Below are 56,291 nucleotides of genomic sequence, written 5' to 3' on the forward strand. Positions count from 1 at the left end.
GTTTGTTCCTCTACGACTTTCATCGTTGTCTCCATAACATTAGCCAGTGGTTTTTATTATTTGGCGTAAGGACGACTTATCCGCGACCGACGAACGGCATGGCAGTCGCCATGATCGTCATGTTGAGAATATTGGCTTCGAGCGGCAGATCGGCCATGTGGACGACCGCGTTCGCCACGTGCGTCACGTCCATTCTTGCTTCGGGCGCCATGCTGCCGTCGGCCTGCATGACGCCGCGGTTCATGCGCTCCGTGAGCGAGGTGGCCGCATTGCCGATATCGATCTGGCTGCAGGCGATGTTGAATGCGCGGCCGTCGAGCGCAATCGATCTGGTGATGCCGGTGACAGCGTGTTTGGTCGCCGAATAAGCGATGGTGTGCGGTCTCGGCGAATGCGCGGAGATCGAGCCATTGTTGATGATGCGTCCACCTTGCGGCGTTTGCGCTTTCATCAAACGATAGGCGGACCGCGCGCACAGGAAGACACCGGTCAGATTGGTGGCCACTACATCGTTCCAGAAATCGACTTCGTAGTCTTCGAGGGGCACGGCCCCCGCATTTCGGCCCGCGTTGTTGAAGAGCACGTCGAGCCGGCCGAATGCATCGGCGATCTTCGCAAATGCCTGCTCGACCGATGCTGCGTTGGCTACGTCGGCCTGAACGACAAGCGCTTCGCCGTCTGCCCTACCGATGGTCTCCTTCGTCTCCAGCAACGGTTCGGCTCTGCGTCCGATCAGCGCCACCGTGAAGCCGGCCTTGGCGAGCGCCACGGCGGCGGCCTGGCCAATGCCGGAGCCGGCGCCGGTAACCGCTGCGTATTTTTTCGATGCAGGCATATTCCTTCCTCTCGACAATCAATTGAACATGTAAGGAGAGTTGCATTCGCCTCAGGCGTTGAGCAAGCTTGATTCGTTGAATCAACATCAGAGGGCTTTGCAGGCGGGCCTGCACCAGGGTTTTCCTGATGTGTTTGCGAGCGGTGGCAAGGTGCGGCAGGCGCCGGGGCGATTGGGGGGCGCATCACGGCCGAGGAGTTGATTCATCCAATCAACATTGACGCGCGGGTGGGCACTTTCGTAGTCTCTCGACGTCTGCTCACCCAAGGAAAAATCATGTCGCAAAACAATCGCACCCGGCTTCTGATTGCGCGAAAGGTCCCCACTGCTATCGCGAGTCGAGCCGAAGCCGAGTTCCATGCTTTCGTGACCGATGCGGACATGGACGCGTGGTCCGTCGTCGATTTCTGCAAGAAGCACGAGATGCCGGCGGTCCTGATCGGGAAGAAGTCCGGTTTGCAGGCGGAGCACATCGCGGCGTTGCCGCCGACGCTCAAGATCATCGCTAATGCAAGCGCGGGCTTCGATCACATGGATGTCGCGGCGGCGCGCGAACGAGGCATTGTCGTGACGAACGCGCCCGATGCACTAACCGAATGCACCGCCGATTTCGCCATGCTGCTGGTGCTGGCGGCCTGCCGCCGCGCATCGGAATACGAACGGATCATGCGCAACGGGTGGGGCAAATCGTTCGGCATGACCGAGATGCTCGGCACGCGCGTGAACGGCAAGACGCTCGGCATCGTCGGATTCGGGCGCATTGGACGCGCGGTGGCGAAGCGGGCCCAAGGTTTCGGTATGCGCGTGATTTATACGGATGTCCAGCGTGCGACTGCGTCGCTGGAGAATGGCGCGACGTTTTACGCAAGCCTCGAGGAAATGCTGCCGCATAGCCAGGTGCTTTCGCTGCACGTGCCGGGCGGCGGCGTGCCGTTGATGACGAAAAAGGAGTTCGGACTGTTGCCGACGGGCGCGGTTTTTGTCAACGCGGCGCGCGGTGGACTGGTGGACGAAGATGCGCTTTATCAGGCGCTCACCTCGGGGAAACTGTTCAGTGCGGGTCTGGACGTGTATCGAAACGAGCCGAATGTCGACAAGCGCTTCGCTGAACTCGACAACGTGTTCCTGACGCCTCATATGGCGAGCGCCACGATGGAAACGCGCGACCAGATGGGTTTCACGGCGCTGGACAATGTCGCCGCCGTGCTCGACGGGCGACCGGCTTTGAATCCGGTTTGAAGTTCGACCAGGGCGTCTCGCCGCGCGATAGAAGAAGCGCGCGGCGAGCGTGCCCGATACGCGACATCCGGCCCGTGAGCCCGCTTTCAGAGTCGATCGGCGATGGCGTGCTCGATGGCAGTCGCGAGCATCATGGCTTTTGCATTGTTCGGCGGTGGCTCGACCTTGGTGGGGCGATAGATTGCATCGCCCGTGGCGATCGTCTGTCCGCTCAATGCGCAGACCCCGGGGCGTTTGGCTGAAGCGACCCGCCAAACCTGCTCGCCGTAATTGCAGCCTTGAGGGTCGCTCCACGAGACCGTGACGGTTCGCGGACTGACTCGATCGAGCAACGCGACGACCACGGCGCCGCTGCTGTTCGAAAGGCGGCTCGACTCATGCGTGTCGACAATGTGCCTGACACGCGCCGTCAATTGATGTGCGCATCCGGCATCGAGCTGTCCGACTGTACGCCGCCATGCGTTGTTCTCCGTCATGCACTGCTCCATGGCAGGCCTCCGGTTAAGAGTGGTGAGCCTTCAACTCAGCCGTATTTTGGGCTGAACGAAGCCGTTGATACGCTCCGCGGTCCACAGCAGAGTGGCCTTTGCGAAACCGTGCAGCGCCTGCTGATGCTGCCGGTAGAGCATGGCGTGGCTGAGTTGCGCAAAACGGCCTTTGATAAACCCGCCGCGGAAGAAGCCGAACTGACCGAGCGTGCCGAACGCGTTGTAGTCGCTCAACGATACGAGCGCGCCGAAGTCGTGAAATGCAAAGTCGGGCAGCGCGCCACCGTCGATCCATGCCGGCATGTGTTTCGCCAGAAATTGGGCCTGTTGCGTGGCAACCTGCGCGGTGGGTGCTAGAGGGCGCTCATGGCCGGGGAGCGTGAGCGTCGAACAGTCGCCGAGCGCGAAGATACGGTCGTCGTCCTGCGCCTGGAGAGTCGATCTGACGTTGATCTGATTGGACCGGTTGGTCGCAATACCGTCGAGCATGCCGAGAAACGCCGGCGCTTTGACGCCCGCTGCCCACACCATCAAATCCGCCGGCTGCTTGCTGCCGTCGCCGAGTCGAAGTCCGTCCGCTTCGGCCGCGGTGACGCGCGTATCCGTTCGCACTGTAAAGCCGATCTGCCGAAGTTGGGCTTCGCTGGATTGCGACACCGTCGGCGGAAATGCAGCGAGGATGCGTGGTCCGCTTTCATAAAGCGTGAGGCTCAGACGCGAGCGTATCTCAGGGTCGCCATAACCCGACGCCACTTCGAGCAGGCGGCTCAGTTCCGCTGCCAGTTCCACGCCGGTCGCGCCTGCGCCGACAATCGACACACGTAACGGACTATTCGTGACGACGCTTTGAAATATGCGGATACGCAGTGCTTCATTGAAAATTTCGGCCTGCGCCTGACTGTCGATGAAATGGCAATGGTCGAGCACACCCGGCGTGCCGAAATCGTTGGCGTGGCTGCCCAATGCGAAGACGAGTACATCGTATTCGACCATGCGCGGACCGATCACGACTTCGCCTGACGGCGCGCGCAGTTCAGCCAGCTTGACGACGCGCGCACTCCGATCCAGTCCTTCCATTTCTCCAGGCTGGTAATCGAAGCCGTGGTCGCGTGCGTGGGCGAGATAGATGACCTGCTGTTGCTGCACATCGCGTGTGCCTGCGGCGATGGTGTGCAACATGGGCTTCCAGACATGTGTCGCGCTCCTGTCGATCAAACTGACCTGAGCGCGGCCGCTGCGGCCGAGCGTGTTGCCCAGCCTCGTTGCGAGCAGAAGTCCAGCGATGCCGCCGCCAACGATGACGATCCGGGGGGCCTTAGGCATTGACGAATATTCTACGAGTGATGAATTAATGCGATACTAAGGGCTCGCCGGGCCGGTGTCAAATCGCCCGCGACGATCGTTAGCGGCGAAGTCGCCTGAGCGCCGGTTAAAATTCCAGGCTTTCCCTGAACACCAATCACAGTCGCCGATGAAGCCCACCAACGAGAAGATCGAGCACGTTACCCCGTCCGCCACGCCGCGTCGGCCGCGCGGGCGGCCGGCGTGCAGCGACGCCGGCGGCGCGGATGCCTTGCTTCGTAGCGCACGCGGAGCGTTCGCGAAGAGCGGTTACGAGGCGACCAGCGTGCGTGAAATCGCCCGCGCGTCGGGCGTCGATCCTGCGCTTGTCGCGCATCACTATGGCTCGAAAGAAGCGTTATGGATCGCCGTGGTGGATCAGATTGCCGACGAAGCCGCGGCAATGATCGACAGGACGGTTGCGTTGCGCGCAGCTGCGACGCTCGGACCGCGAGCGCGCGTCGAGAGCGCGATTTCCGCGTTTATCGATCAGGTGTTCTCCAATCCGGACGTCGGTATGTTTTTTTCGACGGCCGCAACGGAAACCGGCGAGCGCCTCGACGTGCTGATCGAGCGTCTGGTGCGGCCGTTCCACGATGCGTTCGTGCCGTTGCTCGCCGACGCGATCGATGCGGGTGCCCTCCCACGGCAAGATCCGCAAGTCATGTTCATGTTGCTCGTCAACGGCATCAGCAAGACGGTTTCGTATAGTCATGTGATGAGTCCGCTGTCGTCATTGCCCGGCCGGCCCAAAGCATTCAAGCAGGCGGTGCTGACCAGTGCGCTGGCAATGCTGGGATAAACGTCGAGCGGCACTGGGTGAAAGTGTGCTTCCCGCGCGACTCGCGCATTGCAGGAAACACTTGCGGCGAAAATTTTTGAACGGTATTCTCGACCCGTTCTGCAACGCAGCGCGGGAGAGATCGTCAGAAGTTCGCGACGACGCCGACGGAGCAACCGCCCCGGAAACTCTCAGGCAAAAGGACCGCGCAGCAGGAACATCTGGAGAGCGGCGCCGTGCGCGCCCACCGAAGGGGATTCTCTGCCTGGACGGCTTGCATATTGCCGGTTGGCGCGGAGAAGAAACTCTCAGGTACATGGACAGATGGGGCATCGAGGCCGGTTTCGACAAGAAATCGACACCGGTGATCCTCAACTACTCTGGACCATGTCATGTCACGAATCGCCATCATCGGCGCCGGCATTACCGGCGTCACGACTGCCCACGCCCTTGCACAACGCGGCCACCATGTCACCGTGTTCGAGCGCCATCGCTATGCGGCGATGGAGACTTCGTTCGCCAACGGCGGGCAGTTGTCCGCGAGCAATGCCGAAGTCTGGAATAGTGCCGCCACGGTCCTGAAAGGCCTGCGCTGGATGCTCACGCGTAACGCTCCGCTGCTGCTCAATCCCATGCCGTCCTTGCACAAGTACTCGTGGATGGGCGAATTCCTCAGGCAGATTCCGCATTACCGCGCCAATACCGTGGAAACCGTGCGCCTCGCCATTGCTGCGCGCGAGCATCTTTTTTCGCTTGCCGAGAGTGAAGGCATCGACTTCGATCTGGAGCGGCGAGGCATTCTGCACATTTACAAAACCCAGAAGGAATTCGACGCCGCGAGCAAGGTGAACGCGCTGTTGCGCGAGGGCGGCCTCGATCGCAATCCGGTGACGGCAAGCGAATTGCATGGCATCGAGCCCGCGCTGCAGGGCGATTTCTGCGGCGGCTTCTTCACGCCTTCCGATTCGACCGGCGACATTCACAAGTTCACCCGCGGACTCGCTGACGCTTGCACGCGCCACGGCGTCGAATTCCACTACGACGCGGAGATCACCGCAATCGAGCAACCCGCCGACGGAAAATTCACCTTGACGGTCAATCTCGAAGGCGAAGGACAGGCTTTTGCCTTCGAACGGATCGTCGTCTGCGCGGGCGTGAAGAGTCGCGACTTTGCAGCCATGCTGGGCGACCATGTGAACATCTATCCGGTGAAAGGCTATTCGATCACGGTATGTCTCGACGACGAACTCAGTCAACAGCGCGCACCGTGGGTTAGCCTGCTCGACGACAGCGCGAAGATCGTGACGAGCCGTCTCGGCGCGGACCGTTTCCGCGTGGCGGGGACAGCGGAAATCAACGGCTTCAATCGGGACATCCGCGCGGACCGGATTGCTCCGCTAGTGGATTGGACACGCCGGCATTTCCCTGAGGTCTGCACGTCGCGAGTGATTCCCTGGGCGGGCTTACGGCCGATGTTGCCGAGCATGTTGCCGAAGGTGGGACGCGGCAAGCGACGCGGTGTGTTCTACAACACCGGGCATGGACATTTGGGTTGGACGTTGTCCGCGGCTACTGCGCAAGCGGTGGCTAGCGCACTGTAGTTGTCCGGCTGATTATTCCCGTTCGCGACAATCATATTTGCTGGAATGAAGCGTGACGCCAAGCACGGCATCTCGGACAATGGGCGCCGCGACGAGCCGTCGTACTGGTCGATGCGACGCCGGATTCCTCATCCGGCGGCTTCATCGTAGTGCTTCTGTATTCGCAACGACAGCAAAGTGAAAGAGCGGCGCGTGTGAACTCGCTGCTCCGACGCAGCGCGTTGCGCGCTCACGCGACTTCCCACTTTCCTCGCGTAGTCGTTCAGCGAGGAATATCCTTTTCAAAATATCTCAGGAGTTTTTGTGGCTTTCGAACATCGCGGCTTTCAGGTGACGGCCCATGCCATGGCGGACGAGCTTGACGTTCAATGGATCTGTCATGCCCTTATTGAACGCACCGACGGTGATACGAATAAAGGCGCGCCCGAAGGCGTCGAGTTATCGATTCCGCGGGCCAAAATCGATCCTTTGATGGCGATCAGCGCGCTGGAGCATAAAGCGCGCACGGCGATCGACGACTGGCACGAAGCTGGACGGGCATAAGGGCTGCGGTTCACACTTGCGGCCAATTAGCTAACGTAACGCGCGGCTATCTCAGTTCGTTGTCTGAGGGCCGCCCTTTGCGTTCAGCGCGATGACGATCGACGGCGAGTATTGCGGCACGGTGACTAGCGAGCTTTCGTCATCTCCGCCGTCGCCGCCGGCATCCGTGCCGAAGCGGAAGTGCCTGGGTTCGATCTTGATCGTGGTGGCTTCGACGGTGCTTTCCGTTGCTGCGTAACCTTCCTTTTCGCAACGGCCTTTGAGTGCCGACGCCGACCGGCGAACCATCACGGTATCGGGCGCGCTGACGGACCATTCGCCTTTGTCGTTGGCGAGAATACATTTGGCTCCGGCAACCGGACCCGATGTATCCACTACCGCAACCGACAACTCCTCACGCCTTTGGTCCTTGCCGCCATCCTGGCCGCCGTTTGCGCCGTTTGCGCCGTTTATGCCGAGAGCGGCTTTTCCGTTGGCGCCTAAGCCGAGTTCTCCCACTGTCGGCGTGGCGAAGGCACTGCTAATCGAGAGCATGGCGACTGCAATGGAAATGACAGCTTTCATAAAGATTAGGCCCTTTGCGCGGTAGTTTTATCGATCTGTTTTTTTGCAGCAGCGATCTTATTACACATCAAAACCTCTTGGAGATGCCGGCGTAGACCGCGAGATGAGGGCCGTACTGCGGCGCGCCTACACCGATACCCGAGCCGTCGCGCAACTCGTACACACGGTTGAAGGCATTGATCAGCAGCAGGCGTGTGTCGAATTTGCCGATCAACGGATTGCCGAAATTAAAGTGATGAATGACTCCCAAATTGACCTGGGTATAGACGGGTAGGCGATCGGTATTGGCGAACCCGCTGCGAAGGCCGCTGCCGACTATGCCATCGAACGTGAAGGTAGTACGGCCGAGTTCATACGCGCCGCCGAACGAGGCCGTCACGCGTTGATCGTGATCGAGAAAAACAAAGTGATTGCTGATGAAGGCCAGTTCGTCCGCGCCGAAATTGAACTGCGCCGAGTCGATATTTTTGCCTTGCGCGCGGCTGAAAGCAACGTTCATATAAGCCGACACATTGTCCTGCTTGTAGTTCGCCGTGAACTCGACGCCGTAGGTGCGGCCATACTGATAGTTGAAGGGCGTGAAGATCAGCGCCGTGCCGAACTGTCCTTCGTCGAGCAGGTTGGTCGATTTCTTGTAGTAGGCGTCGAGCCCCACTGTAACGGCCGAGCTTAGCCGCTGCGTTACACCCAGATCGAAGTAGTGGCTGCGCTCAGGCTGAACCGGATCGTTTTGCCCGGAGACTTGTGCCGTGGTCCCGGCAAATCGCGCGATGTCGTTGTTCGATACGAGTTCGAAGGCGGGTGGCGTGAAGTAGCGCGCGTAACCGGCGTGCACCGTCGTAGATGACGTCAAGGCATAAACGAGGCCGATGCGCGGGCTGAGTTGACTGGCGCTGACGTACTGGTCCATCTTGTCGTAACGCAGACCATAGTTGATGGTCAGCTTGTCGGTGAGTTGCCACTCGTCCTGCACGTACGCGCTGTAGAGATAACCGGTCTTGCTGCTTGCGTCGGCCACGTTGATGGGCTGATCGGAGGTCTGGTCGCCGTTTTCATCGACGGGAAACACCGCGAGGTTATTGTCGAATACCGCGTGTTCCTGCTGGAACAGAATGCCGGCGCGGATCGTGTGTTTTTCATTGAGTCGGTAGGTCGTGTCCAGTTGCACGCCATTGGCACTGTCGCTATGAAAATCACTGGCGGCAACCCCGTTGAATAGCAGATCGCCGACCGGGTCGGGATTGAACTGTGTGCGCGAATAGCGCGTGAAAACGGCCAGTTGATAGTCGAGTGCGGCGCCGTTGGTCCCTTGCAGCGCCACCACGGCAAACTGGTTGAGTTCCGACTGCGTCTCGTTGAGCTGACTCGAATCGAAGCTATTGTTGCCGTTCAGCGTGAATGCCGTGGACAGGCCAGGCGTGTTCGGAATCTCGAACTGATTGCTGGTCGTGCCGAACATCAGGCTCACGCGTGTGCGGGGATCGATGATGTACGACATATAGCCGAACGCGTCGCCCTGACGCGTGTGATCGTGTATCGGACTGGCGCTCGCGGTGGGGTTTTCAATGCCCAGATTGTTTTCGCCGAGCGAGCCGCTGAAGTAATAGCTGAAGGGACCCTGGCTTCCGAATACGTCGGCACTCGTCTTGATGGTTTGGTGGCTGCCGCCGAATACGTCGATAGAACCGCCGTTACCGGCATCGCCCGATCTGGTTCGGATATCGACGATGCCGGCGGTGCGATATCCATATTGCGCGGGAAGTGCGCCGGTGAGCAGGTTCAACTGGTCGATGATGCGACTGTCGAGCGACTGCCCAAATCCGCTGATCGGCTCGGGAATGATGACGCCGTTGATCCGGTACTGCAGATTGGCGTGATCGCCGCGCACGTGCAATTGACCGTACGAGTCGCTCGCGACGCCCGGCGCCTGCAATAAGACCTGGTTGAGCGGCGTGTCCTGACCGGCCGGCAGCGTGTCGATGTCGCTCTGGCTAAAACGGTAGACGCTACTGCCCGTTTCCGGCTGCAGATCGTTGCGTGCGTGATCGAGACGTCGGGCGTTGACCTGTATCGCATCGATGACGATGTCGTTGACGGGACTGTCGGCGCTGTCGGCAGAGGCAGCATGGGCGCGCGCCACGAGCGTGAACGACAGCAGCGCCGCGTGACCGATACGGTGGTGAGTTCTCATTTTGTTAGTTATTTGTTAGTTATACGAATTTGATGTGTGGAAAGCGTTAGGGCAAACCGCGGCAGCTGAAGTCGACGCACGACGAATGTTATAACATAACACTGAAAATGCAAAATGTTTGATCGATCCGTCGGAACACGCGGTTTTGAAAAATTTTTGCGTTTTGGAAAGACTTTCCAATAAAACGGACCTACGTTGAATCGAGTCGCGCCATCGGGGCGCGTCGCTGGGTTTGCGCTTTCTAAGCGCCGGCGGCGTGGTGGACGTCGCTCAGCCGATTCTCGAACGACTTGCCACGACATCGGGACAATTGATCCGGCTAGCTATCGTCGACGGTGAGCAGTTGATTTACGTGGCCAAGGAGCAAGATGCACGGCAAGGCATTCGCTACGAGCCGGAAATGGGGCGCCCCGTCACGCTCTCCTGCAGCGCGGCAGGCATGATCTGGCTCGCGGGCAAGAGCGAAGAAGAAGCGGTGCGACTTGTGTCCCAGCGGGGCTTTGGCATGCCGTCGGGAGTTCGGTCCGCGCGCGCCGACCACGTTCAGGGCACTGTTACCTATGGTCGAGCTTGCGCGCAAGAATGGCTATGCCACGACTCAGGACATGTTCTTGCTCGCCATGAGTTCCATGGCTACGCCGGTGCGCGCCGGCAACGGTGACGTGCGGGCGATTCTGATCATCGCGGGTCCAATGTCTCGCCTGACCGAAGAACGGATGAAGGAGTTGGTGCCCGCACTTATGTCGACAGCTACTGAATTGTCCGATGCAAACGGAGTGTCGCCTGTGCTCAAACAGGTTACGCACGGCGCCGGACACGCGACGGCAGTCGCGCGGTAATGAGACCCGGTCAAATGGAATTTCACTGGGTATTTTGAGCGGAGTACTAAGTGTGGCGAATTAAATGCACGAAGGTGGCTGAAAAATCAGGACCACCCTTTCCAGAACAAGAGGAGACGCCAGGTTCGAGTTTTACGATTTCGTTTTTGCCTGCCACCCTCAATAGGGCAGCGTGGCTCGAGCGAAAGAGAGATGACCGTGCGTTGTCTCTCTCTGTGTCGATGAATGGCTTGACCGGCTCTAAGCGCCGGCGGCCCAAAACGAAACCGACTTCAGGCAGGCTTTGTCGTCGGTCAGGAAGAACAGGGTGGAGTTATTCAGTTTCTCGCCGGTCGGCGCGAATAGACCAAGCATGTCCTTCAACTTTCCTTGCCCCTGAAAACGCGCAGGAATCGCTGCGCGTATGTCGCCGGGCGTCAAACAATATTTCCCGCTCACGACGAGGTCGAGCGACGCCTGCGGCTTGCTTCGCTTGCGATATTGAGGCGTATAAGTGGACTTCGGCGAAAAAATCCGTTGAGCCTGATAAACCCGATACCACTCGGTCGACTCACCGCCGGTGAACGCCAGGTAGCGGTTTTTCATCGCGAAGGTATTCCGGGCCGATCGATACGGGAAAAATGATTTCTGAGGCCCGATTTAAAATTTTAGCGTGTCGACGAGATCCGAGATGATTAACTCCGGTTGTCATAAGCGATCGGAATGAGGCAGTATGCTGCCATCATTTCTATAAACGCACGGTGAGTGTCAACCGGGGGAAGCATGGAGACAGCAACGTTCTGGCGCTGCGCGCGCGACGCATGGGTCGATGCATGGAAAATTATCTCGCGCCGGCCGACCTGGGTCGCGATTGCCGCGACGGCATTGCTGGTCGCCAATACCCTGCCGATTACGCTGAATCATCTGGACGGTTCCGCCGTTCACGCATCGCGCCTACTGCCGTCAGTCACATTGCTGGCCAGGTCGGTGGTCATGGTCGCGCTTTCTGTGACCGTCATGCAGCAGATCATGCTTGGGGAACCGGAGCTTCGCCTGTCTTCCATGTTCGGCAAGGAGTTTCGACGCTACTTCCGGGTAAGTGCCATGCTGATGCTTGCACTCGTCGCAGTCGGGGTAGTGCTGATCGGCGGCGGTACCGTTGCATTTCGCGCCTTGGGCTTGCGTCACGCGGTCTGGTTTGAAGCGTTGCTGCTCGGGGCGATTATCGTTTTCCTATGCATCTTCGTCTTCACGCGGTTCAGTCTGCTGTTTTGTCACGTCGCGATCGGCGGGGACATGAAATGGCGGGCCGCATGGAAAGATACGCGGGGTCACTTCTGGCGCATCGCGCTGTCACATTTACTGACGGGTTTGCCGGTGGGAATCTGCGCGATCGGCCTCCTGTTGCTGGCCCGTGTTGCGTTTCGGTCGCTGGATACCGTGACCGTCGCCTACGTCGTGGCGATCGTTCAGTCATTGTTCACCGTAGTCGGTCTGGTCGCAGGATCGGCCTGCTCGTGCTGGCTGTACCGGCGATTTGCGCTGAAGCTGCGCGAATCTGTCTGAGGGACGTCGGGCTTCGGCGCTACGAGCGCCGCCTGTCATGCCCGTTGACGATCCTCAGGAGACGGAGGGAGATTTTCGCTTCTCGCCATCGAGTGCTGAACCGATGGTACCGCAGGGCAAGCCGGCTGCCGAAAAGACATCCGATGCCGTTATGCGGGCAAGCGCACAGAGTCATCGAGCGCGGCGGTATACGCTCTCGCGTGCCGCAGAACGGTCATTACCGCATGCCAGGCGCCGCGCTGTTCCGCGGCACGTTGCGCTTACGCCATCAGGTGCCACCGATGCGTCTTCAAGCCATCCAGTACGCGTTGATTCTTGCTTGCGGATGCGGGACGGCCTGCAACGCGTTGGCCGCCGATCCAGCGGGTGTCGTCAAAACCGTCAAGGGCGCGGTGCAGATAGAGCGCAGTGGCGGCAACTCGGGTGCGGCGATCGGCAGCGAAGTGTATGGCAGCGATCGCATCGTGACCGGCGCGCAATCCTCCGTAGGGATCACATTGCGCGACAACACCCAACTCTCGGCCGGCGCCAACACCATTCTCGAACTCAACAAGTTCGCATTCGACACCACGACCCACGACGGCGTGCTCGACGCGACCGTCAAACGTGGCTCCCTCGCGGTGATTTCCGGCAAGCTGGCGAAGGCCAATCCGGATGCCGTCCGTTTCAGCACGCCGACCACGACGCTGGGCGTACGGGGCACCGAGTTCATCATCGAAGTCGGCGAAAAAGGGGAGGGTGGACATTGAACGCGCTGATCCGAAGCCGTTGGCCGGCATGCGGCGCGGCGCTCGGCGTGCTGGCCCTCGTGGCCGGTTGCAGCACACCGCCGGACAGAATCATTCTGCTGCCTGATCCGCAGGGGAAGGTCGGCAAGGTGATTGTCCATAGTGCCACCGGCGAGCAGACGATCGATAAGGCCTACGCGGGCGTCGATGTCAGCGGGAGCGGCGCGATAGAAAAGACGATGGATAGCCAGTCCGTCGTGCAGGCCCGCTATGGCGAACTACTCGCTGCCCGGCCGCCACGCCCCATGACATTTACTTTGTTCTTTCTCTTCGACTCGGCCACCGAACTGGCACCGGAGTCGTCCGAGACCGTCAGGAAACTGAAAGCCGTGCTGGCGACGTGGCCCGCGCCCGAACTCGTGGTGGTCGGCCACACCGATCTGGCCGGCGCTCAGGACTATGACGACAAGTTGTCCATGCAACGGGCGAAAACAGTTTCGGCGTTTCTGGTCAAGGCCGGCATTCCGGCCCGGGAGATCGAGATTGCCGCCAGGGGCAAGCGTGAACCTCTCGTTCAAACGGCAGACGGTGTGCCCAATCGCATGAACCGACGCGTGGTCATCACCGTTCAATGAGTCACGCCGTTATCGACGCTGCATGGCCTTTGCCTCGATGAAGCGCTATGACAACCGCTGGCCTGCCAGGACCAGGACGCTGTTGAGAGCGATGCAAGGTCGTCCCATGGCGCTCCTGATACTGGTCGGCCTGAGTTTCCTCAACCTGTGCAGCGAGTGGCCGGGCAACCTGTCGCGCCCGGCCTTCGTGGCCGCGCTCGACGCGGCGCTGCCGGATTCCTTCAGAGGCGCCCGCCAGCTGCTGTTCGATCAGTATGAGCGTCGCTTTCCACGCATTCCCACCGCCCAGCCGGTGACCATCGTCGAGATCGATGACGAAACACTGGCGACTGTCGGTCAATGGCCCTGGCCGCGCAATCAACTCGCGCATCTGATCGATCTCATCGCGGCGCAAAAGCCACTGGCCATCGGCCTCGACATTTATATGCCGGAACCCGATCAGACCTCGCCCGACAAGGTGGCCGCCAATCTGCCCAAAAGCTCGGCGGCGCTCGCCGCCGGCTTGCGAGCACTGCCCAGTCATGAAGCCATTCTCGCCAGATCGTTGCGCGCGGCGCCGACGATTCTGGGCGCCGCGGCCTTCGATCATGCCGCGTTCAATACCAGCACCGATATGCGTAGTGCGCCGATTCTGGTGCACGGGAGCGATCCGCTAGGTCGCGTGCAGCGGTTCGACTATGTACTCGCCAGCCTGCCGGAGTTGCAGGCGGCGGCGCACGGTCAGGCGATGCTCAGCGTGTCGCTGGAACAGGGCGTGGTGCGGCGCATTCCCGTTGTCATGGGGTTGGGCGACAAACTGGTGCCCGGCTTGCCGATGGAAATGCTGCGCTTCGCCACGGGGTCATCGGCGATCGATGTGTTCGCCGATACCTCCGGCATGCAGGCAGTCGGTGTCGCGGACGTGCTCGTGCCGACGCAACCCGGCGGCGATATCTGGCTGCATTTCGCGTCGATTCGATCGACCTTGGGCCGCTACCTGTCCGCGCGCGATATTCTGGAAGGAAAGGCCGATCCCGAACGTATCCGCAACAAACTGGTGCTGGTCGGGTTGACCGGCGCCGGCGTGACCGACATGCGCACGACGCCGCTGGGAGAGTTGGTGCCCGGCATCGAAATTCAGGCTCAGGTGATCGAGACGATCTTCGAGGGACGCTTCCTGCGCCGTCCTACCTGGCTCAAATGGGCGGAGAGCGCTTTTATCCTGATGTTCGGGTCAGCGATCATCTGGTATGTGCCCCGCACTCATTCGCGGCTTGCGGCACTGATACGGAAAGTCCCCAAAGCGACTGCTTTACTGGGCCTCTCTCTGCACCTGCTCAATCTTCTATGCTGTTTTTATATTTTTGTGCATTTCGGATTGCTGGTCGATGCGGCTGCGATTTTCATTATCCTGTCCGCGGTGATGGGCTGCTTCTTTTCGCCGTCGTTGCGCGTCGAAGAACAGAAGAAAGCAGATGCCGTGATCGCGCAGAGGGATCAGGACGCTAGCGATCGCAGTGGCAAATCATCAAGCCCATGAGGTAGCGCTCTGGAGAGCGACCGTGTTTTACGACGGTACGGAAACCGACGCGCGCGCCAAGGGCAGCTTGAACGTGAAGGTGGCGCCACCATCCGGATTGTTGGCGGCCCATATTCGTCCACCGTGCTTGCCGACGATGGAGTTGCAGATCGCCAGTCCCATTCCCATGCCTGCACTGCGCGTCGTGAAGAATGCATCGAAAAGACGCGGCAAATGTTCTTCGCTGATTCCGGGCCCGTTGTCGGCCAGCGATAGCAGCACGTGACCTTCGAGGTCCAGTGACGAAGTGATATGGAGCCGGTGCTCGCCTGCAAGCGTGGCCATCGATTGCAGGCTATTCATAATGAGGTTGATCAGGACTTGCTGGAGTTGCACGCGGTCACCGTCGACGACCGTGACTTCGGGTGTCAGGTGAAGCACGACGATGCAACCGTGACGCTTCGCTTCCGCACGAATGAGCGTAAGGACCTCATCGACCAGGTCGTTGATCGAAACGGCGGCCAGATCTAGCGCGGCACCTTTCACCATCCGCCTGACGCGCTGGACGATCTCGCCCGCGCGTTTTCCTTCGGCGGTTATCCGTGCTACGCATCCTTCCACCTCGCTCAGGTCCGGGGGACTCCGGCGCAGCCATCGCGAACAGGCCTCGCCATTCATGACGATGGCGGCAAGCGGCTGACCCACTTCGTGTGCAATAGACGCGCTCAACTCGCCCAGTGCCGCGACACGACTCGCACGCGCCAGATCGTTTTGCGTTTCGTAAAGCTGTGCCTCGATCAGCCTCGCCTGAGTGATGTCCATGACGGCGCCGAAAAAGTGCCGTTTGTCGGCATGTCCTTCAGCGCGACGGGCGACGACATGCAGGTGCCTGACGCGGCCATCCGGCAAAAGGAGACGATGCTCGATATCGAATCGGTCGGACACGCCGTTGACGTCCGACACCATACGGTCGAATGTAGGCATGTCCTCGGGATGCACGCGTTGTCGGGCGTCATCTAGCGTAGGGGTAAGCGTCGCGTCGTATTCGAAGATGCGCAGCGCTTCTTCGGACAGAAACAGCTCGCCAGTATCGATATTCCACCCGAAACTACCCGTGCGGCTGAGCTTCTGTGCTTCGGCCAGATATAGCGCCTGACTTTTCTTCAGGCTGTCTTCCGCCCGCTTGCGCTCGGTGATGTCGCTGTCGGTTTGCAGTGTGGCGAGCGGCTCGCCGCGGCTGTCGCGCTGCAACGTCCACCGACTGGCGACGATGACCTCCGTGCCATCGCGCTTTGTGTGACTCAGTTCGCCTTCCCAGTAGCCATCCTGTTCCAGCTGTTGTTGGATTGCATCGCGGGGAATCGGGAACGTGGTCTTGAGCAGCACGTCAGCCGCTTGACCGAGCGCCTCGGCCCGGCGCCACCCGTACAGTGCTTCAGCCGAATGGTTCCAGTAAGCAATGACTTCGCTGCGATTGCGAACGGAGACGGCGTCGTGAGTGAGGTCGAGGAGCAGAGCCTGTTCGCGCTGAATGTGTTCGGCGTCGCGGATTCGTCTGACAAGCGCTGTCACGGAGAGTGACGCCGCAAGAAATGCGGCCAGTGGGAAAAAGTCCTGGACCTTCTGGACCGCAAAGCTATAGATCGGTGGTGTAAAAAAGAAATTAAGGAGTAGTGCGCCTGCGACCGAGAAAATGGCGGATGAAACAAAGCTGTCGAGCAGCGACAAGAAAACAATCACGACGAGCATGCAGAAGCCAGTGGTCGACAGGCTGAATTGCAAGCTTAGACAGATCCACGTGATGACGCTCAGTGCGATGCAGCCGCCTAGCCAAAGTCGCGCGAGGAAGGCGGGCTCGCTGCTTCTATCCGATGAAATGAACACTGCCACTGATGGGCTCCCCTCGGTCAGGCACGGGTAGCCGCGGCCAAAGATTTGCGCGCGCTCCGACCACCGCTTCGACAGTATTTCAGTTAAGTAATGGGCGCTCCGGAATACCTCAACGAAGCTTCTTTGAATATCGCTTTTTCTTGCGTCATGTACAAGTGAAAATATCTGAAATGGTCTGCTCATTGCGGCCGGGCCACTTCATCGACACGCGGGTGCACCGTGGATGACACGCACCATGTGTTAGTCCGGTCGGGAGTGCGGGGAGTCGAGCGCGTCTCAGTACCGCTCGAATACAGCTTGCAACGCACGCCTGTCTGCGCTGCTGGTGAGCGCCAGTGTCAAAAGCAGGCGGGCTTTCTGCGGAACCTGATCGTCGACCGTGAGCCAGCCGTAATCGTCGTCGGGCTGCGCGCCGTTGCGTAACACGATGCCGGCGCCCGTGCGTGATGCACGTACCACCTGCACGCCACGCCGCGCCGCGTTGCACAGCATGTCGACGAGATGGCGGGCAACGTTGCCGTTACCGGTACCCGCATAGATCAGACCGCGTGCGTTCGCGGCAATCGATTCGACCGCCTGCGCTTCGAGCGCGCCATACGCATAGACGATGTCGACCTTCGGCAAGACGTCGAGCGTCTCGACCGACCACGGTGTGTCGAGCGTATGGGCGCGGGCCGGGCGCCGATAGTAGCGCGGCTCGCCTTCGATCACATAGCCGAGTGCGCCATATGGCGAGTGAAACGCTTCGAGCTTGAAGCTGTTGCTCTTCACGACGTCGCGCGCGCTGTGAATCTCGTTGTTGGCCACGACCAGCGTGCCCATGCTGCGCGATGACGGATGCGCCGCGACCGCCAGCGCATCGTAAAGATTGAGCGCTGCGTCGGAGCTCATCGCCGACGGTGGCCGCATCGCGCCGACCACCACCGCGGGTTTGCTGGACTTGAGTGTCAGGTGCAGGAAGTAGGCGGTTTCCTCGATCGTATCGGTGCCATGCGTGACCACCACGCCGTCCACGTCCTGCCGTGCGAGCAGTTCCGCGACACGTTTGCCGATCACGAGCAGATGGTCGTTATTGAAGTTCTCGGAGCCGGTTTGCAGCAATTGCTCGGCGCGCAGATTCGCCAGCGCGAAGGCGTGGGGAATGGCGTCGAGAATCTCGTCGATGCCGAGCACCGAGCACAGGTAAGCGGACGTGTTCACGGCGGCTTTGCCCTGGCCGGCAATCGTGCCGCCGGTGCCGATCACCACGATGTTGGGCTTTGCTGTCATGCGGTCTTCGCCTGAGTGTGTGAATGGAATGCGGCCGCGCGCTGCGTGCACAGCCCGTCGACGGCACTGTACGGCGACACCGGCTCTGCGCAATTGAACTGATTGGCGGGAAAGTAGAAGAAACGCGACAGATGCGTTGCAGGCGGGATGAAAGCGTCGGGCGCGAGTCTGGCAGGTTCAGGTCGAGGCAATGTTTCGCGACGCGCGCAGCTTGCCGGGCGTGACGCCGTATGCCTCGCGGAATACCCGGATGAAGTGCGCGGAGTCCGCGAATCCGCATTCGTAGGCGATGTCGGTAATCTTGCGCGCGGTGTTGACGAGCATCCAGCGCGCGTAGCGCAGTCGCATGCGCCGATAGAACTCGTTGGGCGACGCATTCATTTCGGCCATGAAGGCCCGCTCGAGATTGCGCACGCTGGTGCCGATCATTTTGGCGATGACCGCGATGTTCAGCGGTGCTTCGAGATTCTCTTCCATCAACAGGACGGCGTGGCGCACCGTTGCATCGTCGACGGATAGATAGCCGAGTGCCGCCCGTCGTTCGACGAACGATGAGCCACCCTGGCGATTGACCGTCATCTGGTGCACGACCTTGGAAGCGCGGTCCGGCCCGCAGTGCAGGCTGATCAGGCGGGCAGCCAGTTCGACGACCGAAATGCCGCCCGCGCAGGTGATGCGGTTGCCGTCGATCAGGTAGTCCGCGTGCGTCAGCACGCGCAAGGCGGGAAACATGCGTCGGTAATCGTCGAAATGGAAGCTGTGCACGCAGGCGACGCGATCTTCCATCAGACCCGCTTGCGCCAGCACGAAACTGCCGGTGCACATGCCGACGAGCGCAATGCCCGCTTCGGCGGCCTGTTTCAGATAATCCCAATAGCGCCGGTCGACGTGATCGAGATGCGGCAGCAGGCCGCCGATCACGATCAGATAGTCGAATTGCGCTACGTCTGGAAATGCGGACTGCACTTGCACGGGAATGCCGCAGCTCGCTTCGACCGATTCGCCCTGCGCGCCGACGATGGTCCATAGACAACGCAGTTGGCGGCTCTGGTCGCCGCGGTCTGCCGCATGACGCAGTGCATCACACAAGCCCGCGAGCGAGAGCATCGGAAAGCGCGGCCATAAAAGGATACCGACGCTCAGCTCCGCTTCGGAACGACTCGGGCGTGCTTGCGGCGTACGCGGCAGTGTGTCGAGTTGTTCGACGAGGTCGTGGGCCGCCCGCGCTTGCGAATCGTCAGGAGAAGGGGCGGCAGTCGGCATGCGCGAACTCGTGGGCTGGTCGAACCGATTATACGGTCACGTGCTAGGCCCGGGCGCTCGCCACGCTTGCCGCAATTCTTCTATTTTCCGGCAGATCGATGCAATGCCGCCGTTTTCTGGCTGCATAAATTGGTCACCGCTACCACAACTACTTATCGGGTGAAGCATGAGCACAAGCACAGCATTGGGTCGCGGCATGGCGGCCGTCGGCATTCTGGGGGCATTCACGGCCGTTGCGATGGGTGTCGCCCATGCCGATGAGATCGTGAAGATCGGCGAAGCTGCGCCCGTGACCGGGCCGGCTTCCTATCTGGGCAAGGACACCGAGAACGGCGCGCGCCTTGCGATCGAGGAGATCAGCCAGGCGGGTCTCGTGATCGGCGGCAAGAAGGTGACGCTGGTGTTCGACGCCCAGGACGATGCGGGCGATCCGCGTCAGGCGACCCAGGTCGCGCAGAAGCTGGTGGACGACAAGGTCGTCGCAGTGGTCGGCCACATGCAATCCGGGTCGACGATTCCCGCGTCGAAGATCTACAACGATGCGGGCATCGTGCAGGTGTCGCCCTCCGCGACGAATCCGGCCTATACGCTGCAGGGTTTCAAAACGGCCTATCGCGTAGTTGCCACCGACGCGCAGCAGGGGCCGACGCTCGCCGACTACGCTGCGAAGACGCTGAAGGTCAGGACGGTGGCGATCGTCGACGATTCGACCGCGTACGGTCAGGGCCTCGCTGTCGAGTTCGAGAAGCAGGCGAAGGCGAACGGCATCACGGTGCTGTCGCACGATGCCAGCACCGACAAGGCCGTCGATTTCCGCGCGATTCTCACGAAGATCAAGGGCGAAAAACCGGACGCAATCATGTACGGCGGCCTCGACGGCACGGGCGGCCCGTTCGCGAAGCAGGCGAAGCAATTAGGCATCACCGCGAAACTGCTGGCCGGCGACGGTCTGTGTGCCGACGATCTCGCGAAGCTAGCCGGCGATGCGGCCGACAACGTGATCTGCTCGATTGCCGGCGCGCCGCTGCTAAAAATGTCCGACGGGCCCGCCTTCGTCGAGCGATACAAGAAGCGCTTCGGTTACGCACCGGTGTTGAACTCGCCGTTCGCGTACGACGCCGTGGGTGTGATCGTCGATGCGATGAAGCGCGCGCAATCCACCGACCCGGCCGGCATCCTGGCCGCCATGCCGGCAACCGATTATCACGGTGTGCTCGGTGAAACGCAGTTCGACTCGAAAGGCGATCTGCGGCATGGCGTAATTTCGCTGTACAGGTACGTGGGCGGCAAGCAGGAACTACTCGGTGTCGTGGCTAAGTGACGGAAGCGGACCTTCGGCGAGCGTAGTACGATGCAGCCCATCGGAACGAGTCTGCGTCCGGGTTGGGCGACACGCCGAGCAGCGCAGACGCGCTCGCCACTTATCCAGGTCCCTGAATTGAAGCGCTTTCCCTATACCCTTTGGTTGACTGGCTTGAGTGCGGCTGGCAAGAGCACGTTGGCATTCGCGCTGGCCGACGTGCTGACCGGACAAGTCGTGTGCTGCGAGGTGCTGGACGGCGATGTCGTGCGCCGTACGCTAAGCCGCGATCTGGGGTTTTCGCGCGAAGATCGTAGCGAGAACATTCGCCGGGTGGCACAACGGTGCCGTGCGTTGAACGACGCGGGTACGGTCGCAATCGCCGCACTGATCTCACCCTTCGCCGCGGATCGTACGATGGCGCGTGACATCGTCGGTGACGAGCGCTTCATCGAGGTGTATCTGTCGACTCCGCTCGTCATTTGCGAGGCGCGCGATCCGAAAGGGCTCTATCTGCGCGCGCATGCCGGGCAAATCGCCAACTTCACCGGTGTCAGCGATCCGTACGAGGCGCCGCTCGATCCAGAGTTATCGTTCGACACGAGTTGCCTGTCGTTGCAAAGCTGTGTCGAGGCGACGTTCGACTGGTGTCGGACGCGGATGGCGAATGACGGCTCCTGACAAGTCGGACTCGGACCCTGCCCGTCATCCCCCACTTCTGCAAAGCGCCATCATCCATTCATAGACCGCATCCACGGCAGCGGAGCGCGCCGGCTGCGCCGAGCGCATCAGCCACAGGGGCGCGAGCGCGAAACCGGGCACTTGTGGCAAGACTTCAACGCGGCCGCTCGTCAGCGCATCGCCGGCAGTCAGCCGCGACACCATGGCGATCCCCGCTTCCTGCTCGGCGGCCGACACGAGAAAGCGAGGATCGCTGACCGTCATCGCGCGGCGCGTTCGCAAGCCGCCTCGCCGCAAATCGGGCAGCCACGGCGCCCAGTCCGGGCGTGCCTCGTGAACCAGCAACGGCGCTTGCGTCAACACTTCGGGAAACGGCGTGGAGTGCAAACGACGCGCGGTCAACGGCCCGCAGATGGCGACTGCGTCTTCATCGAGCAAGCGCTCGCACGTCACTTCGGCCGTGTCGATCTTCTTCGACGAGACGACGAGATCGACATCGACACGGTCGATCTCATTGACCTCTTCCCCGGTCACGAGCCAGATCTCGAGCTTCGGTAACGCTTCCGAAAATGCGCGCATGCGCGGCATCAACCAGCCCGATGCGAACTGCGGCGCGCACACGACGATCACCGAATCCGGATTGCCGTACGGCTCGATGCGATCACGACCATCGGCAAGCGTGGCCAGCGCCGAAGTCACGGTCTGCGCATAGAGCGTACCGGCGGCGGTCAACGCGACACCACGCCCGATCCGACGAAACAGGGGCTGCCCGGTCCATTCCTCGAGTTGCTGGATCTGATGGCTGATCGCCGATTGCGTCAGCGCGAGTTCTTGCGCTGCACGCGTGAAGCTGCCGAGCCGCGCGGCGGCGTCGAAAGCGAGCAGGGCCTGCAACGGGGGAAGTCTGCGCATGTGAGGGTCGCCGGGAGATATTAAAAATATCGATACTTCCAGCAAGATTCTTTGCTTTTCGCCGGAATTTTTACCCGCAATCATACAGCCAGTCGCTACTCACACGTGCTTCCGGGTTCCGGCAGACATGAGCCATTTTTGTGTGACAGCGTTTGCCAAATCCCACTGGATCGGACTGTATGACCTCGAATTTCACGCCTTCCCACCTCACGCCGACCGCTGCCGCAGGCATCGAGGGGCAGCCCTCGGCCCCGACTTACGCGGGCGTGCTGTCGTTCATGCGCCGGCCGTACACCCGCGATCTCAGCGGCGTCGATGTCGCCGTATCGGGCATTCCGCTCGACCTCGCCACGACTTTCCGCCCGGGTACCCGCTTCGGTCCCGCAGGCATGCGTGCCGCCTCGGTCCAACTGGCCGAACTGGGTGCGTTTCCGTGGGGCATCGACCCGTTCGACCATCTGAACGTGGTCGACTACGGCGACTGCTGGTTCGACGCGCACAATCCGCCTGGCATTCGCGACGCCATCGTTGCCCACGCGCGCGGCATTCTGGCCACCGGCACGCGCATGCTGACCTTGGGCGGCGATCACTACATCACCTACCCGTTGCTGATCGCGCACGCGGAAAAGTATGGCAAACCGCTGAGCCTGATCCACTTCGATGCGCATTGCGACACCTGGCCGGACGACAACCCCGATTCGCTGAATCACGGCACGATGTTCTACAAGGCCATCCGCGAGGGACTCATCGACCCGGCTCGCTCGGTGCAGATCGGCATACGGACCTGGAACGACGACTTCATGGGCGTGCGCATTCTGGACGCGCCGTGGGTTCATCGCAACGGCACGCAGGCGACCATCGACGAAGTGCTGACGATCGTGGGCGATGCACCGACCTATCTGACATTCGACATCGATTGCCTCGATCCGGCATTCGCGCCGGGCACGGGCACGCCGGTCGCGGGCGGTCTGAGTTCGGCCCAGGCGCTGGAAATCGTTCGCTCGCTGGGCCCCGTCAATCTGGTCGGCGCCGACGTGGTGGAAGTGTCGCCGCCTTATGACCACAGCGACGTGACCGCGCTCGCCGCGGCACATCTTGCCGCCGACATGCTGTGTCTGATGCGCAATCAGAAGTTGCAGCGCCAGCAGCGCACGTAAGCGAGCTCACGCCTTTATCGAAACCTCTCTGGATAACGATCATGTCACCCATCATGAAGCCGATGCTGGCAGCGCTGCTGCTCTGTGCATTCGGCACAAGCTCGCATGCCGATGAAAAGCTGCTCAACCTCTACAACTGGGCCGACTATATTGCGAAAGACACCGTGCCCAACTTTGAAAAAGAGTCCGGCATTCACGTGCGCTATGACGTCTACGACGGTGACGAAACCTTGCAGGCAAAACTGCTGACCGGGTCGACCGGCTACGACGTGGTGGTGCCCACCTCGAACTTTCTCGCCAAACAGATCGAGGCGGGCATCTATCAGAAACTCGATAAATCGAAACTGCCGAACCTGGTGAACCTGGACCCGAGCCTGCTGAAACTCGTCGCCGATGCGGACCCCGGCAATCAATACGCGGTGCCGTGGGCATGGGGGACCACAGGACTCGGCTATAACGTCACGCGCGTCAAAAAGATTCTCGGCAACGATGCGCCGCTCGACAATTGGGACATCCTCTTCAAGCCTGAATACCTGAGCAAGCTGAAGAGTTGTGGCGTGTCCATGCTCGACGCGCCGTCCGATGTGTTCGCGGTCACGTTGCATTACATCGGCCGCGACCCGAACAGCGAGAATCCAGCCGATTACCAGGCCGCCTATGAAGTGCTGAAAAAAATTCGTCCGTATATCACGCAATTCAACGCGACCAGCTATATCAACGATCTTGCCGGCGATGACATCTGTTTTGCGTTGAGTTGGTCGGGCGATGTGTCGATGGCGAGCCATCGCGCGCACGAAGCCAACAAGAGCTACGAGGTCAAATACTTCATTCCCGCCGGCGGCGCACCGGTGTGGTTCGACATGATGGCGATTCCGAAAGATGCGCCGCATCCGCAAGCCGCATTCGACTGGATCAACTATATCGAGCGCCCGGAAGTGCATGCGGCCATCACCAATGAGGTGTTCTATCCAAATGCCGATATGGCTGCGCGCAAGTTCGTACGCCCGGAGATCCTGAATGATCCCACTGTGTATCCGTCTGCGGCGGTTTTGAAAACGCTGTTCCTGCTCAAACCGCTGCCGTCGACGATCAAGCGGCTGGAAGGCAGGCTGTGGGCGCAGTTGAAGTCGGGGGGATAACGCCTCACCGCGGCGAGATAAGCAGCTTGATGCGCCCGGCTATTTCATCGTCGAGCGGCGTATAGACGATCATGCCGAGGTCCGGGCGGCCATCCACGGAGAATGCCGAATATTCCAGCTCGATCGACCCCAGTTGCGGATGCATCAGTCGCTTCACGCCGCCCGTATCGCCATGACTGAGCACATCGTTATCGCGCCACAGCGTCTCGAACTCCGGGCTGATACGACTCAACTCGTCGACGAGCGCGCCCACCTCGGACGAAAGACCGGCGCGCGCCACATCCGCCCTGAAGGCGCCCACGACAAAACGCGCGACGCTTTCCCAGTCGTGCTGCTTGGCACGCACGGCGGGATCGCGAAACAGGAAATGCAGGATATTGCGCTCGCCGGCGGGCAGCGCGGCATAGTCTGTCAGCACGACAGCCGCGGCACGATTCCAGGCGACGACATCCCAGGTCGCGGTCTTGATGATGGCCGGGCTGGTTTGAAGCGAATCGAGCAGGCGCTGCAAGCGCGGATTGACGGCCTCGACCGACTTGTAACGGACTTCCGGCGGCCGTCCCAGGCCCAGCATGAAGAGATGCTCGCGCTCCGTATCCGTCAGCATCAGCGCGCTGGAGATGCGGTCCAGCACGTCCGGCGACGGCGCGCCGCCGCGTCCCTGTTCGAGCCAGGTGTACCAGGTCGGACTGATGTGGGCACGCTGCGCGACTTCCTCCCTGCGCAAGCCCGGTGTGCGTCTGCGTCCGGAAAATCCGAAGCTCGCGGGGTCGAGACGCGAGCGGCGGTTGCGCAGAAAATCGCCGAGTGACGAAGCCGAATTGACTGACATGAGAACCCTGTTAGTCGTTTTACTATGATGAGATCACTACTTTAACGTGATAAGAAATGGCCGGATAGTGAGCGGGTGACTAACACGGAGAGTTCACCATGCGTATCTTTCTTACGGGCGCGACAGGTTTCATCGGATCGGCCCTCGTTCCCGAACTCATCGCGGCCGGCCATCACGTGATCGGCATGACGCGTTCGGACGCCGGCGCGCAAGCGCTGGCCGACGCGGGCGCCGAGGTGCATCGCGGCACGCTGGAAGACACCGCGAGCCTGCGCGATGGCGCGTCGAAAGCGGATGCTGTCATTCACGCGGCTTTCGATCACGACTTCTCGAACTTCGTCGAGAACTGCGAAAAGGACAAGCGCGCCATCGCCGCACTCGGGTCCGCGCTCACGGGCTCGGATCGTCCGCTTCTCATTACGTCCGGCACGGGGGTGGGCAGTGGCGAGCACGGCGAGCCGGCCAGCGAGGATGTCTTCAACACGCGCCATCCCAATCCGCGTATCGGCTCGGAACTGGCAGGCAATGCGCTGCTCGAGGCCGGGGTCAACGTGTCGGTAATGCGCTTGCCGCAAGTCCACAATCCTTTCAAGCAAGGCCTTATCACGCCGCTGGTCGCCGTCGCTCGGGAGAAAGGCGTGGTGGCCTATGTGGGCGAGGGGCGTAATCGCTGGCCTGCCGGTCATCTTTCCGACGTGGTGCGTCTATATCGACTCGCGATCGAAAAGCGGGCGCCGGGTGCGCGTTATCACGCAGTTGGTGAGGAGGGCATCAGCAGCCGCGAAATCGCCGAGTCGCTCGGACGTGGCCTGAACTTGCCGGTCGTTTCGATCGCAGCGGAAGAAGCGGCGGCGCATTTCGGATGGATGGCGATGTTCGTCGGCCTGGACATGCCGGCCTCCAGCGCGCTGACGCAGGCAAGGCTGGGCTGGAAGCCGACGGGCCCGACGCTGATCGCCGATCTCGACGAAGCGCGTTACGCCTGACGGTAGCAGTACGCCGTGGAGCAGTCTCACGCGAAACGTGGGCGCTCCTGGCGTCGAGCATCGGCCCGCGTATTCGTTAGGGAGTGGCGATCGCCTGCTTCCGCACCTTGCCGAAATGACTGGCTAGAAACACGCCAATCAGGATCGCACCGAGCGCGACTGAAAGACACTCGAGATTGGCGCCTAGCGTCAACGGGTGACGGCTCAAGCCTGCGAGACCCACGATCAGATTGAGCGCGCCCCACAGAAAATTGATAAGCGGCGACGAGTTGCCGACGCCGCGCGGCTTGGCGAACGGAGTGGGAAATGGCGCGCCTTGCAAACCCATCGCGAGGTGCGGGATAGCGTTGCACAGGAAAGCGCCAGCCAGGAACAGCGTGATGTAGTACATGAACTTTTAGCCGGGTCGGTGATGAAACGGGATCGTAGAAACATGCGTCGCATATTTGAGAGGATATCCTCTCAAATATGCTAAGCGACGTCTTTTAACATGTCAACGTATCCGCAAAGAAGATCATTAAAAATGGAAAAATATCCGCATTAAATCGAAAGCAATGCTGCATGATAATATGCGAGGAATTCCTATCAATTGCTCGCATATTTGCCATTCCAAATGGTCTCATCTACCCCTAAACCTGCCCTCGACTCTGCCCGCGCTTGTGAACCGAAAGGAGAAAAAGGGCGCCAGCGGGTCGCCGCGATCATGGAGGCCGGCGTCGACGTGTTCGCGGAAAAAGGTTATGACGCGGCGACCATGACCGAGATCGCGGCCCGTTCGGGGACCGCGATCGGTTCGCTCTACCGATTCTTTCCCTCCAAGGAAGCCCTCGCCGACGCGTTGTTGCTTCGTTACGCACTGCACGTCAAAAACGGGCTCGACGAGATAGCGCAACAGGTGCCCGACATGACACTCGACGGTGTCGCCGACGCGTTGGTCGACTTCATGCTCGTGCTGCACTCGCAGCGTCGCTTTGCCGGTGCACTGGCGGACGCGCGTGGCGGCAGTGCCGACCAGCGCGTGCGCTTTCGCGATGCGATTCGCGGAGGCGTTGCGGACATCTTGCGCCAGGCCGTGCCGGGCCTTAGTCCGGCGAAAGCCAAAGTCATGGCGATTGTTTTGCTACCTATGTTGAAAGGCGTGATCGGTATCGCTAACGAAGAGCCCGCGATGCGGCCGATGCTATTGGCTGAAGTCCGCGAACTGGTGCGCTCGTATTTCGCGTCTGCATCGCCGCGAAAAAAATGAGCAGTCAGCGCGTAGAGGCCGCGCACAAAACATCGCAGCTTCGGTCATGCTTCGCTCACCCGTACGACGATCTTCCCAAACGCACCGCGTCGCAGATGTGCGAACGCTTGCGGCACTTGTGAGTAGGCATAAGTGGCGTCGATCACGGGTTTGATGCCGAGCAGATCGACGGTACGAACGAGGTCCTCGAGTGCGCGACGCGGACCGACGGCGATACCGACAATCGATGCACGGCTTGCCAGCAACGCGAGGATCGGCAAGCTGAGTCGGTCCGAGTCGAGAAGCCCGATGACGGAAATACGGCCGCCCTGAGTCACGGCTTGCAGGGAGCGTTCGACATTGTTGCCGCCGGTCATTTCCAGAATATGGTCGGCGCCGCGCCCGTTCGTCAGTTCCAGTACCGCGTGTTGCCAGTCGGGCGTCGTGTTGCGGTTGATACCGTGACTCGCGCCGAGCGCGATCGCACGCGCGATCTTCTCATCGCTGCCGCTGGTGACGATGACCCGCGCGCCGTGGGCGGCGGCCAACTGGACCGCAAACAGCGATACGCCTCCCGTGCCTTGCACGACGACGCTCTGGCCGGCATGCAGGTTGCCGAGTTCGACCAGCGCCATCCAGGCGGTCAAGGCCGCGACCGGCAGCGTGCTGGCTTCGATGGCGTTCAATGTACGTGGCGCGCGCACGCACCATTCGGCGGGCGTCACGACATACTGCGCAAGCATGCCGGGGATCGGGCCGCCTTGGGTCGGCGCTTGCGTCCACGATAGCGGTACGCCGTCGATCCATTCCGGAATGTAGGCGGACAGCACCCGGTCCCCGGGCGTGAATCGCGTGACGCCTTCGCCCACGGCGACGACGCGGCCGGCCATGTCGGACGCCGGCGTGAACGGGAAGGTGAGCGCATTGCCCATGCCGTTATCGGCCACTTCGGCATCGCGGTAGTTGAGCGATACCGCCTCGACTTCGACCAGGATTTCGCCGGCTTTCGGCGTCGGGCGAGGCACTGCGCGCAGCGCGAGTTGATCGAGTCCCAGCGACGGTATTTCCCAGCGATTGATGGTGCTGTCCACGGCGAACCTCTGCATTTGATGAAAGAAGCCTCCATGCTAGGAAGTTCATCATTCGGGAGTAAGTGGGGTAGAGTTCCTCTCTGTACGGAGACATTTCTCCGTAATCAGGAGCGCCCATGGAGAGCAGCGCCATCAACGTATTCGTGCAGGTGGCCGAGACGCGCAGTTTCGTCGCGGCAGGCCGGTTGCTGGGGATATCCGCGTCGGCCGTGGGTAAGCGGGTGAGTGCGCTCGAGGAACAACTCGGCGTACGCCTGTTCCACCGCAGCACGCGTAGCGTTGCGTTGACGGCGGAAGGCGCGCTGTTTCTGGAGCGCGGGCGTCGCATTCTGGGGGAGATCGAGGCGGCGCAAGTGGAGTTGTCGCAACGTAATCTGCGCCCGCGCGGCCGCCTGAGGGTTAGCCTGCCGCTGGTCACCGAGCCTTTTCTGTCCGTGATGGGGCAATTCAAACAGGCTTTTCCCGACGTCGATCTCGACCTCGAATTCACGGACCGCCGGGTGGATGTAATCGACGAAGGCTTCGACGTCGTGATCCGCAGCGGGGACGCGCCGGACTCGCGGCTAACGGCACGCCGGCTGGGAGCGTTCAGCATGTTGCTAGTGGCCTCGCCGGATTATCTTGCGCGCTGCGGGACGCCGCAGAAAGTCAACGATCTCACCAGGCATGCGTGCATTCAGTTTCGTTTTCCCAATACCGGCAAATTGCAGGTTTGGCCGCTCGACGAGAACGAAGTCGGTACCGACTTCCAATTGTCGACGGCGATTGTCTGCAACAATCTCGCGGCGCGAATTTCCTTTGCTTTGCAGGGTCTGGGCATTGCCTATCTGCCTGATTTCGCAATCAGGCAGCATCTGGATGCAGGGCAATTAGTGCATGTTCTCCCCAGTTGCTCGGAGGCGGGCACGACGTTTCACCTCATGTGGCCTTCCGGCAAGCATTTCGCGCCGAGATTACGCGTCTTCATCGACTTCCTTTGCGAGCGATTAGCGAGCATGTCGCCATAGGCACCGGATTGCGGCGCTTGCACTCGCGCGGCACGGTGATTGCTCGCTTCATGAGCAAGCAGATGTCACGCGTCTGCGTTGGTATTCCAGTCCATGCAAGGAGGAACGGATCATGAACAAGGCAACCAGCACGTTAATCGCGGCCGTCGCCGCACTTGCTCTGTCGGGCGGCGCTTATGCACAGTCGGGCGGAGGCGCAGGCGGTGGCTCGGGCGGAGGCGGGTCGTCGAGCCTGGGCACTACGTCCAGCCCGGCTACGAATCAGATGAACAGCACGACGAGCGGCTACGGCACGCCTGGCGCCACTAACTCGGACAGCGGCATGGGCGCCGGTTCGGCGAACGCGCGTCAGCAGAAGGGGACGAACGACGACTCGACCACCGGTACGAGCGCGCCGAAGAGCAACAATTCGCTAGCGACACCTTCGGTCAAATCGCCGGTTCAATAACGGCAATCGAGGGTGACAATCAGGTGTGAATGAGCTCGCGTAAAGGGCGAACGCGCGCCCTGCACGAGTAGGCCGCTGTCTTCGAAGATAGCGGCCTTTTTTTTAGAAACTCTTCCACACAGCGGCACGCGGCCTGGTTCAGCGTCAGGCGAGCGCGGGGTGCATGAGCAGCAAGGCCGCGGCCGGCGCCGACGAAGCGGGGTTTTGTCCCGTGATCAGCAGGCCGTCGCTGACGACGTACGGGGCCCAGTCGTCGGTCTTCGAATAAATGCCGCCTTTGGCTTTGAGTTCGTCTTCCACGAGGAAGGGCACGATGTCGGTCAGTCCAACCGCCGCTTCTTCGGAGTTGGTGAAGCCCGTGACCTTCTTGCCTTGTACCAGCGGCGCGCCATCCGGCGTGCGGACATGGCGCAGCGCGCCAGGCGCGTGGCAGACCAGCGCGACGGGCTTGCCGGCGGCGATAAACGATTCGATCAGGGCGATCGAGTGGCTGTCCTCGGCGAGGTCCCACAGCGGACCATGACCGCCGGGGTAGAAGACCGTATCGAAGTCCGCTTGCGAGACGCTGTCGAGTCGCACCGTGGCGGCGAGCTGCGCCGTAGCCTGCGTGTCGAGTTCGAAGCGGCGCGTCATGTCGGTTTGATTGGCCGGCTCGTTGCTCTTCGGATCGAGCGGCGGCTGGCCACCCTTAGGCGAAGCCAGCACGATTTGCGCGCCCGCGTCCTTGAACGCGTAGTAGGGCGCAGCCAGTTCTTCGAGCCAGAAACCCGTCTTGCGGCCCGTGTTGCCCAGTTGGTCATGCGAGGTCAGAACCATCAGTACTTTCATGTTGCTTCTCCGTCGGGTGGGTGAATCGATGAGCGTGTTGCTCGTTAATAGTAGACCAGTCGTCTAGTAAATGAGCCTAAAAAAAGCACTTCCGAAGAAGTGCGCTTGCCGCCCGGATTGTCAGGGCGCAAGGTGGAGCATCTGCTGGGTCGTGGCCATCGCCATGGCGAAGGGCTGCACGTTGCGAACGATCTTGACCATGATGCTGGCGCCAAGCCACAACTGGTAAAGGCTTTGCGCGACGCTTGCGGGATCGCCCCCGACCGACAGCGAACCTTCGGCCGCCCCGGTTTCGATAGCGCGCGCCAACCGGCTGACGATACCCGCCGTGCCGCGATTCAGCGTGGCGCGCATCGCTTCCGACATGTCGGCCACCTCGGCGCCCAGCTTGACCGCCAGACATTTGCCCTGGCAATCGTAAAACGACTGGGTTTCCTGCCAGATGCGCCAGTAGTTAGTCAGGCGCTGCGCCATGTTCAATCCCGGCTCGGCAAGCGTCTGGTCGAGGTCGCTCAGATATTCCTCGAAGTAACTGTCGAGCAATGCCACGCCGAACGCATCTTTGGAGCCGAAGTAGTGATAGAACGAACCCTTCGGCACTCCGGCTTCCGACAAAATCTCATTCAGCCCAACGGCCGAAAAACCTTTGGCGCCGATCAACCGTTGACCAACGGCGATGATGTTCTCGCGGACGTCGATGGTTTCGGATGTATTTGCGGTAGGCATGAACGGACTTTAGCGCATAGTAGACCAGTCGTCTACTAAATTTTTCCAGGCGGTTGAATCACGCCCGATGCGGGCTAGCGCCCTCAGGAATTAGCCTGCCCGGCGTTGCGGCAGAAAAACCGGCGGCGCGGCGCGGGCGCGATCTCGGGAACATTTCGCCACCAGCGCTCGCCGCGATGCGGCGCAGCGAGATCCAGCCGTTCGCCCATGCGCGGCGTCGCGAGGACGATACCGCGCGCGACGGCCAGCGCGATCACGCGCTCGAACGGCTCGTGCCATCGATGCATCGCCAGGTCGAACGTGCCGTTGTGAATCGGTACCAGCCAGCGGCCGCGCAGATCGGCGTGGGCCTGCACGGTGTCTTCGGGCTGCATGTGGACGTACGGCCATTGCTTGTCGTAGGCGCCTGTCTCGACGAGCGTCACGTCGAAGGGACCGAGGCGTTCGCCGATTGTCTTGAAGCCGTCGAAATAGCCGGTGTCGCCGCTGAAAAAGACTCGCAGATCGTCGTCCACGATGACCCACGATGCCCACAAGGTGCTGTTGCCGTCGAACAGACTACGCCCCGAGAAATGCTGTGCGGGTGTCGCCGTGAACGTGAGGCCATCGATCTCCGTACCCTGCCACCAGTCGAACTGGCGCACCTTGCTCGCGTCGACGCCCCATTCGATCAGACGGTCGCCTACACCCAGCGGCGTCAGAAAGACCTTGGTTGTCGCGGCGAGCGCGAGCACCGTATCGCGGTCGAGATGGTCGTAGTGATCGTGCGACAGAATCACGCCGGCCAGCGGCGGCAAATCGGCGAGCGCGATGGGCGGCGCGTGAAAACGCTTCGGGCCGAACCGCTTGAACGGCGACGCGCGTTCGGCGAATACCGGATCGGTCAGCCAGAATCGACCGCGCAGCTTGAGCAGCATGGTCGAATGTCCGAGCCGGTAGAGGCTGCGGTCGGGGGCAGCATCGAGTTGCTCGCGGGTCAACGGGTCGACGGGAAGCGCAGCCGCCGGGACCGTGCCCGCCGGCTTGTTGAACAGGACGTTCCACACGATGCTCAATGTCTTGCCGAACCCTTCCACGGGACGCGGCTTGACGTTACGAAAGCGCTCGCCATCGTGCTGGGCCGACGAACCGGACGACTCGCGTCCGCGCTTCGCGGCAGTGAAACCCAACCGGCGGCTGATGGAATCGATGAGCGATGTCATATGAGACGTCCCGAGGCGAAAAGTAGACTAGTCAGTGTAGTTTATTTTCGAGAAAAGTAAACCGCTCAGTGTAAAATTTCGGGATGGACCCGAATGTCACCCATCAACGTCTGACCGATCGCAAACGTCTGGCCGTCATCACTGCGGCCATCGAAGAATTTCTTGCGGCCGGCTTCGATGCGACCAGCATGGACCGCATCGCCGCCCGCGCGAGCGTCTCCAAGCGCACCGTCTACAACCATTTCCCCAGCAAGGAAGCCCTGTTCGCCGAGATCCTGCGACAGTTGTGGGATGCCAGTCACACGGCGGACTCGCCGGTTTATCGCGCCGACCAGCCTCTGCGTCCGCAGTTGCTGGAGTTGTTGTCGCGCAAGCTGAAGCTGATGAACGACGACGCATTCCTGGCACTCGCGCGAGTCGCCATCGCGGCGGGCATTCACTCGCCGGAGCGCGCCCGGGACATGGTGGCGCGCCTGAGCGAACGTGAGGAAGACCTGACCATATGGGTGCGCGCGGCGGCCGCCGATCGACGACTTCAAACATCGGACCCGATGTTCGCGGCGCAGGAGTTGCAAGGTCTCGTGAAGGCATTCGCTTTCTGGCCGCAGGTGACAATGGGTCAGCCGCCGCTCACTCCGGACGAACAGGCGAAGGTCGCGGATTCAGCGGCCGATATGTTTCTGGCGCGTTATGCGGGTTCATCGACTTAAGCCACGACGACGGTGAACTCGATTCCGGATTCAAAGCCGAGCGTCGTGGTCGAGAAGCGCGGGTTGTCGTCGAGGTATTGCTTGTAGGGCAGAACGGCGTCTTCGGCCGTGTACATGTTGTCGGCGAGAATGATGGAACCCGGCTGAAGCAGACGCTCGGTTTGCTTGAACAACGACAGATACGCGCTGGCCCAGACGTCGATGAACACCATGTCGAACGTCCCGGTCAGTTCGGCGACGGTCTGGAAGACGTCGCCTTCCCTGAGGTCGACGTAAGCGTCTACGCCCGCGGTTCTGACATGAGTGCGAAGACTCGCGCACTTGTCCGGGTCGAGTTCTGTCGCGACTACGGTGCCGCGACCCAGCGTGCTGAGCGCGTCGGCGAAATACAGCGTGGATACGCCGCAGGAGCTGCCCAGTTCGAGAATCCGGGCCGGCTTGTGTGCCAGCACCATGTTGCGCAAAAAGCTTCCCGTTTCCGCACTCACCGCTAACGACAACGTCGTGCCCTGCGAGGATTCGAAGTCTTCGCTCGATAAACCGAGCGAATCGAGAAACCGTCCGCGCAAGCGTGGGGCGAGCGTGTCGTATTCGTCTGCGAGCGTCAGAAACTCCTCGCTCGATCCACGGAATTGCGCCCTTGCGCGGGTCATCACTTCTGTCTGGCTCTGTTCGTGAAGCCGGCGCAAAAGCATCGTACCTGTCGATGTCATAGAGTCTCCCGGGAATCGCTCAATTGCCGCCGTGCCGGTTCGAACGTGAGGGCCACGCCGCCTGAAAGCGCTCTCGTTCTTCGGGTGTCATGGCATCCCATTTGCGCCAATGCCGCCGCCCGCGCCAGCCGCCATGTCCGCGGAATCCGCCGAACAGGATGCGGCTCAACACCAGCAAGCCCAGTGCGTGCGCGAAATCGATCGTGCGGGCGCTGACGAATAGCGCCGGTACAACCCAGTTCCATAGCGTCATGACCGCAAAACCCAATACGCCGACGCCAACCACGACGAGTAGCGCTTTACCTGCACATCTGATTCGAAAATTCATCCGTCGACTCCTTTAAATATCCAGTTCGTCATAAATTGCCTGCAGCCGGGCGCGCAGATGCAAAACCGAGTAGCGTTTGCGCGCGAGCAGGGTATTGAGCGTGACGCCGCTTTCTGCGGCCATGTCTTTGAAAGAACGCCCTTCCAGTTCATGCGCGATAAAGACGTCGCGCTGGTTGGGCGGCAACTCATCGAGCGCGTCCTGCAAGGTCTTGAGCAATACGGTGCGCGCGTAAAGTGCTTCGGGACCTGCGTCGCTCGCCGGCAGAGCGAGGTCGAGGCGATATTCGTCGCTGTCGTCCTCGTTTGCTGACAGGTCCGTCAACGGCTCCTCTTTCTTCTTGCGAAAACGGTCGATGATGCGGTTGCGCGCGGCACGGTACAGCCACGCGCTCGCCTGTTCGATCGGAGCGGGAAGGCGATAGGCCTGCACGAATTCGTGGAAGACATCCTGAAGGATGTCTTCGGCATCGTTCGGATCGCGTATGCGACGCCGAATGAAATTGATGAGCCTCGTACGCTCACGCACCACGGTCGCGGTGATGTCGCTGTCTCGTTCGGTCATCGTGTCCGAGGTGGGTGGCGGTTCCATGCAGCTGAAGACGTTTCAGGCGCAAGAATATTGTGGGCGGCTTTAAAAAAATCTGCGGTTGGCAGTGATGGCCCGTCATGTCGATGAAAGCGGTTCCTGCACTATGCGTTGCGTGAAAATCGATGCCCCAGTTCGCGCAGCCACGTCAGAAAGATATTGATGGCGGGGTCCTCGATGCGTGAATTGTGGACGTAGCTGCAGTAGCGCCAGGCCGGCAATGCTGGGCCGTCGAATGGAAACACGAGACGGCCCTCTTCGACATCGAGCGCGACGAGTGCGGTCGGGCCCATCGCGATCCCCAGGCCGTCGATGGCGGCCTGAAGCGTCAGATAAAAGTGGTCCAGTTGCTGGGCGTTGTGCGCAACCAGCTCGGGATTGCCGCACGCCGCAAACCATTCGGCCCAGAGCCCCGGATAGGTCGCCGTATGAAGCAGGGTGTGATGCGCGAGGTCCGAGACCTGGTGTATCGGTCGGGCGTTCAGCACCTTGGGCGAGCACACCGGCAGCCGGACTTCCGATAAAAACTCGTTGACCACGTATCCCACCGATTTCTGCGCACTACCGCGAATCGCTACATCGCATTCGTCGCGGAGTCGCTCGATCGGTTCATCCGAAGTCGCCAGGCGAATTTCGATTGCCGGGTTGATCCGCTGGAAGTTGGAGAGATGCGGCAGCAGCCATCGCAACGCAAAGGTGGTCGGTGCATTGACCCGGATGATCTGCTGGCGCGTGACTCGCAGTTGTTCATCGGTGGCCAGTGCGATGCGGTCGAGTGCCGCCGATATCTCGGACAGGTACGCGCGCCCCGGCGCGCTCAGTACGACCCTGCGCCCGCGGCGTTCGAACAGATCGTGTCCAAGCCAGGCTTCCAGTTGCCCGACTTGCCGGCTGACGGCGCCGTGGGTGACGCAAAGCTCGTCGGCTGCCGCGGAAAAGCTCTCGAACCTCGCGGCGGCTTCGAATACGCGTAGCGCGTTCAACGGGGGTAGGCGACGTGACATAAACGGGGCTCTATGTGAGTTTTCCTGACAGATACGATGAGTTTATATCGTTTATCGCGATCGCATCGAACCACTATAGTGCGTCGGATGGCGGTATTTCTGCTTCTGGATTGGTTCGTTTAAGTCACCAGGAATACAAACATATGTCGAATGTCGTTGTGGTGGGTGCGCAGTGGGGCGATGAAGGCAAAGGCCGAATCGTGGATTGGCTGGCTGAAAAGGCGGACATCGTCGTGCGTTACAACGGTGGCCACAACGCGGGTCACACGCTCGTGGTGAACGGTCAGACTTATAAACTGGCGCTGCTTCCCAGCGGCGTGGTGCGCGGCAAGCTCGGCCTGATCGGCAATGGCGTCGCCCTCGATCCCGAGGCGTTGCTGGCCGAGATTGACCGTATGGCCGCGCTGGGTATCGGCATCACGCCGGATCTGCTGCAGATTGCAGAGACGGCCACGCTCGTCCTTCCGGTACACCGCGCGCTCGACGCCGCGCAGGAGCGTCTGCGTGCAAAGCCGATCGGGACCACGTTGCGCGGCATTGGTCCGGCATACGAAGACAAGGTGGGCCGTCGAGGCTTGCGCGTTTGCGACCTGGCTGAGCCTGAGTCGCTTGGTGCGAAGCTCGACGCCTTGCTCGAACACCACAACGCGTGGTTCCGTGGCGTGGGTCTGGAGACTTTTTCGCGCGACCCGATGTTGACCGATCTGCTTGCCATGGCGCCGCGAATCCTGGCGTTCATGGGGCGTGTCTGGGAACAGCTCGACAACGCGTATGCATCGGGCAAGCGCACGGTATTCGAAGGCTCGCAAGCGGTAATGCTGGACGTCGACTGGGGCAGCTATCCCTACGTGACGTCGTCGAGCACCGTCGCTGCCGGTGCAGCCAGTGGCACCGGCATCGCTCCGTCGCGCCTTGGGCAGGTACTCGGCGTCAGCAAGGTCTATGCAACCCGGGTCGGCGAAGGTCCCTTCACGTCCGAGGTGAGCGGCGCATCCGGCGATACGCTCAGGCAGCGCGGTGGCGAGTATGGAGTCAACACGGGACGGCCGCGTCGCTGCGGTTGGCTCGACACCGTGCAACTGCGGCAGAGCATCAAGGTCTCCGGCATCGACTCGCTCGCGCTGACCAAGCTAGATGTGCTCGATGGTTTCGAGTCGCTCTACGTGTGCGTCGGCTACGAGTTCGACGGCAAACGCATCGACTACATGCCGTCCACCAACGCCGGGCAGCAGCGCCTCCAGCCGATTCTCAAGCGTTTCGAAGGGTGGCACGGCTCGACCCGAGGCATCCGCTCTTATGACGCACTGCCCGCCGAGGCGAAGGCGCTGATCGAAGCGATTCAGCTCGAAGTCGGCATTCCGGTATCGATGGTCACCACCGGCCCTGAACGCGATGACGCGATTGTCCTGCAATGTCCGTTCGCGGAAGCGGACGGCGTGGCAATCTGATTGACCCGCACCGCCGAGCGCCGAGCGCCGAGCGCCGAGCGCCGAGCGCCGAGCGCCGAGCGCCGAGCGTCAAGCGGCAAGCGGCAAGCGCGAGGCGCGAGGCGAGCCTTTGCGTGAAACGGGCTGCCGTGCAGTGCGGGTAACGATCGCCGCCCCGCGCGGCACGCCCGTTGGCAGCGCGGGCTAGTGGGGAAGGTCGCCTTTGGCCCGCTGGCGTTCACGCTTCGCGCGATACATGGCGGCATCGGCCAGTGCGAGTGCCTGATCCACCGAGAGGAAGCGCACCGCCACCACGCCGGCGCTCACACCCGGATACGTCAATCGTGTATCGCGAAGGAGATAGCTCCCGGCTGTGACCTCCGCGGCGCGAACGGCAAGCACGGCCGCGGCACAGTTCGCTTCCTCCTCGTCGGCCGGTGCCGGTCCGACGAAAGCAAACTCGTCGCCGCCGACGCGGGCCAGCATATCCGTGTCCCGTACGATTCCGGCGAGGCGTCCCGCGCACTGCTCCAGCAACTGATCGCCCGAGAGGTGACCGAACTGGTCGTTGATCTGTTTGAAGCCGTCCAGATCGAACATACCCACGAGCACGTAAGATCCGTCGCGCGCAGCTCTGGCGAGCAACCGGCCGAGCTCGTCGTGTAGCGCCCTGCGATTCGGCAATTCGGTCAGCGAATCGGTCAGCGAAAATTTCGTCAGGTACTCGTTCGAGCGACGCAATTCCTCGACCAGCCGCTCGCGCTCGATATGTTGTGCAATCAGTTTCGAAAACAGATTGAGCGCGCTGCGCGCGCGCGGCCCGAGCGTCTTGCTGTCCTTTCCGGCGGCGCACAGCGTGCCGATGACGGCGCCATTGCTGCCGCAAATCGGTGCGCTCGCATACGTCTCGATGCCCAGAGCGGCGGCCGCCCCGGAGTCGCCCCACACTTCGCTGACATTGGACACGACGCGCCGACCCTGTTCCAGGCAGCGCTTGCACAGCGTGTCGGACCATGGGACGGTCAGCCCTTCGGGGATGAGCAGTTCACCTGAATTGCGAGCGATCGTGATCGACTGAACGGCATTTTCCTGGTCGATCGATGTCAGGTACGTCGACTCGAGTCCGGTGACGACTTCAAGCATTTCCAGCAGCGGTCGGGTGAGTGCCTCCAGACTGTTCGCTGTCGCTAGAGTCGCCGACAGGCTTTCCAGCATGTCCTCCATCAGTCGTTCCTCATGAATGGATTTTGAAAGGGGAGCGTCATGCCGGAGCGCGAACTCCGACACCGATATCATGCACATGATAGCCAGGTCGGCATCTGAGTTCGGCTACAGACCGGTCCGCCACGCGGCAAAAATCGAGCTATTGCTACTGTTTCTTTCTAATGCTTAAATGACACGCCTTCACGTAAGGAGGCAACGGGGAAACCAGAACAAGCCGGTCGAACGCGCGCGCTGTCCTCGCGACATAGCAGGCACAAAAATATTAATTTCTATATGTCCGAAGTGTCGAATAACCCGGTCTCGAGTGCCAGCGAAGCAGCACCCGTTTCCGCTGAGACAACAGCCACCGGCTCCAGCACGGCAACGGAGAGCGGCTCGCCAGGGATTCAGGCGCCGCCGCTCGTGCCCACGCAGGCCGGGCCGGCCGGCATCCGCTATGACTTCAACGACGGCTGCCGGATCACGCTTCCCGAAGGCGACGGGGAATGGCACGTATGCATCCGCGACACGGGAACGGGCAACACGCTGTTCGAGACGCGCCTGGCGGCGGGCGGCGTTGCCAGCAGCAAGAAATATTTCGTGCCGTTCGAATTCACGGTCAGCTCGCAGGGCAAGGAAGTGCTTCGTCACCGGCTGGACCTGAGCGGCCGCGAGGTACTGATTCATTTCCCGACGGGAACGCTCGGCGACACGATTGCCTGGTTTCCCTACGCGGTCAAATTCGAGCGCCAGCACCAGTGCCGGTTGACGTGCGTGATGGGTGAAGCGCTGATTCCGCTCTTTCGCGAGACTTATCCGTCCATCAGATTCCTGACGTCCGCCCAGGCGGAGCCGTCGCAATACTATGCGACCTACAACATCGGTCTGTTCTTCAACGATGAGGCGAACGCCTATCAGCCGTGCGATTTCCGGCTGGTAGGGCTGCACCGCACGGCGGCTTATATCCTCGGCGTCGACCCTGAAGAAGCACGTCCGCGTGTCGCGCTGGCCGACGATAGCCGGCCGATCGAACAGAAATATGTGTGCATCGCGTCGCAGAGCACCACGCAGTCCAAATACTGGAATCATCCGGGCGGCTGGCAAGCGCTCGTACGGTTCCTGAAGGAACAAGGCTACCGGGTGATCTGCATCGATCAGAAGGCGACGCACGGCAGCGGCATTGTCTGGAATCACATTCCGTACGGCTCCGAAGATCAGACCGGCGACATCCCGCTCGTGGAGCGCGCCCGCTGGCTCAAGCACGCGGCATTCTTCGTGGGCCTGAGCAGCGGTCTGTCATGGCTGGCATGGGCCATGGAAACGCCCGTGGTGATGGTCAGCGGCTTCACGCATCCAGTCAACGAATTCGCCACGCCTTACCGGGTTATCAATTACCACACCTGCAACAGCTGCTGGAACGATACGCGGGTGCAGTTCGATCACAAGGATTTTCTGTGGTGTCCGCGTCATGCCGGCACGCCGCGACAGTTCGAATGCACGCGGCTGATTACGGCCGAACAGGTGATGGACACGATCCGGCGCATACCGGGCTTCCCGACATCACCGGCTCTTGCTGCGTGATGCCCGCAGGATAGTTGCAATCGATAGATAAGAAGCTGCACAAGCATCAGGCATCAGGCAGAAAAACAATAAGCAAGCGGCAACCAGCGAAAAGAAAAGAGCACAAAGCTCCACGCAACCTCGGGGAAGCAGATGAAACGATTGACCTGGCGCCGCTGGTTTGGTGTCCGCAGGTTCGGCCGGCGCTATCGGCGTTGTTCACGCCTCGTCAGCGCGTTGCTGGCGGCGTTGTCGATGCAGCCGTGGCTCGCCCAGCATGCGGGCGCGCAGACCGTGGTCAGTGCGGGTACGACGGAAACCGCTTCGACCGTGAGTGCCGGCGAGCAGGTGCTTGGCAGCACCGTCAGCGACATCGTGGTGTCCGGCGGCCAGCAGAGCGTGATGGCGGGCGGCGTCACGACCGGCACGACGCTTCAGAGCGGCGGCAGCGAAGCGGTTTCCGCGGGCGGGGTGGCGCTCGGCACGGTGTTGAGCGGGAGTACGGCCAGCCTCGTGGTGTCATCCGGCGGGAGCATTAGCGGCGCCGTGGTGAAACCCGGCCTCGTGTCGGTTCTGTCGGGCGGTTCGGCTACCAGCACGACGCTCAGCGCCGGTGGCAGTGCCACGGTGGCGGCCGGCGGTCAAGCCAGCCTGACGACGATCCGCTCGGGTGGCAAGGAGTCGGTGGCGGGAACGGAAACGTCGGCAACGGTCAGTTCCGGCGGCAGCCAGACCGTCGCGGCAGGCGGTGCGATCAACACGACTCACGTCGTCGGCGGTGGTGCGGTGATCGTGCAGTCCGGCGGCACCGCCTCGGCGACGACCCTCTCGGGCGGCGCCTTCACCGTCTCGTCCGGCGGCGTCGCGAGTGCGACGAAATTATCGGCGGGAGGAATCGAGACCGTGCTTGGACAGGATGGGCTCGCAACCGTCGGTTCGGGTGGCGTGCAGAACGTTTTGTCGGGCGGTCTCGCGAGTGGCGCAACGGTGGGATCGAGCGGCACGCAGACCGTGTCTTCCGGCGGCCACACGAGCACGACGAGCGTGACCAGCGGCGGCACGCAGAGCGTTTTATCCGGCGGCGTCGCGAGCAGCACGACGGTCGGATCGGGCGGCATCCTGACGGTCAGCGCAGGCGGAAGCGCCAGCGCCGTCACGCAATCCGCCGGCGCGGCGTTGAACACCAACACATCGGCGACGGTGAGCGGCAACAACGCCTTGGGCTCGTTTTCGATTTCCGGCGGTATCGCCAGCGGCGTGGTGCTGGAAAACGGCGGCGCCTTGACGGTCTCGTCAGGCGGCAGCGCATCGTCCACGCATATCGGCAGCCGGGGCACCGCGACGATTGCGGCGGGCGGCGCTGCGACCAGCACGACAGTGAGCAGCGGCGGCACGTTGAATGTTTCAGCCGGCGCGACGGCGACGGCGCTCACGCAGCAAGCGGGCGCCGCGCTGGTCACGAATACGTCGGCGACGGTGAGCGGCAGCAACGGCTCGGGCCTGTTTTCGATTTCCGGCGGTATCGCCAGCGGCGTACTGGTGGAAAACGGTGGCGCATTGACGGTGTCGTCCGGCGGTAGCGCATCGTCCACGCACGTCGGCAGCCGGGGCACCGCGACCATTGCGGCGGGCGGCGCTGCGACCAGCACCACGATCAGCAGCAGCGGCACGCTGACTGTCTCATCCGGTGCCACGGCGACGGCGGTCACGCAGCAAGCAGGTGGCGCGCTGGTCACGAATACGAAGGCGACAGTCAACGGCAGCAACACGTCGGGCACGTTTTCGATCACGGGTAACGTCGCCAGCGGCGTGCTGCTGGAAAACGGCGGCGCGCTGACGGTGTCCTCCGGCGGTAGCGCATCGGCCACTCACGTCGGTAGCCGGGGCAGCGCGATCGTTCTGTCGGGCGGTTCGGCGACACTCACGACGGTCACCAGCGGCGGTCTCGTGACGGTTTCTTCGGGCGGCCGCGCGACCACCGTCAGCGCCGGAAGCGGTGCCGTCCTGCAAGTGTCCGGAGGCGGCACTGCATCCAACGTCGTGCAGTCCGCGGGCGCGGCCCTCGTCACCAACACATCGGCGACGGTGAGCGGCAGCAATACATCCGGGGCGTTTTCGATTTCGGGCGGCATCGCGCAGAACGTGCTGGTCGAGAACGGCGGCCAACTGATCGTTCTCGTCGGCGACACGGCGACCCACACGCTGGTCGGCAGTCGTGGCAGTCAAACCGTGTCGACAGGCGGTGTATCGCTCAATGCGATCGTCAGCGCGGGAGGTAGCGCGATCGTTCTGACCGGCGGCGTCGACAGCGGCACGACGGTAAGTGGCGGCAGCGAAATCGTGTCGGGTGGCGCGACCGTCGGCACCGTCGTCAGCAGTGGTGGTCAGCAAACGCTTGTGTCCGGCGGTTCGGCGTCGGGCACGACCTTGAGCAACGGCGGCACGCAGACCGTGTCGTCCGGCGGCTCGGCGAGCGGCACACTCGTCAGCAGCGGCGGGCAGCAGACGCTCCTGTCCGGCGGCACGGCCACCGGCACGACGTTGAGCAACGGCGGGACGCAGACGGTGTCGTCGGGCGGCGCGGCATCGGGGACGATCGTCAGCAGCGGCGGCCAGCAAACGCTTCTGTCCGGCGGTACGGCCACGGGCACGACCTTGAGCAATGGCGGCAAGCAGACGGTGTCGTCGGGCGGGGCGGCGTCCGGCACGATCGTCGGCAGCGGTGGCCAGCAAATGCTCGCGTCGGGTGGCGCGGCCACGAGCACGACCGTGAGCGGCGGCGGTCAACAGTTCGTCTCTTCCGGTGGCGTGGCGACAGGGACGGTTGTCGACAGCGGCGGCTCGGCGACGGTTCTGTCAGGCGGCGTCACGACCGGCACGACGGTCAACAGCGGCGGCCTGGAAGTCGTTTCGTCGGGCGGCGCGGCTGTCGCGACATCGGTCGGGAGTGGCGGGCAACAGAACATTCTCTCCGGCGGTGCGGCGAGTGGCGCAGTGATCGCAGGCGGCGGCCAGCAGTCGGTCGCCGCGGGCGGCGTCACGACCGGCACCACGGTCGACAGCGGCGGCACGCAGGCCGTTCAGTCGGGCGGCGTGGCGACCGGGACGGTCGTCAGCAGCGGCGGCATGCAGGCTGTTCAGTCGGGCGGCGTGGCAAATGGGACGGTTGTCGGCAACGGAGGTTTCCAGACCGTCTCCTCGGGCGGGACAGCGAGCGGTACGCTAATTACTGCGGGTGGCTCGCAAACAGTCGCTTCCGGCGGCGTCACATCCGGCACGGTCGTCGGCAACGGCGGCACGCAAAACGTCTTGTCCGGCGCGACGACCAATGGCACGGTCGTATCCAGCGGCGGGGTGCAGACCGTGTCGAGCGGCGCGACGGTCAACGGTACGCAGGTATTGAGCGGCGGTACCCAGCATCTGTACGGATCGCTGACGAATCCGGTCGTGCTGCCCGGCGGCACGCTGACCATCGGGCAAGGCACCGCCGCCGGCGATCTGATCGGCGCGACCGAGAACAATGGCTTGCTCATCTTCAACCGGCCCGATACGGTCACCTACGGGGATGACCTGTCCGGTACCGGAAGGATCGAGCAGGTGGGCGCCGGCACGCTGGTACTGAACGGCAACAGCAACGCGTTTTCCGGAATCACCGAAGTCGCGACAGGCACTCTCGCTGTCGGCGATATCAACACGCCGGGCGCGGTGCTGGGTGGCGACGTGCTGGTGGACCCGCCCGGCACGCTGCGCGGCCACGGCTCGATTAGCGGCAACGTGACGAACAACGGCGCGGTGATGCCCGGCGGCTCGATCGGCACGCTGTCGGTCAATGGCAACTACACGCAGGCGGCCAGCGCAAACCTGGTCATCGAAGTGAGCCCGGCTGCGGGCTCGCAACTGAAGGTAGGTGGAACGGCGTCGCTGAACGGCGGCCTCGCGATCATGTACGACCCGGGGACCTACACGGCCAGACAGTACACCGTGCTGACGGCAACGGGCGGCATCAACGGGCAGTTCACCAGCTTGAGCAAGACGGTCTCCGCCGGCGCGAATCTCGGTTCATTGCAACAGGCGATCAACTACGGTCCGAACAACGTCGATCTCGTATTGACCGATGCCGCGCTGACGACGCCGCCTTCGACCACGACGCCACCGTCGACCCCATCCACGGTGATTGCACCGATCAATACCAGCATCTACACGGCGGCTGGATCGACGGTCTCGCTGGATGCGCAGGCCGCGAACGCGGCGCTGCTCGACCGCCTCAGCGGCGCGCCCGGCAAGGCGGTTGGCGGCGCGGATGGATGGATCAACGCCACCGGGGCACAGACCAAAGTAAGCGGAACGAACGGCGCGCCTGGTTTCGAGGCGCGCCAGTATGGTTTCCTCGTTGGGCGCGAACGGCGGGTCGGCGACGCCACGCTAGGAATTGCCGCCGGCTACACGCATGCCGATATCGACGAGCAGGACACCGGCGATTCCGCGACGACCGATACGTTGCGGCTCGCGCTATACGGCAGCCGTTGGTTCGGTCCGGTGGGCGTATCGGCCACCACGGGTTACGGCCTCGATTTCCTCACGCAGAAGCGGCCGTTCGGTCCGATCGGCACGGCCGAGGGGGACCACCTGGGGCAGGAGTTTACGGCTGCGGGACAGGCCAGCCTGCCATTGACGCTCGGCAGTGTCGTGCTGACGCCGCGCATCGGATTGCGGTACGCGTATTTCCACGGCAACGGCTTCGACGAGAGCGGCGCAAATGGGCAGGACCTGTCCGTCGGCACCGACACTATCCGCAGTCTTCAACCCTACGCGGAATTGACGCTGGAGAAGGCGTTCGGCAGCGCGCTGAGGCCGGTGGATGTCCAACTGCGGCTAGGCTACGCACACGAACTGCTGGATACGACACGCGCTGTCACGGTTGCCGCGCAGGACGGCACGCTGTTCGCCGCGCAAGGAACCGGGCTGCCGCGCAGCTACCTGACAACAGGCGTCAGCGTGAGCTTGCAGCCGACGAAATCGCTCACGGTGTCGCTCGGCTACGACGCGCTGATCAACACGACTCATGCTTCGGCGCAGACGGCGAGGATGAAACTCGACTACCGGTTCTGAGGCGAGCATCTGGGTGCCATTCGAATTGCGCCCGAACGTCCCTTTGCTTCGGATGCGTAACGCAAAGTCGCGCTCGTGCGATCAACAAGCCTACGGCTCGGCGCACCGTTTGCTCTTACGCCTGATCCGCGGCCGCCTGTTCCTCGCGGGCATACTGCGCGGGAGGCCGCCCGACGTGCCGCGTGAAGGCGACGCTAAACGTGCTGGCCGAGCTATAGCCGACGCGCAGCGCAATCTCCGCGATACGGCCTTCGTTCCGGCGCAGCAAGTCTTTCGCCAGCGCCATGCGCCATGTGAGCAGATATTCCATCGGCGCGACACCGACCGCGCGACTGAATCGCTCGAAAAACGTCGAACGTGACAGCGCGGCCTCCCTGGCGAGTTCAACCACTGTCCACGGATGCGTCGGCGCTTCGTGCATTCGACGGATGGCGGCCGCGAGCCGGGAATCGGCGAGCCCGCGCAACAGGCCCGGTGACGCGCTCATACCGGTCGTCGACCTCAGCGCCTCTATCAGCAGCACTTCCAGCAGTCGCGAGAGCACGACTTCGCGCGCCGGCCTCTGCTCGCGCGTTTCCTCCCGCACAAACTGCACGAGCGTGGCCAGCCGCTGTTCACCGCGGACATGCACGATCTGCGGCAGCAACGAAACCAGCAGCGACGCGTCAGGCGAACCAAAGCTGCAGTGGCCCACCATCATCCGCGCATCGATGGGGTTCTCCGGCGCGCCGACCCTGAATTCGCCGTTGCCCAACGCGACGGGCACCGTTCCGCTTCCGTCCGGTGGCGGCTCGAGGCTCGACATCGCGACGCCGTAGGCCGCCGGAATCAGCACGAAGTCGCCCGAAATGAGTTCGATCGGCTCGTGATCGTCGATCGCGATCCGGCAGCCGCCTTCGAGAAGCACGCAATAGAACGGCTGGCCGGCGTCCGATCGACTGACGCACCAAGGGCTGGCGCCAAAGACGAGTTTGGAGAACCGCGCCCCCGGCTGCAGCAGCGTCACCACTTCGGCCAGCGGATCGATCATTGCCGGACTCCTGCAAACAAAATTTGGACCTTTGATTGTAGCAAGTACGATTTCATGGGGCTATCGTAGGGACTCACATTCATCCCCTGAGGAGTTCGCATGAAAACCGTGTTGATCACCGGCTGTTCTTCCGGCTTTGGGCTCGAGATCGCCCGCTACTTCCTCGCGCGTGACTGGAGCGTCGTGGCCACGATGCGTACCCCCGATACGAGCGTGCTTCCCGCTTCCGGGCGCCTGCGGATACTGCCGCTCGATGTCACCAGGGCGGACAGCATCCGCGAGGCCGTCGAGGCAGCGGGTCCCATCGACGTGCTCGTCAACAACGCGGGGTTCGGGGTGGCGTCGCCGGCCGAGTTCACGCCGATCGCGACGGTGCGTGAAGTCTTCGAGACCAACACCTTCGGCACCATCGCGTTGACGCAGGCGGTGCTTCCGCAGTTTCGGGAGCGCAAGGGCGGCGTCGTCGTGAACGTGACGTCCAGCGTCACGCTGAAGCCGCTTCCGCTGCTTTCGGCCTATCGCGCGAGCAAGGCAGCGGTGAATGCGTTTACCGAATCGATCGCGGTGGAACTCGAGCCGTTCGGCGTGCGGGCGCGGCTGGTGTTGCCGGGCCGTGCGCCCGACACGCGTTTCGGCGAGAACGCGCGGCCCCATCTGCATGGGCTCGATCACGAGGCTTACGCCGATATCGTCAAACAGGTTTTTGCGGGGCTGCAGGACACGTCTTCCCCGATCACCCACGCACAGGATGTGGCCGAGGCCGTGTGGCGTGCCGCAACCGATCCTTCGTGCCCCATGCGCATTCCGGCAGGCGCCGACGCCGAAGCCTGGGCGGCTGAAACTCGCTGAGCCGCTGTGCAGCTCAGGAGCAAAGCCGCTGCTTTACCACTCAGTACGAAGGTGATTGCCATGCAGCAGAAACCGTCGCCCTTGTCACCGGGGCTAATCAAGGAATCGGTCTTCAGATCGCCGGGGATCTCGTGGCACACGGCTTCACGGTGCTGGTTGGATCGCGAGATTTCGAACGTGGCAAAACAGCGGCGAGGGATGTTGGACCCGACGCGACGCCCTGAACGTTCACGCGTTGGGAGAACGAAACGATCCCGTGGTGAGCCTGGTCTGGGAGAACTACCGGAGATCGGAGCTCGGAGATCAGGACCCGATGGCTACGTCGGGTCACTGAACGAGAAGCCGGCAGACTGACTTTCGTTCAGAACTCCGATTGTGCGGTGGTCGCGCGCCCGCGCAGCCAGTTGATACTCGCGAACAGCAGCACGGCGAAGACGATCAGCATCGTCGCCACGGCGAGAATCGACGGGTCGATCGAGTCGCGAATGCCACTCCACATCTGCCGCGGCACAGTGGTTTGATCCGGGCCGCCGATGAACAGAATAACGATCACTTCATCGAACGAGGTGGCGAAAGCGAAGACGCTGCCGGTCGCGACCGCGGGTGCGATGAGCGGCAACGTCACCCGCCTGAAGGTGGCCCATGGCGGCGCGCCGAGCCCGGAAGCGGCACGTAACAGACTTTGATCGAACGAAAGCAGCGACGCCGTCACGGTGATCACGACGAACGGCGTGCCGAGCGCTGCATGCGCCAGCACCACACCGGGGTAGGAGTTCACCAGGCCGAGCGGCGCGAAGATCAGATAGAAGCCCGCCGCGACGACCACGATCGGCACGATCATCGGCGAGACGATCAGCGGCATGATCAGCGAGCGCAGCGGAAACTGCGCGCGCGACAGACCCAGCGCCGCAAGCGTGCCGAGACAGGTGGCGATCAGCGTAGACGCCGCCCCGATCCCGATGCTGTTCAGCAGCGAGCGTTGCCAGTCCGCACTCGTCAATGCCTGCTCGTACCAGCGCAGCGAGAAGCCCTGCATCGGGTACGAGAAGTACGAGCCCGAGTTGAACGAGAGCGGGATGATCGCGAGAATCGGCGCAATCAGGAAGAACAGCACGAGCGCGGTATGCAGCCGTACCCCGCGTGCGGCGATGCGTTCGGTCAGTAACTTGTGGCGTTGAGCTTGCATGGCGTTCCTTCGTCGTGGGCGTGTTTCGACCGGTCTCAACCAAAGCGCAGACGGTCGATGCCGACGATGCGGTTGAACAGGAAATACACGATCGCCGTGAAGATCACGAGGTAGGCCGAGAGCGCGCCGGCGAGCCCCCAGTTGAGTTGCGTGTTGGTCTGTATCGCGATGAGCTGACTGATCATCTCGTCGCCTGCGCCGCCGAGCAGCGCCGGCGTGATGTAGTAGCCGAGCGCGAGCACGAAGACGAGGAAGCAGCCCGCGCCGACGCCGGGCAGCGTCTGCGGAATGTAGATCCGCACGAATGCGGTGAACGGATGCGCACCGAGCGATTGCGCTGCACGCACGTATACCGGCGACACACCCTTCATCACGGAAAAGATCGCGAGAATCATGTACGGCAGGAGCACGTGTGTCATGCCGATCAGCACGCCCGCACGGTTGAAGACGAGCGGCAGCGGATGCGTGGTGAGCCCCAGACTCATCAGCAGACTATTGATGACGCCGCCGGGTTGCAGCAGCACGTACCACGCAGTCGTGCGCACGAGCAGCGAGGTCCAGAACGGCACGATGACGAACAGCATCAGGCGATTGCTGCTTCTGGTGGGTAAGTTCGCGAGCAGCCATGCGACGGGGTAACCGAGCACGAGACACAGCAGCGTAACCGTGGCGCTGATCGAAATCGTGCGCAGGAACGCCTGCCGGTAGACGGAAGCGTTGTCCGGAAGGAAGGCGAGCGCGCCTTGCGGCGTCACTTGTGCATCGACGGCAGCGAGCAGATAGTCCGGCGTCGGCGACGCGGCGGCGCGCTTCAGCAAGCGCCAGGTTTCCGGCGAGTTCCAGCGTTCGTCGAGTCCGACGAACACGGGTTTCCACGCGGGCGGCGCGTCGGCGGGCAATTGACGCGCGCTGCGCATCAACAGGCTGCGAAACTCGGCTTGGGCGAAGTTGAGCCGTCGCGCCACGGTACCGAGCTGGCCGTTCTGCTGTGCCTCTTTGAGCCCCGCCGCGAGCAGGGCGAACGTGTGTTCGTCCGGCACGCCGCGACCGTCCCACGCATCGAGCGCGCGCGTGAGCGCGGGCATGCTGTCAGGCACCTCGTGATTCTCGACGCTGCGTGCGAGCAACAGGGCGATTGGCGCGATGAACGTCGACAGCAGAAACACGAGCAACGGCAGCGCCAGCAACAGCGCCTGCATCGATGCGCGACGGCGCGCTTTCTGAAACGACGCGCGGCCGTCGGCTCTCGTCGGAGAGCCCGGGGCCGTGCCTTGGGTGGAAGCGGGCATGCTGGAAGTCACGTTGGGCTCTCGTCGGACGATGGTGTTACTGCGTCAACCACACCTGGAAGCGCTTGTTGATCTGGTCCGCGTTGTCGGCCCAGAAGTTCGCGTTGATCTGCAAGGCGCGCTTGAAGTTCTCGGGCGAGGTCGGCAGGTCGGCGAGGCGCTGCTTGTCGACGAGCGCGATCGCGTCCTTGCGCGGCGGCGCGTAGGCGATGTACTTCGTCAGATCCGCATAGGCCTGCGGCTGCGACGCGGAGGCGATGAATTTCGCCGCGGCGTCGGCGTGCTTCGCGCCCGTCGGCACACCCCACCAGTCGAAGTCGTAGACCTGCGCGTCCCAGACGGCCTTGAACGGCTTGTTGTCCTTCTTCGCGGCATCCGAAATACGGCCGTTGTAGGCCTGAGTCATCACGACAGCGCCGTCGGCGAGCAACTGCGGCGCCTGCGCACCCGACTCCCACCACACGATGCTCGACTTGATCGTGTCGAGTTTCTTGAACGCGCGGTCTACGCCGGCCGGGGTCGCGAGCACCTTGTAGACATCCTTCGGATCGACGCCGTCTGCAATCAACGCCCATTCCATCGATACCTTCGGCGACTTACGCAGGCCGCGCTTGCCCGGGAATTTCTGCAGATCGAAGAAGTCGTTGACGGTGGTCGGTGCGGTCTTGAGCTTGCTCGCGTCGTACGCGTACACCGTCGACCAGACCATGCTGGCGACTGCGCAATCGCTGATCGAACCGGGGATGAAATCGCTCGTCTTGCCGATCGTCTTCTTGTCGAACTTCTGCAGGAGACCCTCGTCGCAAGCGGTGATCGCATCGTTGGTTTCGAGGTCGATCAGGTCCCACGTGGTGTTCTTCGCCTGCTCCATCGCGGAAAGTTTCGCGAGGCCGCCGTCATACGATTCGGTCGAGAAGCCGATGCCCGTGGCCTGAGTGAACGGTTCGAAATAGGCTTTCTTCGCCGCCGCTTCATAGGCGCCGCCAAACGTCACGACGGAGAGCGTCTCCGCGGCCTGGGTGGCGACGGTAGCGAATGCGAATACGGCGAGTACGGCGCTTTGTGCTTTGATGAGTGTGCGCATTTCAGTTGGCTCCTGCTGGTGCGGTCGTGATGATGGAAGGTGAGGGCGGTGTGGATACGGGAATCGCCGGCGCGCTTCGCGGCGCACTCATCGCGAGAATCTTGCAGTCGTCGTGGCGCCATGCGATTTCGATCGCGCTGCCGGGCGAGGGTAGTGCGTGGCGCTGCGTGTTGGGTACTTTCACGACGAGCGGATCGCGCGCGCCGAGTGTCAGGTGCACACGATGATGATCGCCGCAATACACCAGTTCCCGGACTTGCGCGCGCACGACGTTGTGGTGTTCATCGGCGTGGGTCCCTTCCGCGTCCGGGATATGCGCGCGCTCGGGGCGCAACGCGAGCATCGCTTCGTCGCCGGTGCGCAGGCCGCTTTCGCAACGGCCGCGAATGACGCTGCCGTCCGACAGCGCGAGCGTCGCCCAGCCTTCGCTCGCATTGACGACGCGGCCGGTCAAGCCATTGTTCTCACCGACGAAATTGGCCACGAACGCGTTCTGCGCGTTCTCATATAACTCGCTCGGTGTGGCGGCCTGCTGGATGCGGCCATCGGAGAACACCGCGACGCGGTCCGACATCGTCAATGCCTCGGCCTGATCGTGTGTCACGTAGACGATCGTGAGCGAGAGCTCGCGATGCAGGCGCATGATTTCGTATTGCATGGTTTCGCGCAGGCGCTTGTCGAGCGCGCCGAGCGGCTCGTCCATCAGCACGACGCTCGGCTCGAACACGAGCGCGCGAGCCAGTGCCACGCGCTGCTGCTGTCCACCGGAGAGCTGGGCCGGACGGCGGTTCGCCAGATGCGACAGTTCGATCATGTCGAGCGCGCGCTTCACCCGTGTTTTCTGCTCGGCGCGACTCACGTGCCGCACGGAGAGCGGAAACGCGACATTCTCCGCGATCGTCAGATGCGGAAACAGCGCGTAGTTCTGAAACACCATGCCGATGTCGCGTCGATGCGGTGGCTTGTCGTCGAGCCGACGGCCATCGAGACGGATCTCGCCCTGGGTGGGCGACTCGAACCCCGCGAGCATCATGAGCGTGGTCGTCTTGCCCGAGCCCGAGGGGCCGAGCAGCGACAGGAATTCTCCCTTGCGCACGTCGAGATTCAAGTCTTCAACGACGTACTGGACGCCGTCATACGATTTGCTCACGCGCGAGAACGAAATGAAGGAAGGGTTTGACATCGTGATCGCGTCCTGTCGATGGTGCGTCGTATTCAATGTGTACCGGAATTCGTCGCCGCGATTCTTCCGGCGATATAGCGCGCGAAGTCATAGTTCGGGCGTTCGAGGTGGCTCAGGTGGCCGGGCTTCGCCATCGGCGCGTGCACGCCGCGAAAGACCGCTTCCACGCCGCGTTTGTCTTCCGCATTCACCTCGTCGAGCAGTTTCTTCAAGGTGATCATGTACGCGTTTGCCTCGGGGTCCGCAATGAATTCCGGCGCAAGCCCGCCGCCGAAGCGGATATGCACGCCCCCCACGCCTTGTGGTTGCAGCACGAGATACCAGAAGTAACCCGGCGTGAGCGTGACGAGATGCGTCGGATAGATAGCGAGCAGCGCCGTAGTCTTGCGCCAGTGTCCCGTGAGACGCGTATTGTCCGGATGCGCATTGCCGATGGGCAATGAGGCTTCTTTGGTGATCCAGTGATAGTTGAAAGCGGGATGGCCCGGTGGGCATTCCATTTCTTCGAGGCGCGAATGCGGTCCTACCGTTGCGCGATGCAGCATCGGCAGGTGATAGCTCTCCATGAAGTTTTCCGCGAGGATCTTCCAGTTCGTGTCCCACACGTGTTCTTCCTGGAAGGTTTCGATGTAGTCCGACATGCCGTACGCGCCGATCAGTTCGCTCAACCCCGCAAGCTGCGTATGTACCGGAGGCGCGTTTTCATCGAGCGTCACGTAGAGCCAGCCTTGCCATTCCTCGCACTTCACGGTGGGCAACCGGTAGCTCTCCTTGCAGAAACCCTGTTGCCGGTCCATGAGCGGCGCGCCTTGCAAGGCGCCATCCAGCGAATAGTTCCAGGCGTGATAAGGGCAGACGATGCGACGCACATTGCTGCGTCCTTCGAGCAGTACCGACATGCGATGCAGGCACACGTTCGACATCGCCTTGATCTGCATGTTTTCGTCGCGCAAGACGACGACGGGCTGCGCTCCAAGTCGCGCCGTCAGGTAATCGCCGGGCGCCTTGAGCGAACTGGCACGGCCGACACATTGCCATTCCCGCTCGAAGATCGCGGACTCCTCCAGCGAGAGGAATTCAGGCGACGTGTAGACACCGGGCGGCATGGAGTGCGCATCGCTGAATGACCGTTCGCAACCCGCCTGCAGTTCGTCGACAAGCGCTTGCACTGCGATCGTCCTTGACGGGTTGGCCATGGTGTCTCCCTTGATTCATCACGGTAAGAGCGTGCCGTCGCGAGGCTTTGCGGCGCGGCGCTCAAGATGGACACCAATCTATCAAGCCAAATTGCAAGTCAAAATATTGTTTTCAGATACAAAGCAAAGCTTTTACCTATGCATCGTGCGCAAGCCCGAAACAGACGATTGAACACGCGTGGATCATGCGTCGATGTGCAGTCGCCGGATATAGTTTTCGCAGAACGATGCAAAGCGATGCACGACCTGACGCGGCTTCATCGTGCGCGATTGCGCAATGCCCAGCATCGTCGCGTTGACGTTGTCTTTGAAGCGTTTAATGATGAACTCTTCACCATCGACGGTGCGAGTCGACTTGAGCGGAAAGTTGAGCAGGCTATAGCCGAGACCGTTGGCCACCATGCCGCGTACCACTTCCGGCTGCGACGAACGGAACGCGGGCACGGGGCGGCTGCCCACCGCATCGAAGAGCGCGGCGAAATACTCGCGACTGTGCGGCAGATCGAGCATCACGTAGGGCTCGGAGAGCAGATCGGCGAGCGATACCTTGCGCGCGCGCGCGAGCCGATGGGTCCTCGGCAGGATCGCATAAGGCGGCAGCGAGAGCAGCGGCGTAAAGGCGATGTCCTCGGTCAGGTCGAGGCTGTAGGTCAGGGCGATATCGAGCGAACCGTCGTGCAGGCCTCGCAGGAGGCCGTCCTGGTGAGCCTCGACCGTGCGAAACGAAATGCCCGCGTGTTCGCTCGTGAAGCGGCTGATCAGCCCCGGCATGAGCGGCGGCGCGAGCGAGACCAGACAGCCGAGTGCGATGGCGCCCGTCATGCCGCCATCCATTTCCTTGGCGGTCGTCTGCAGTTCTTCGGCGATCTTCAGCAGATTGCGCGCTTGCCCAAGCAGATCGCGCCCCGCCTGGGTGAGCGAGAGACCGCTCGCGTGATGGCGGATGAAAAGTTGCACGCCGAACGACACTTCCAGGTCCGCCAGCGCCGTGGAGATCGACGGCTGCGAGATGTGCAGACGTTTCGCCGCGGCCGTGAAAGACAGCGCTTCCGCAGTGACCACGAAATAGCGCAGCTGGCGCAACGAATAGCGTAACGGGTGATTCTCCATCGACCACGCTCCCTCTCTCAGATCTCCAATTCGCCGCATTGTGGCGCGGTCAAAAAACCCTGCATAGGTAAATCCGATGCTATGCATTTTTTAAATATATTTTTCAGATTCCGAATCGGCGCGTAGATTTTCACGGAGACAGACGGCTCGGGCGGCACTCCGTATCGGCGAACACCGACGGGCCGGCTACGGTCGCGAGCATTCGAGGGCCGCGAGGCTGTGAGGCCGCGATCGAATCGACATACTCCGCATCTTCAGAAGGGATAGTCATGACACTGGAAAAAACGTCAATCGATACGCTGGTGGTCGGCGCCGGTCAGGCCGGCGTCGCCATGAGCGAACATCTGAGCCGGCTCGGCGTGCCGCATCTCGTGCTGGAGCGAGCCCGTATCGCCGAACGCTGGCGCACGGGACGCTGGGATTCGCTGGTTGCCAACGGTCCGGCCTGGCACGATCGTTTCCCCAATCTGGAGTTCGCGGAAGTCGACCCCGACGCATTCGCTTCAAAGGAGCAGGTTGCGGACTATTTCGTCGCGTATGCGCAGAAGTTCGACGCACCGATCCGCACCGGTGTGGAAGTGAAGCAGGTCGTGCGCAATGTGGGGCGCCCGGGCTTCACCATCGAAACCTCGGAGGGCACGATCGAGGCCAGTCGCGTGGTCGTCGCGACGGGACCGTTTCAACGCCCGGTCATTCCGCCGATTGCGCCGCAAGATCCAGGTCTCGTGCAGATTCATTCCGCTGACTATCACAATCCCGCGCAATTGCCCGAAGGGGGCGTGCTGGTGGTCGGTGCGGGATCGTCCGGCGTGCAGATCGCGGACGAGTTGCAACGCGCAGGCAAACGCGTCTATCTGTCGGTTGGCGCACATGATCGTCCGCCGCGCGGCTATCGCGGTCGCGATTTCTGCTGGTGGCTCGGCGTGCTCGGCGAATGGGACGCAGAGGTCATGAAGCCCGGCAGGGAGCACGTCACCATTGCGGTGAGCGGTTCGCGCGGCGGCCATACCGTGGATTTCCGGCGTCTCGCGCATCAGGGCGTCACGCTCGTCGGCCTCACGAAATCCTTCGACAATGGCGTGGCGACCTTCGAAGCCGATCTCGCGGCGAACATCGCCCGCGGCGACGAGAACTATCTGTCGCTGCTTGACGCGGCCGACGCGTACGCCGAGCGCAACGGTCTCGACCTTCCGGAAGAGCCCGAAGCGCGCGTCATTCCCGCCGATCCGGAGTGCCTCACGCATCCGTTGCACGATCTCGATCTGGCGAAAGCGGGCGTGACCGCGATTGTCTGGGCAACCGGTTATGCAGTCGATTTCAGCTGGTTGAATGTCAACGCTTTCGACGAAAAGGGTAAGCCGAAACATCAGCGCGGCGTGTCGAAGGAACCGGGCGTTTATTTTCTCGGACTGCCCTGGCTATCGCGTCGCGGCTCGGCATTCATCTGGGGCGTGTGGCACGACGCGAAGCACGTCGCCGATCATATCGTCACCCAGCGCAAATATCTGGCGTACTACGACGAAGCGCAACACGCCGGGCCGGGCTGCGGCGAGCAAGGCGTTGAACGCGCCGGGTCACGCGTGCATAAAGTCAGCGAGATGGGCGTGAACTGATCTCTACGCCACTCTAATTCGCGATCCATTTTCTTTCCAGCATAAAGGTGCATTGATGAGCCAACCCACGCATACCCGTATCCGCATGTTCAACACCAAGGATACGTATCCGAATCAGACACTCGACAACGATCTTTGCCAGGCTGTGCGGGCCGGCAACACGGTCTATGTACGCGGTCAGGTGGGCACGGATTTCGACGGCCGCCTGGTCGGTCTCGGCGATGCGCGAGCCCAGGCCGAGCAGGCAATGAAGAACCTCAGGCAATTGCTCGAAGAGGCTGGCAGCGATTTATCTCACGTCGTCAAGACGACGACCTACCTGACC

General features: G+C 62.0%; 54 protein-coding genes and 1 riboswitch (2 of these 55 only partly in view). Of the genes, 25 read left to right on the top strand and 29 right to left on the bottom strand.

The features are described 5' to 3' along the window. Both FQ705_RS09975 and FQ705_RS09980 read right to left on the bottom strand, forming a co-directional pair. Positions 1-23, bottom strand: partial view of an MFS transporter gene (locus FQ705_RS09975; protein ID WP_144140313.1) — the 5' portion only. It extends 1,294 nt beyond the left edge of the window; only the first 23 of its 1,317 coding nucleotides appear in the window; the start codon lies at positions 21-23; its stop codon lies off the left edge, out of view. A 53-nt stretch (positions 24-76) separates the two neighbouring features. After that, positions 77-835, bottom strand: a complete 759-nt coding sequence (locus tag FQ705_RS09980) for an SDR family oxidoreductase (protein WP_144140315.1) — start codon at positions 833-835, stop codon at positions 77-79. Positions 836-1,111: 276 nt separating this feature from the next. Here FQ705_RS09980 and FQ705_RS09985 point away from each other — a divergent pair, with 276 nt between their 5' ends. Then, positions 1,112-2,074: a 2-hydroxyacid dehydrogenase gene (locus tag FQ705_RS09985; RefSeq protein ID WP_144140317.1), complete on the top strand. Its 963-nt coding sequence runs from the start codon at positions 1,112-1,114 to the stop codon at positions 2,072-2,074. 86 nt (positions 2,075-2,160) lie between these two features. On the opposite strand, the gene FQ705_RS09990 is transcribed toward FQ705_RS09985, so the two are convergent. Beyond that, a complete protein-coding gene (locus FQ705_RS09990) occupies positions 2,161-2,550 on the bottom strand; it encodes a DUF3331 domain-containing protein (RefSeq protein WP_144140319.1) in 390 nt (129 codons plus the stop codon). A 42-nt stretch (positions 2,551-2,592) separates the two neighbouring features. After that, a complete protein-coding gene (locus FQ705_RS09995) occupies positions 2,593-3,885 on the bottom strand; it encodes an NAD(P)/FAD-dependent oxidoreductase (protein ID WP_144140321.1) in 1,293 nt (430 codons plus the stop codon). 148 nt (positions 3,886-4,033) lie between these two features. Here FQ705_RS09995 and FQ705_RS10000 point away from each other — a divergent pair, with 148 nt between their 5' ends. The 3 genes from FQ705_RS10000 (at position 4,034) to FQ705_RS10010 (ending at position 6,828) form a co-directional block, all read left to right on the top strand. After that, positions 4,034-4,705 carry a TetR/AcrR family transcriptional regulator gene (locus tag FQ705_RS10000; RefSeq protein ID WP_144140323.1) on the top strand — a complete coding sequence of 224 codons (672 nt, stop codon included), beginning with the start codon at positions 4,034-4,036 and terminating at the stop codon, positions 4,703-4,705. Between the two features lie 102 nt (positions 4,706-4,807). Continuing rightward, positions 4,808-4,901: riboswitch (glycine riboswitch) on the top strand. A gap of 175 nt (positions 4,902-5,076) precedes the next feature. Further along, positions 5,077-6,285, top strand: coding sequence for a D-amino acid dehydrogenase (locus tag FQ705_RS10005; RefSeq protein ID WP_144140325.1), 1,209 nt, complete (start codon positions 5,077-5,079; stop codon positions 6,283-6,285). A gap of 303 nt (positions 6,286-6,588) precedes the next feature. Beyond that, on the top strand, positions 6,589-6,828 hold the full coding sequence (locus FQ705_RS10010; protein ID WP_144140327.1) for a hypothetical protein: 240 nt from the start codon (positions 6,589-6,591) through the stop codon (positions 6,826-6,828). A gap of 51 nt (positions 6,829-6,879) precedes the next feature. Here the strand turns inward: FQ705_RS10010 and FQ705_RS10015 are convergent, their stop codons facing one another. Together FQ705_RS10015 and FQ705_RS10020 are read right to left on the bottom strand one after the other, a co-directional pair. Then, a complete protein-coding gene (locus tag FQ705_RS10015) occupies positions 6,880-7,392 on the bottom strand; it encodes a hypothetical protein (RefSeq protein WP_144140329.1) in 513 nt (170 codons plus the stop codon). Positions 7,393-7,459: 67 nt separating this feature from the next. Next, positions 7,460-9,583 (bottom strand): TonB-dependent receptor, encoded by a 2,124-nt coding sequence (locus FQ705_RS10020; RefSeq protein WP_144140330.1) that lies wholly within the window; start codon positions 9,581-9,583, stop codon positions 7,460-7,462. Positions 9,584-10,143: 560 nt separating this feature from the next. Here FQ705_RS10020 and FQ705_RS34335 point away from each other — a divergent pair. After that, the gene (locus tag FQ705_RS34335; RefSeq protein ID WP_260854430.1) at positions 10,144-10,422 is read left to right on the top strand and encodes an IclR family transcriptional regulator C-terminal domain-containing protein; all 279 of its coding nucleotides are present in this window, start codon (positions 10,144-10,146) and stop codon (positions 10,420-10,422) included. 240 nt (positions 10,423-10,662) lie between these two features. Here FQ705_RS34335 and FQ705_RS10030 read toward each other — a convergent pair whose 3' ends face one another. Continuing rightward, positions 10,663-11,007: a hypothetical protein gene (locus FQ705_RS10030; protein ID WP_144140332.1), complete on the bottom strand. Its 345-nt coding sequence runs from the start codon at positions 11,005-11,007 to the stop codon at positions 10,663-10,665. Positions 11,008-11,184: 177 nt separating this feature from the next. Here FQ705_RS10030 and FQ705_RS10035 point away from each other — a divergent pair, with 177 nt between their 5' ends. The 4 genes from FQ705_RS10035 to FQ705_RS10050 all read left to right on the top strand — a co-directional run bounded on the left by FQ705_RS10035 (position 11,185) and on the right by FQ705_RS10050 (position 14,849). Next, the gene (locus tag FQ705_RS10035) at positions 11,185-11,967 is read left to right on the top strand and encodes a hypothetical protein (protein WP_144140334.1); all 783 of its coding nucleotides are present in this window, start codon (positions 11,185-11,187) and stop codon (positions 11,965-11,967) included. Between the two features lie 281 nt (positions 11,968-12,248). Further along, on the top strand, positions 12,249-12,716 hold the full coding sequence (locus FQ705_RS10040; RefSeq protein ID WP_144140336.1) for a FecR domain-containing protein: 468 nt from the start codon (positions 12,249-12,251) through the stop codon (positions 12,714-12,716). After that, positions 12,713-13,330 carry an OmpA family protein gene (locus tag FQ705_RS10045; RefSeq protein WP_144140338.1) on the top strand — a complete coding sequence of 206 codons (618 nt, stop codon included), beginning with the start codon at positions 12,713-12,715 and terminating at the stop codon, positions 13,328-13,330. Before FQ705_RS10040 ends, FQ705_RS10045 begins: the two co-directional genes overlap by 4 nt. Positions 13,331-13,436: 106 nt before the next feature. Then, entirely contained in the window at positions 13,437-14,849 is a 1,413-nt protein-coding gene (locus FQ705_RS10050) for a CHASE2 domain-containing protein (protein ID WP_260854431.1), read from the top strand. Positions 14,850-14,876: 27 nt separating this feature from the next. Here FQ705_RS10050 and FQ705_RS10055 read toward each other — a convergent pair whose 3' ends face one another. From FQ705_RS10055 to FQ705_RS10065, 3 genes are all read right to left on the bottom strand, one after another. Further along, a complete protein-coding gene (locus tag FQ705_RS10055) occupies positions 14,877-16,718 on the bottom strand; it encodes an ATP-binding protein (RefSeq protein ID WP_260854432.1) in 1,842 nt (613 codons plus the stop codon). A gap of 276 nt (positions 16,719-16,994) precedes the next feature. After that, positions 16,995-17,987 (bottom strand): asparaginase, encoded by a 993-nt coding sequence (locus FQ705_RS10060; RefSeq protein ID WP_144140343.1) that lies wholly within the window; start codon positions 17,985-17,987, stop codon positions 16,995-16,997. 177 nt (positions 17,988-18,164) lie between these two features. Then, a complete protein-coding gene (locus tag FQ705_RS10065) occupies positions 18,165-19,250 on the bottom strand; it encodes a GlxA family transcriptional regulator (protein ID WP_144140345.1) in 1,086 nt (361 codons plus the stop codon). A 196-nt stretch (positions 19,251-19,446) separates the two neighbouring features. Here FQ705_RS10065 and FQ705_RS10070 point away from each other — a divergent pair, with 196 nt between their 5' ends. Continuing rightward, the gene (locus tag FQ705_RS10070; protein WP_144142298.1) at positions 19,447-20,571 is read left to right on the top strand and encodes a branched-chain amino acid ABC transporter substrate-binding protein; all 1,125 of its coding nucleotides are present in this window, start codon (positions 19,447-19,449) and stop codon (positions 20,569-20,571) included. Positions 20,572-20,688: 117 nt separating this feature from the next. After that, positions 20,689-21,231, top strand: coding sequence for an adenylyl-sulfate kinase (gene cysC / locus FQ705_RS10075; RefSeq protein WP_144140347.1), 543 nt, complete (start codon positions 20,689-20,691; stop codon positions 21,229-21,231). 24 nt (positions 21,232-21,255) lie between these two features. Here the strand turns inward: cysC and FQ705_RS10080 are convergent, their stop codons facing one another. Beyond that, positions 21,256-22,227 (bottom strand): LysR substrate-binding domain-containing protein, encoded by a 972-nt coding sequence (locus tag FQ705_RS10080; protein ID WP_144140349.1) that lies wholly within the window; start codon positions 22,225-22,227, stop codon positions 21,256-21,258. Positions 22,228-22,322: 95 nt separating this feature from the next. Here FQ705_RS10080 and speB point away from each other — a divergent pair, with 95 nt between their 5' ends. Then, positions 22,323-23,300, top strand: a complete 978-nt coding sequence (gene speB / locus FQ705_RS10085; protein WP_144140351.1) for an agmatinase — start codon at positions 22,323-22,325, stop codon at positions 23,298-23,300. 53 nt (positions 23,301-23,353) lie between these two features. Beyond that, positions 23,354-24,439 carry a polyamine ABC transporter substrate-binding protein gene (locus tag FQ705_RS10090; protein WP_144142300.1) on the top strand — a complete coding sequence of 362 codons (1,086 nt, stop codon included), beginning with the start codon at positions 23,354-23,356 and terminating at the stop codon, positions 24,437-24,439. 4 nt (positions 24,440-24,443) lie between these two features. On the opposite strand, the gene FQ705_RS10095 is transcribed toward FQ705_RS10090, so the two are convergent. Further along, positions 24,444-25,271 (bottom strand): helix-turn-helix transcriptional regulator, encoded by an 828-nt coding sequence (locus FQ705_RS10095; RefSeq protein ID WP_144140353.1) that lies wholly within the window; start codon positions 25,269-25,271, stop codon positions 24,444-24,446. 98 nt (positions 25,272-25,369) lie between these two features. Here FQ705_RS10095 and FQ705_RS10100 point away from each other — a divergent pair, with 98 nt between their 5' ends. Further along, the gene (locus FQ705_RS10100; RefSeq protein WP_144140355.1) at positions 25,370-26,257 is read left to right on the top strand and encodes an SDR family oxidoreductase; all 888 of its coding nucleotides are present in this window, start codon (positions 25,370-25,372) and stop codon (positions 26,255-26,257) included. Between the two features lie 76 nt (positions 26,258-26,333). On the opposite strand, the gene FQ705_RS10105 is transcribed toward FQ705_RS10100, so the two are convergent. Next, complete coding sequence (locus FQ705_RS10105; RefSeq protein WP_144140357.1) at positions 26,334-26,648, bottom strand: hypothetical protein; 315 nt, start codon at positions 26,646-26,648, stop codon at positions 26,334-26,336. Positions 26,649-26,846: 198 nt separating this feature from the next. On the opposite strand from FQ705_RS10105, the gene FQ705_RS10110 reads away from it, so the two are divergent. Beyond that, positions 26,847-27,503, top strand: coding sequence for a TetR/AcrR family transcriptional regulator (locus tag FQ705_RS10110; protein ID WP_260854433.1), 657 nt, complete (start codon positions 26,847-26,849; stop codon positions 27,501-27,503). A gap of 44 nt (positions 27,504-27,547) precedes the next feature. Here the strand turns inward: FQ705_RS10110 and FQ705_RS10115 are convergent, their stop codons facing one another. Continuing rightward, the gene (locus FQ705_RS10115; RefSeq protein ID WP_260854434.1) at positions 27,548-28,588 is read right to left on the bottom strand and encodes a zinc-dependent alcohol dehydrogenase family protein; all 1,041 of its coding nucleotides are present in this window, start codon (positions 28,586-28,588) and stop codon (positions 27,548-27,550) included. 101 nt (positions 28,589-28,689) lie between these two features. On the opposite strand from FQ705_RS10115, the gene FQ705_RS10120 reads away from it, so the two are divergent. Further along, positions 28,690-29,580: a LysR family transcriptional regulator gene (locus tag FQ705_RS10120; protein WP_144140359.1), complete on the top strand. Its 891-nt coding sequence runs from the start codon at positions 28,690-28,692 to the stop codon at positions 29,578-29,580. A gap of 112 nt (positions 29,581-29,692) precedes the next feature. Continuing rightward, positions 29,693-30,028, top strand: a complete 336-nt coding sequence (locus FQ705_RS10125) for a hypothetical protein (protein ID WP_144140361.1) — start codon at positions 29,693-29,695, stop codon at positions 30,026-30,028. A 144-nt stretch (positions 30,029-30,172) separates the two neighbouring features. On the opposite strand, the gene FQ705_RS10130 is transcribed toward FQ705_RS10125, so the two are convergent. From FQ705_RS10130 to FQ705_RS10140, 3 genes are all read right to left on the bottom strand, one after another. Beyond that, positions 30,173-30,856: a type 1 glutamine amidotransferase domain-containing protein gene (locus FQ705_RS10130; RefSeq protein ID WP_144140363.1), complete on the bottom strand. Its 684-nt coding sequence runs from the start codon at positions 30,854-30,856 to the stop codon at positions 30,173-30,175. Between the two features lie 120 nt (positions 30,857-30,976). Then, positions 30,977-31,582 carry a TetR/AcrR family transcriptional regulator gene (locus FQ705_RS10135; RefSeq protein ID WP_144140365.1) on the bottom strand — a complete coding sequence of 202 codons (606 nt, stop codon included), beginning with the start codon at positions 31,580-31,582 and terminating at the stop codon, positions 30,977-30,979. An 83-nt stretch (positions 31,583-31,665) separates the two neighbouring features. Then, on the bottom strand, positions 31,666-32,784 hold the full coding sequence (locus tag FQ705_RS10140) for an MBL fold metallo-hydrolase (RefSeq protein WP_144140367.1): 1,119 nt from the start codon (positions 32,782-32,784) through the stop codon (positions 31,666-31,668). 83 nt (positions 32,785-32,867) lie between these two features. Here FQ705_RS10140 and FQ705_RS10145 point away from each other — a divergent pair, with 83 nt between their 5' ends. Then, positions 32,868-33,494, top strand: a complete 627-nt coding sequence (locus FQ705_RS10145) for a TetR/AcrR family transcriptional regulator (protein WP_144140369.1) — start codon at positions 32,868-32,870, stop codon at positions 33,492-33,494. Here FQ705_RS10145 and FQ705_RS10150 read toward each other — a convergent pair. From FQ705_RS10150 to gcvA, 4 genes are all read right to left on the bottom strand, one after another. After that, a complete protein-coding gene (locus tag FQ705_RS10150) occupies positions 33,491-34,207 on the bottom strand; it encodes an O-methyltransferase (protein ID WP_144140371.1) in 717 nt (238 codons plus the stop codon). The two genes, FQ705_RS10145 and FQ705_RS10150, sit on opposite strands and share 4 nt — an antisense overlap. A 19-nt stretch (positions 34,208-34,226) precedes the next feature. Beyond that, entirely contained in the window at positions 34,227-34,535 is a 309-nt protein-coding gene (locus FQ705_RS10155) for a hypothetical protein (RefSeq protein WP_144140373.1), read from the bottom strand. A 12-nt stretch (positions 34,536-34,547) separates the two neighbouring features. Then, entirely contained in the window at positions 34,548-35,126 is a 579-nt protein-coding gene (locus FQ705_RS10160; RefSeq protein WP_186307821.1) for an RNA polymerase sigma factor, read from the bottom strand. 101 nt (positions 35,127-35,227) lie between these two features. Then, positions 35,228-36,127 carry a transcriptional regulator GcvA gene (gene gcvA, locus FQ705_RS10165; RefSeq protein ID WP_144140377.1) on the bottom strand — a complete coding sequence of 300 codons (900 nt, stop codon included), beginning with the start codon at positions 36,125-36,127 and terminating at the stop codon, positions 35,228-35,230. Positions 36,128-36,270: 143 nt separating this feature from the next. Between gcvA and FQ705_RS10170 the strand changes: the two genes are divergently transcribed. After that, positions 36,271-37,575, top strand: coding sequence for an adenylosuccinate synthase (locus tag FQ705_RS10170; protein WP_144140378.1), 1,305 nt, complete (start codon positions 36,271-36,273; stop codon positions 37,573-37,575). A 183-nt stretch (positions 37,576-37,758) separates the two neighbouring features. On the opposite strand, the gene FQ705_RS10175 is transcribed toward FQ705_RS10170, so the two are convergent. Then, positions 37,759-38,778, bottom strand: coding sequence for a sensor domain-containing diguanylate cyclase (locus FQ705_RS10175; RefSeq protein ID WP_144142306.1), 1,020 nt, complete (start codon positions 38,776-38,778; stop codon positions 37,759-37,761). A gap of 273 nt (positions 38,779-39,051) precedes the next feature. On the opposite strand from FQ705_RS10175, the gene FQ705_RS10180 reads away from it, so the two are divergent. After that, positions 39,052-40,338, top strand: coding sequence for an autotransporter strand-loop-strand O-heptosyltransferase (locus FQ705_RS10180; protein WP_144140380.1), 1,287 nt, complete (start codon positions 39,052-39,054; stop codon positions 40,336-40,338). Positions 40,339-40,470: 132 nt separating this feature from the next. Next, entirely contained in the window at positions 40,471-45,426 is a 4,956-nt protein-coding gene (locus FQ705_RS10185; protein WP_144140382.1) for an AIDA repeat-containing protein, read from the top strand. Between the two features lie 115 nt (positions 45,427-45,541). Here the strand turns inward: FQ705_RS10185 and FQ705_RS10190 are convergent, their stop codons facing one another. After that, on the bottom strand, positions 45,542-46,456 hold the full coding sequence (locus tag FQ705_RS10190; protein WP_144140384.1) for an AraC family transcriptional regulator: 915 nt from the start codon (positions 46,454-46,456) through the stop codon (positions 45,542-45,544). A 99-nt stretch (positions 46,457-46,555) separates the two neighbouring features. On the opposite strand from FQ705_RS10190, the gene FQ705_RS10195 reads away from it, so the two are divergent. Next, positions 46,556-47,305, top strand: coding sequence for an SDR family oxidoreductase (locus FQ705_RS10195; RefSeq protein ID WP_144140386.1), 750 nt, complete (start codon positions 46,556-46,558; stop codon positions 47,303-47,305). Then, positions 47,302-47,529: an SDR family NAD(P)-dependent oxidoreductase gene (locus FQ705_RS34935; protein WP_222105650.1), complete on the top strand. Its 228-nt coding sequence runs from the start codon at positions 47,302-47,304 to the stop codon at positions 47,527-47,529. The genes FQ705_RS10195 and FQ705_RS34935 overlap by 4 nt, the downstream gene beginning before the upstream one ends. A gap of 137 nt (positions 47,530-47,666) precedes the next feature. Here FQ705_RS34935 and FQ705_RS10205 read toward each other — a convergent pair whose 3' ends face one another. The 6 genes from FQ705_RS10205 to FQ705_RS10230 all read right to left on the bottom strand — a co-directional run bounded on the left by FQ705_RS10205 (position 47,667) and on the right by FQ705_RS10230 (position 54,353). Then, complete coding sequence (locus tag FQ705_RS10205) at positions 47,667-48,491, bottom strand: ABC transporter permease (RefSeq protein WP_144140388.1); 825 nt, start codon at positions 48,489-48,491, stop codon at positions 47,667-47,669. Positions 48,492-48,526: 35 nt separating this feature from the next. After that, positions 48,527-49,780 (bottom strand): ABC transporter permease, encoded by a 1,254-nt coding sequence (locus tag FQ705_RS10210; RefSeq protein ID WP_144140390.1) that lies wholly within the window; start codon positions 49,778-49,780, stop codon positions 48,527-48,529. A gap of 37 nt (positions 49,781-49,817) precedes the next feature. Next, entirely contained in the window at positions 49,818-50,864 is a 1,047-nt protein-coding gene (locus FQ705_RS10215) for an ABC transporter substrate-binding protein (protein WP_144140392.1), read from the bottom strand. A 1-nt stretch (position 50,865) separates the two neighbouring features. Further along, positions 50,866-52,047 carry an ABC transporter ATP-binding protein gene (locus tag FQ705_RS10220; protein ID WP_144140395.1) on the bottom strand — a complete coding sequence of 394 codons (1,182 nt, stop codon included), beginning with the start codon at positions 52,045-52,047 and terminating at the stop codon, positions 50,866-50,868. A 32-nt stretch (positions 52,048-52,079) separates the two neighbouring features. Further along, on the bottom strand, positions 52,080-53,243 hold the full coding sequence (locus FQ705_RS10225) for an SRPBCC family protein (RefSeq protein WP_144140397.1): 1,164 nt from the start codon (positions 53,241-53,243) through the stop codon (positions 52,080-52,082). A gap of 183 nt (positions 53,244-53,426) precedes the next feature. After that, a complete protein-coding gene (locus tag FQ705_RS10230; RefSeq protein ID WP_144140399.1) occupies positions 53,427-54,353 on the bottom strand; it encodes a LysR family transcriptional regulator in 927 nt (308 codons plus the stop codon). A 269-nt stretch (positions 54,354-54,622) separates the two neighbouring features. On the opposite strand from FQ705_RS10230, the gene FQ705_RS10235 reads away from it, so the two are divergent. Next, positions 54,623-55,966, top strand: a complete 1,344-nt coding sequence (locus FQ705_RS10235) for a flavin-containing monooxygenase (protein WP_144140401.1) — start codon at positions 54,623-54,625, stop codon at positions 55,964-55,966. Between the two features lie 55 nt (positions 55,967-56,021). Further along, positions 56,022-56,291, top strand: the 5' portion of a protein-coding gene (locus tag FQ705_RS10240) for a RidA family protein (protein ID WP_144140403.1). Its footprint extends 168 nt past the window's final position; only the first 270 of its 438 coding nucleotides appear in the window; it begins with the start codon at positions 56,022-56,024; the stop codon falls past the right edge of the window.

Origin of the sequence: Paraburkholderia sp. BCC1884 (assembly GCF_900996225.1) — a bacterium.
Taxonomy (GTDB): Bacteria; Pseudomonadota; Gammaproteobacteria; order Burkholderiales; family Burkholderiaceae; genus Paraburkholderia.

Coding starts and splice junctions, on each gene's coding strand:
- FQ705_RS10235 (WP_144140401.1), top strand. CDS start 54,623: ATGACACTGGAAAAAACGTCAATCGATACGCTGGTGGTCGGCGCCGGT.
- FQ705_RS09985 (WP_144140317.1), top strand. CDS start 1,112: ATGTCGCAAAACAATCGCACCCGGCTTCTGATTGCGCGAAAGGTCCCC.
- FQ705_RS09995 (WP_144140321.1), bottom strand. CDS start 3,885: ATGCCTAAGGCCCCCCGGATCGTCATCGTTGGCGGCGGCATCGCTGGA.
- FQ705_RS10035 (WP_144140334.1), top strand. CDS start 11,185: ATGGAGACAGCAACGTTCTGGCGCTGCGCGCGCGACGCATGGGTCGAT.
- FQ705_RS10115 (WP_260854434.1), bottom strand. CDS start 28,588: ATGCAGAGGTTCGCCGTGGACAGCACCATCAATCGCTGGGAAATACCG.
- FQ705_RS10100 (WP_144140355.1), top strand. CDS start 25,370: ATGCGTATCTTTCTTACGGGCGCGACAGGTTTCATCGGATCGGCCCTC.
- speB (WP_144140351.1), top strand. CDS start 22,323: ATGACCTCGAATTTCACGCCTTCCCACCTCACGCCGACCGCTGCCGCA.
- gcvA (WP_144140377.1), bottom strand. CDS start 36,127: ATGTCACGTCGCCTACCCCCGTTGAACGCGCTACGCGTATTCGAAGCC.
- FQ705_RS10030 (WP_144140332.1), bottom strand. CDS start 11,007: ATGAAAAACCGCTACCTGGCGTTCACCGGCGGTGAGTCGACCGAGTGG.
- FQ705_RS10105 (WP_144140357.1), bottom strand. CDS start 26,648: ATGTACTACATCACGCTGTTCCTGGCTGGCGCTTTCCTGTGCAACGCT.
- FQ705_RS34335 (WP_260854430.1), top strand. CDS start 10,144: ATGGTCGAGCTTGCGCGCAAGAATGGCTATGCCACGACTCAGGACATG.
- FQ705_RS10120 (WP_144140359.1), top strand. CDS start 28,690: ATGGAGAGCAGCGCCATCAACGTATTCGTGCAGGTGGCCGAGACGCGC.
- FQ705_RS10155 (WP_144140373.1), bottom strand. CDS start 34,535: ATGAATTTTCGAATCAGATGTGCAGGTAAAGCGCTACTCGTCGTGGTT.
- FQ705_RS10080 (WP_144140349.1), bottom strand. CDS start 22,227: ATGATTGCGGGTAAAAATTCCGGCGAAAAGCAAAGAATCTTGCTGGAA.
- FQ705_RS10130 (WP_144140363.1), bottom strand. CDS start 30,856: ATGAAAGTACTGATGGTTCTGACCTCGCATGACCAACTGGGCAACACG.
- FQ705_RS10225 (WP_144140397.1), bottom strand. CDS start 53,243: ATGGCCAACCCGTCAAGGACGATCGCAGTGCAAGCGCTTGTCGACGAA.
- FQ705_RS10170 (WP_144140378.1), top strand. CDS start 36,271: ATGTCGAATGTCGTTGTGGTGGGTGCGCAGTGGGGCGATGAAGGCAAA.
- FQ705_RS10140 (WP_144140367.1), bottom strand. CDS start 32,784: ATGACATCGCTCATCGATTCCATCAGCCGCCGGTTGGGTTTCACTGCC.
- FQ705_RS10040 (WP_144140336.1), top strand. CDS start 12,249: ATGCGTCTTCAAGCCATCCAGTACGCGTTGATTCTTGCTTGCGGATGC.
- FQ705_RS09990 (WP_144140319.1), bottom strand. CDS start 2,550: ATGACGGAGAACAACGCATGGCGGCGTACAGTCGGACAGCTCGATGCC.
- FQ705_RS10210 (WP_144140390.1), bottom strand. CDS start 49,780: ATGCCCGCTTCCACCCAAGGCACGGCCCCGGGCTCTCCGACGAGAGCC.
- FQ705_RS10095 (WP_144140353.1), bottom strand. CDS start 25,271: ATGTCAGTCAATTCGGCTTCGTCACTCGGCGATTTTCTGCGCAACCGC.
- FQ705_RS10195 (WP_144140386.1), top strand. CDS start 46,556: ATGAAAACCGTGTTGATCACCGGCTGTTCTTCCGGCTTTGGGCTCGAG.
- FQ705_RS10000 (WP_144140323.1), top strand. CDS start 4,034: ATGAAGCCCACCAACGAGAAGATCGAGCACGTTACCCCGTCCGCCACG.
- FQ705_RS10060 (WP_144140343.1), bottom strand. CDS start 17,987: ATGACAGCAAAGCCCAACATCGTGGTGATCGGCACCGGCGGCACGATT.
- FQ705_RS10230 (WP_144140399.1), bottom strand. CDS start 54,353: ATGGAGAATCACCCGTTACGCTATTCGTTGCGCCAGCTGCGCTATTTC.
- FQ705_RS10205 (WP_144140388.1), bottom strand. CDS start 48,491: ATGCAAGCTCAACGCCACAAGTTACTGACCGAACGCATCGCCGCACGC.
- FQ705_RS10135 (WP_144140365.1), bottom strand. CDS start 31,582: ATGCCTACCGCAAATACATCCGAAACCATCGACGTCCGCGAGAACATC.
- FQ705_RS10175 (WP_144142306.1), bottom strand. CDS start 38,778: ATGGAGGACATGCTGGAAAGCCTGTCGGCGACTCTAGCGACAGCGAAC.
- FQ705_RS10220 (WP_144140395.1), bottom strand. CDS start 52,047: ATGTCAAACCCTTCCTTCATTTCGTTCTCGCGCGTGAGCAAATCGTAT.
- FQ705_RS10090 (WP_144142300.1), top strand. CDS start 23,354: ATGAAGCCGATGCTGGCAGCGCTGCTGCTCTGTGCATTCGGCACAAGC.
- FQ705_RS10050 (WP_260854431.1), top strand. CDS start 13,437: ATGGCGCTCCTGATACTGGTCGGCCTGAGTTTCCTCAACCTGTGCAGC.
- FQ705_RS10190 (WP_144140384.1), bottom strand. CDS start 46,456: ATGATCGATCCGCTGGCCGAAGTGGTGACGCTGCTGCAGCCGGGGGCG.
- FQ705_RS10160 (WP_186307821.1), bottom strand. CDS start 35,126: ATGGAACCGCCACCCACCTCGGACACGATGACCGAACGAGACAGCGAC.
- FQ705_RS10215 (WP_144140392.1), bottom strand. CDS start 50,864: ATGCGCACACTCATCAAAGCACAAAGCGCCGTACTCGCCGTATTCGCA.
- FQ705_RS10145 (WP_144140369.1), top strand. CDS start 32,868: ATGGACCCGAATGTCACCCATCAACGTCTGACCGATCGCAAACGTCTG.
- FQ705_RS10005 (WP_144140325.1), top strand. CDS start 5,077: ATGTCACGAATCGCCATCATCGGCGCCGGCATTACCGGCGTCACGACT.
- FQ705_RS10185 (WP_144140382.1), top strand. CDS start 40,471: ATGAAACGATTGACCTGGCGCCGCTGGTTTGGTGTCCGCAGGTTCGGC.
- FQ705_RS10125 (WP_144140361.1), top strand. CDS start 29,693: ATGAACAAGGCAACCAGCACGTTAATCGCGGCCGTCGCCGCACTTGCT.
- FQ705_RS10180 (WP_144140380.1), top strand. CDS start 39,052: ATGTCCGAAGTGTCGAATAACCCGGTCTCGAGTGCCAGCGAAGCAGCA.
- FQ705_RS10150 (WP_144140371.1), bottom strand. CDS start 34,207: ATGACATCGACAGGTACGATGCTTTTGCGCCGGCTTCACGAACAGAGC.
- FQ705_RS10070 (WP_144142298.1), top strand. CDS start 19,447: ATGGCGGCCGTCGGCATTCTGGGGGCATTCACGGCCGTTGCGATGGGT.
- FQ705_RS10020 (WP_144140330.1), bottom strand. CDS start 9,583: ATGAGAACTCACCACCGTATCGGTCACGCGGCGCTGCTGTCGTTCACG.
- FQ705_RS09980 (WP_144140315.1), bottom strand. CDS start 835: ATGCCTGCATCGAAAAAATACGCAGCGGTTACCGGCGCCGGCTCCGGC.
- FQ705_RS10015 (WP_144140329.1), bottom strand. CDS start 7,392: ATGAAAGCTGTCATTTCCATTGCAGTCGCCATGCTCTCGATTAGCAGT.
- FQ705_RS10065 (WP_144140345.1), bottom strand. CDS start 19,250: ATGCCGACTGCCGCCCCTTCTCCTGACGATTCGCAAGCGCGGGCGGCC.